This window comes from Promicromonospora sp. NPDC023987 (assembly GCF_040639055.1).
Lineage (GTDB): Bacteria > Actinomycetota > Actinomycetes > Actinomycetales > Cellulomonadaceae > Promicromonospora.
Genome location: NZ_JBEZZF010000017.1, coordinates 1 through 57,429 on the forward strand (window position 1 = coordinate 1; position 57,429 = coordinate 57,429).

At 73.2% G+C, this 57,429-nt stretch carries 50 protein-coding genes (1 of these 50 only partly in view); 26 read left to right on the forward strand and 24 right to left on the reverse strand.

Annotation, left to right across the window (positions count from 1 at the left end; genetic code table 11):
- Positions 1-99: 99 nt before the first annotated feature.
- From AB0F40_RS10350 to AB0F40_RS10360, 3 genes are read right to left on the reverse strand one after another with little or no spacing between them, the layout of a single operon-like run.
- Positions 100-1,608, reverse strand: a complete 1,509-nt coding sequence (locus AB0F40_RS10350; RefSeq protein ID WP_357466368.1) for a hypothetical protein — start codon at positions 1,606-1,608, stop codon at positions 100-102.
- Complete coding sequence (locus AB0F40_RS10355) at positions 1,589-3,094, reverse strand: condensation domain-containing protein (RefSeq protein ID WP_357466370.1); 1,506 nt, start codon at positions 3,092-3,094, stop codon at positions 1,589-1,591. The genes AB0F40_RS10350 and AB0F40_RS10355 overlap by 20 nt, the downstream gene beginning before the upstream one ends.
- Complete coding sequence (locus AB0F40_RS10360; RefSeq protein WP_357466372.1) at positions 3,091-4,533, reverse strand: condensation domain-containing protein; 1,443 nt, start codon at positions 4,531-4,533, stop codon at positions 3,091-3,093. Before AB0F40_RS10360 ends, AB0F40_RS10355 begins: the two co-directional genes overlap by 4 nt.
- Before the next feature lie 177 nt (positions 4,534-4,710).
- Here AB0F40_RS10360 and AB0F40_RS10365 point away from each other — a divergent pair, with 177 nt between their 5' ends.
- Positions 4,711-6,081, forward strand: a complete 1,371-nt coding sequence (locus tag AB0F40_RS10365; RefSeq protein ID WP_357466374.1) for a hypothetical protein — start codon at positions 4,711-4,713, stop codon at positions 6,079-6,081.
- Between the two features lie 8 nt (positions 6,082-6,089).
- On the opposite strand, the gene AB0F40_RS10370 is transcribed toward AB0F40_RS10365, so the two are convergent.
- Positions 6,090-7,418 (reverse strand): nucleotide disphospho-sugar-binding domain-containing protein, encoded by a 1,329-nt coding sequence (locus AB0F40_RS10370; RefSeq protein ID WP_357466376.1) that lies wholly within the window; start codon positions 7,416-7,418, stop codon positions 6,090-6,092.
- A gap of 65 nt (positions 7,419-7,483) precedes the next feature.
- Between AB0F40_RS10370 and AB0F40_RS10375 the strand changes: the two genes are divergently transcribed.
- On the forward strand, positions 7,484-8,905 hold the full coding sequence (locus AB0F40_RS10375; RefSeq protein WP_357466378.1) for a hypothetical protein: 1,422 nt from the start codon (positions 7,484-7,486) through the stop codon (positions 8,903-8,905).
- Positions 8,906-8,910: 5 nt separating this feature from the next.
- Here AB0F40_RS10375 and AB0F40_RS10380 read toward each other — a convergent pair whose 3' ends face one another.
- The 4 genes from AB0F40_RS10380 to AB0F40_RS10395 all read right to left on the reverse strand — a co-directional run bounded on the left by AB0F40_RS10380 (position 8,911) and on the right by AB0F40_RS10395 (position 13,857).
- Positions 8,911-9,345 (reverse strand): hypothetical protein, encoded by a 435-nt coding sequence (locus tag AB0F40_RS10380; RefSeq protein WP_357466380.1) that lies wholly within the window; start codon positions 9,343-9,345, stop codon positions 8,911-8,913.
- A 153-nt stretch (positions 9,346-9,498) separates the two neighbouring features.
- The gene (pntB, locus tag AB0F40_RS10385) at positions 9,499-10,902 is read right to left on the reverse strand and encodes a Re/Si-specific NAD(P)(+) transhydrogenase subunit beta (RefSeq protein ID WP_357466382.1); all 1,404 of its coding nucleotides are present in this window, start codon (positions 10,900-10,902) and stop codon (positions 9,499-9,501) included.
- Positions 10,899-12,527: a Re/Si-specific NAD(P)(+) transhydrogenase subunit alpha gene (locus AB0F40_RS10390; protein ID WP_357466512.1), complete on the reverse strand. Its 1,629-nt coding sequence runs from the start codon at positions 12,525-12,527 to the stop codon at positions 10,899-10,901. The genes pntB and AB0F40_RS10390 overlap by 4 nt, the downstream gene beginning before the upstream one ends.
- 64 nt (positions 12,528-12,591) lie before the next feature.
- A complete protein-coding gene (locus tag AB0F40_RS10395) occupies positions 12,592-13,857 on the reverse strand; it encodes a cytochrome P450 (RefSeq protein ID WP_357466384.1) in 1,266 nt (421 codons plus the stop codon).
- A 324-nt stretch (positions 13,858-14,181) separates the two neighbouring features.
- Here AB0F40_RS10395 and AB0F40_RS10400 point away from each other — a divergent pair, with 324 nt between their 5' ends.
- Complete coding sequence (locus tag AB0F40_RS10400) at positions 14,182-14,943, forward strand: helix-turn-helix domain-containing protein (protein WP_357466386.1); 762 nt, start codon at positions 14,182-14,184, stop codon at positions 14,941-14,943.
- 16 nt (positions 14,944-14,959) lie between these two features.
- Here the strand turns inward: AB0F40_RS10400 and sigJ are convergent, their stop codons facing one another.
- The 5 genes from sigJ to AB0F40_RS10425 form a co-directional block, all read right to left on the reverse strand.
- Positions 14,960-15,868 (reverse strand): RNA polymerase sigma factor SigJ, encoded by a 909-nt coding sequence (gene sigJ / locus AB0F40_RS10405; RefSeq protein WP_357466388.1) that lies wholly within the window; start codon positions 15,866-15,868, stop codon positions 14,960-14,962.
- Complete coding sequence (locus AB0F40_RS10410) at positions 15,868-16,452, reverse strand: carboxymuconolactone decarboxylase family protein (protein WP_357466390.1); 585 nt, start codon at positions 16,450-16,452, stop codon at positions 15,868-15,870. Before AB0F40_RS10410 ends, sigJ begins: the two co-directional genes overlap by 1 nt.
- A 136-nt stretch (positions 16,453-16,588) precedes the next feature.
- A complete protein-coding gene (locus tag AB0F40_RS10415) occupies positions 16,589-18,037 on the reverse strand; it encodes an ATP-binding protein (RefSeq protein WP_357466392.1) in 1,449 nt (482 codons plus the stop codon).
- An 89-nt stretch (positions 18,038-18,126) separates the two neighbouring features.
- A complete protein-coding gene (locus AB0F40_RS10420; protein WP_357466394.1) occupies positions 18,127-19,044 on the reverse strand; it encodes a diacylglycerol kinase in 918 nt (305 codons plus the stop codon).
- A 76-nt stretch (positions 19,045-19,120) separates the two neighbouring features.
- Positions 19,121-20,746, reverse strand: a complete 1,626-nt coding sequence (locus tag AB0F40_RS10425; RefSeq protein ID WP_357466396.1) for an FAD-binding oxidoreductase — start codon at positions 20,744-20,746, stop codon at positions 19,121-19,123.
- Between the two features lie 64 nt (positions 20,747-20,810).
- Here AB0F40_RS10425 and AB0F40_RS10430 point away from each other — a divergent pair, with 64 nt between their 5' ends.
- Positions 20,811-21,440 (forward strand): TetR/AcrR family transcriptional regulator, encoded by a 630-nt coding sequence (locus AB0F40_RS10430; RefSeq protein ID WP_357466398.1) that lies wholly within the window; start codon positions 20,811-20,813, stop codon positions 21,438-21,440.
- 41 nt (positions 21,441-21,481) lie between these two features.
- A complete protein-coding gene (locus AB0F40_RS10435) occupies positions 21,482-23,059 on the forward strand; it encodes a glycerol-3-phosphate dehydrogenase/oxidase (RefSeq protein ID WP_357466400.1) in 1,578 nt (525 codons plus the stop codon).
- Positions 23,060-23,063: 4 nt separating this feature from the next.
- Here the strand turns inward: AB0F40_RS10435 and AB0F40_RS10440 are convergent, their stop codons facing one another.
- Entirely contained in the window at positions 23,064-23,798 is a 735-nt protein-coding gene (locus tag AB0F40_RS10440; RefSeq protein ID WP_357466402.1) for a phosphatase PAP2 family protein, read from the reverse strand.
- Positions 23,799-23,884: 86 nt separating this feature from the next.
- Positions 23,885-24,937 (reverse strand): LacI family DNA-binding transcriptional regulator, encoded by a 1,053-nt coding sequence (locus AB0F40_RS10445; RefSeq protein ID WP_357466404.1) that lies wholly within the window; start codon positions 24,935-24,937, stop codon positions 23,885-23,887.
- 166 nt (positions 24,938-25,103) lie between these two features.
- Between AB0F40_RS10445 and AB0F40_RS10450 the strand changes: the two genes are divergently transcribed.
- From AB0F40_RS10450 to AB0F40_RS10465, 4 genes are all read left to right on the forward strand, one after another.
- A complete protein-coding gene (locus AB0F40_RS10450; protein WP_357466514.1) occupies positions 25,104-25,973 on the forward strand; it encodes a sugar ABC transporter permease in 870 nt (289 codons plus the stop codon).
- Positions 25,974-25,976: 3 nt separating this feature from the next.
- Positions 25,977-26,906 carry a carbohydrate ABC transporter permease gene (locus tag AB0F40_RS10455; RefSeq protein WP_357466406.1) on the forward strand — a complete coding sequence of 310 codons (930 nt, stop codon included), beginning with the start codon at positions 25,977-25,979 and terminating at the stop codon, positions 26,904-26,906.
- A 76-nt stretch (positions 26,907-26,982) separates the two neighbouring features.
- Positions 26,983-28,323, forward strand: coding sequence for a sugar ABC transporter substrate-binding protein (locus AB0F40_RS10460; protein ID WP_357466407.1), 1,341 nt, complete (start codon positions 26,983-26,985; stop codon positions 28,321-28,323).
- A gap of 92 nt (positions 28,324-28,415) precedes the next feature.
- On the forward strand, positions 28,416-30,212 hold the full coding sequence (locus tag AB0F40_RS10465) for a beta-galactosidase family protein (RefSeq protein WP_357466409.1): 1,797 nt from the start codon (positions 28,416-28,418) through the stop codon (positions 30,210-30,212).
- 141 nt (positions 30,213-30,353) lie between these two features.
- Here the strand turns inward: AB0F40_RS10465 and hutI are convergent, their stop codons facing one another.
- From hutI to hutH, 5 genes are all read right to left on the reverse strand, one after another.
- The gene (gene hutI / locus AB0F40_RS10470; RefSeq protein WP_357466411.1) at positions 30,354-31,598 is read right to left on the reverse strand and encodes an imidazolonepropionase; all 1,245 of its coding nucleotides are present in this window, start codon (positions 31,596-31,598) and stop codon (positions 30,354-30,356) included.
- Complete coding sequence (locus tag AB0F40_RS10475; RefSeq protein WP_357466413.1) at positions 31,595-33,016, reverse strand: formimidoylglutamate deiminase; 1,422 nt, start codon at positions 33,014-33,016, stop codon at positions 31,595-31,597. The genes hutI and AB0F40_RS10475 overlap by 4 nt, the downstream gene beginning before the upstream one ends.
- 76 nt (positions 33,017-33,092) lie before the next feature.
- Complete coding sequence (locus AB0F40_RS10480) at positions 33,093-34,589, reverse strand: Zn-dependent hydrolase (protein ID WP_357466516.1); 1,497 nt, start codon at positions 34,587-34,589, stop codon at positions 33,093-33,095.
- 32 nt (positions 34,590-34,621) lie between these two features.
- Positions 34,622-36,295, reverse strand: coding sequence for a urocanate hydratase (locus AB0F40_RS10485; protein WP_357466415.1), 1,674 nt, complete (start codon positions 36,293-36,295; stop codon positions 34,622-34,624).
- A 35-nt stretch (positions 36,296-36,330) separates the two neighbouring features.
- Positions 36,331-37,980: a histidine ammonia-lyase gene (hutH, locus tag AB0F40_RS10490; RefSeq protein WP_357466417.1), complete on the reverse strand. Its 1,650-nt coding sequence runs from the start codon at positions 37,978-37,980 to the stop codon at positions 36,331-36,333.
- Positions 37,981-38,153: 173 nt separating this feature from the next.
- Between hutH and AB0F40_RS10495 the strand changes: the two genes are divergently transcribed.
- From AB0F40_RS10495 to AB0F40_RS10515, 5 genes are all read left to right on the forward strand, one after another.
- A complete protein-coding gene (locus AB0F40_RS10495; RefSeq protein ID WP_357466419.1) occupies positions 38,154-38,921 on the forward strand; it encodes an IclR family transcriptional regulator in 768 nt (255 codons plus the stop codon).
- A gap of 48 nt (positions 38,922-38,969) precedes the next feature.
- Entirely contained in the window at positions 38,970-39,548 is a 579-nt protein-coding gene (locus tag AB0F40_RS10500) for a TetR/AcrR family transcriptional regulator (protein WP_357466421.1), read from the forward strand.
- Between the two features lie 92 nt (positions 39,549-39,640).
- Positions 39,641-41,056, forward strand: coding sequence for an MFS transporter (locus tag AB0F40_RS10505; RefSeq protein WP_357466423.1), 1,416 nt, complete (start codon positions 39,641-39,643; stop codon positions 41,054-41,056).
- A gap of 75 nt (positions 41,057-41,131) precedes the next feature.
- Positions 41,132-41,548 carry a Dabb family protein gene (locus AB0F40_RS10510; protein ID WP_357466425.1) on the forward strand — a complete coding sequence of 139 codons (417 nt, stop codon included), beginning with the start codon at positions 41,132-41,134 and terminating at the stop codon, positions 41,546-41,548.
- Positions 41,549-41,648: 100 nt separating this feature from the next.
- A complete protein-coding gene (locus AB0F40_RS10515; protein WP_357466427.1) occupies positions 41,649-43,820 on the forward strand; it encodes a GMC oxidoreductase in 2,172 nt (723 codons plus the stop codon).
- Positions 43,821-43,921: 101 nt separating this feature from the next.
- On the opposite strand, the gene AB0F40_RS10520 is transcribed toward AB0F40_RS10515, so the two are convergent.
- Positions 43,922-44,896: a WYL domain-containing protein gene (locus AB0F40_RS10520; protein WP_357466429.1), complete on the reverse strand. Its 975-nt coding sequence runs from the start codon at positions 44,894-44,896 to the stop codon at positions 43,922-43,924.
- 129 nt (positions 44,897-45,025) lie between these two features.
- Here AB0F40_RS10520 and AB0F40_RS10525 point away from each other — a divergent pair, with 129 nt between their 5' ends.
- Positions 45,026-45,421 carry a RidA family protein gene (locus AB0F40_RS10525; RefSeq protein ID WP_357466518.1) on the forward strand — a complete coding sequence of 132 codons (396 nt, stop codon included), beginning with the start codon at positions 45,026-45,028 and terminating at the stop codon, positions 45,419-45,421.
- Between the two features lie 100 nt (positions 45,422-45,521).
- On the opposite strand, the gene AB0F40_RS10530 is transcribed toward AB0F40_RS10525, so the two are convergent.
- Entirely contained in the window at positions 45,522-46,457 is a 936-nt protein-coding gene (locus AB0F40_RS10530; protein WP_357466431.1) for an NAD(P)-dependent oxidoreductase, read from the reverse strand.
- A gap of 94 nt (positions 46,458-46,551) precedes the next feature.
- Between AB0F40_RS10530 and AB0F40_RS10535 the strand changes: the two genes are divergently transcribed.
- The 8 genes from AB0F40_RS10535 (at position 46,552) to def (ending at position 54,558) form a co-directional block, all read left to right on the forward strand.
- Complete coding sequence (locus AB0F40_RS10535; RefSeq protein WP_357466433.1) at positions 46,552-47,682, forward strand: D-2-hydroxyacid dehydrogenase; 1,131 nt, start codon at positions 46,552-46,554, stop codon at positions 47,680-47,682.
- Between the two features lie 25 nt (positions 47,683-47,707).
- Positions 47,708-48,508, forward strand: coding sequence for an IclR family transcriptional regulator C-terminal domain-containing protein (locus AB0F40_RS10540; RefSeq protein WP_357466435.1), 801 nt, complete (start codon positions 47,708-47,710; stop codon positions 48,506-48,508).
- Between the two features lie 148 nt (positions 48,509-48,656).
- The gene (locus AB0F40_RS10545) at positions 48,657-50,027 is read left to right on the forward strand and encodes an MFS transporter (RefSeq protein ID WP_357466437.1); all 1,371 of its coding nucleotides are present in this window, start codon (positions 48,657-48,659) and stop codon (positions 50,025-50,027) included.
- Between the two features lies 1 nt (position 50,028).
- A complete protein-coding gene (locus AB0F40_RS10550) occupies positions 50,029-50,817 on the forward strand; it encodes an SDR family oxidoreductase (RefSeq protein WP_357466439.1) in 789 nt (262 codons plus the stop codon).
- Positions 50,817-51,791, forward strand: a complete 975-nt coding sequence (locus tag AB0F40_RS10555) for an L-idonate 5-dehydrogenase (protein ID WP_357466441.1) — start codon at positions 50,817-50,819, stop codon at positions 51,789-51,791. Before AB0F40_RS10550 ends, AB0F40_RS10555 begins: the two co-directional genes overlap by 1 nt.
- Positions 51,792-51,897: 106 nt before the next feature.
- Positions 51,898-53,076, forward strand: coding sequence for a UDP-N-acetylglucosamine--N-acetylmuramyl-(pentapeptide) pyrophosphoryl-undecaprenol N-acetylglucosamine transferase (locus AB0F40_RS10560; RefSeq protein WP_357466443.1), 1,179 nt, complete (start codon positions 51,898-51,900; stop codon positions 53,074-53,076).
- A gap of 23 nt (positions 53,077-53,099) precedes the next feature.
- Positions 53,100-53,828: an AAA family ATPase gene (locus AB0F40_RS10565; RefSeq protein ID WP_357466445.1), complete on the forward strand. Its 729-nt coding sequence runs from the start codon at positions 53,100-53,102 to the stop codon at positions 53,826-53,828.
- A 166-nt stretch (positions 53,829-53,994) separates the two neighbouring features.
- Positions 53,995-54,558 (forward strand): peptide deformylase, encoded by a 564-nt coding sequence (gene def, locus AB0F40_RS10570; protein WP_357466447.1) that lies wholly within the window; start codon positions 53,995-53,997, stop codon positions 54,556-54,558.
- A 124-nt stretch (positions 54,559-54,682) separates the two neighbouring features.
- On the opposite strand, the gene AB0F40_RS10575 is transcribed toward def, so the two are convergent.
- The gene (locus AB0F40_RS10575; RefSeq protein ID WP_357466449.1) at positions 54,683-55,060 is read right to left on the reverse strand and encodes a hypothetical protein; all 378 of its coding nucleotides are present in this window, start codon (positions 55,058-55,060) and stop codon (positions 54,683-54,685) included.
- Between the two features lie 245 nt (positions 55,061-55,305).
- Here AB0F40_RS10575 and AB0F40_RS10580 point away from each other — a divergent pair, with 245 nt between their 5' ends.
- The 3 genes from AB0F40_RS10580 (at position 55,306) to AB0F40_RS10590 (ending at position 57,379) form a co-directional block, all read left to right on the forward strand.
- Positions 55,306-55,989 (forward strand): YceI family protein, encoded by a 684-nt coding sequence (locus AB0F40_RS10580; RefSeq protein ID WP_357466451.1) that lies wholly within the window; start codon positions 55,306-55,308, stop codon positions 55,987-55,989.
- Between the two features lie 62 nt (positions 55,990-56,051).
- Complete coding sequence (locus AB0F40_RS10585; protein ID WP_357466453.1) at positions 56,052-56,576, forward strand: sigma-70 family RNA polymerase sigma factor; 525 nt, start codon at positions 56,052-56,054, stop codon at positions 56,574-56,576.
- A complete protein-coding gene (locus AB0F40_RS10590) occupies positions 56,573-57,379 on the forward strand; it encodes a zf-HC2 domain-containing protein (protein WP_357466455.1) in 807 nt (268 codons plus the stop codon). The genes AB0F40_RS10585 and AB0F40_RS10590 overlap by 4 nt, the downstream gene beginning before the upstream one ends.
- Here the strand turns inward: AB0F40_RS10590 and AB0F40_RS10595 are convergent.
- Positions 57,374-57,429 carry the end of a nitroreductase/quinone reductase family protein gene (locus AB0F40_RS10595; protein WP_357466457.1) on the reverse strand. Its footprint extends 442 nt past the window's final position, so the window shows 56 of its 498 coding nt (coding positions 443-498); the start codon falls outside the window, past its right edge — the gene reads right to left on this strand; the stop codon is at positions 57,374-57,376. The two genes, AB0F40_RS10590 and AB0F40_RS10595, sit on opposite strands and share 6 nt — an antisense overlap.

The window sequence follows — 57,429 nt, forward strand, 5'->3', positions numbered from 1 at the left end:
GGCCTGCGGCCCTGACTCGGCGTACCGAGTACGTCGAGTCAGGGCCGCAGGCCCGTCCCCTTCGTTCATCCGGCCCCCACCGAGCGCGGGGCGAGGCGGTCAGCGGCCGGCGAGCTCCGCCAGCCGTTCCGCCCAGCGGTCGAGCAGCGCATCCACCGTCTCGACGCCGACGTCGGTGCGCGGCATGCGCGCGCGGACCGCGACTCCCTCGTCCGTGCGGGAGACCCAGAGCTGCAGGTCGTCGGCCCGGGTAGCCGCCGAGACGTGGTGCGCCCGCCGCTGGGCCGCCGCGGCGTGGCCCGGCAGCCGCCGGTAGTCGAGGTAGGACACCTGGAAGATGTCCGTCCGCGGGAGCCGCAGCGGCGTCGGCAGCGACCCCACCACCTGCTCGAGCGGCACCGCGGACAGCTCGCGCGCGGCCCGGAGAGCCTTGCCCGTCGCAGCGAGCGCCGTGTCCGTCACGCCGCCGGTCCCGACGTCGGCCCCCGTCCCGACGTCGGCCCCCGCGGCGACGTCGATCCCCGCCCCCGCGGCGGAGTCGGCCGCGATGCGCAGCGGCACCGTGGTGGTGTGCCAGCCGACCGCCCGGCGTGCCGCGTCGTCGGCGCGGGTGTGCACCGGCAGGAGCGTCCGCAGGACGGCGGGCCCGCCGAGGTCCGCCACGGCCCGGGCGAGCGTGGCCAGCACGGCGGCCGACGTCGACGCGCCGGCCGTCCTGGCGTGCATCGCGACGGCGTCCGCGGTCGCGGCGCCGGCCAGCGACCGCAAGACGGTGCGCTGTGGGACGCGGGCGCCGTCGGGCACGCCGAGCGGGAGCGGGAAGGTGGGCAGCGCCCAGCCCAGGTCGCGCAGGAACCCGTGCCAGGTAGCGAGCCGCGGGTCGTCGGCGGCCACGGGCGCTGGGCAGGCCGGGTCGTCCGGCACCGGTCGGTCCACCCCCTGCCGGCCAGCCGACCGCTGGTCTGCCACCGGCCGGCCCGGCGGCACCACCGCCACACCGGACCGCGCGAGAGCGTCCCCCGCGTGCGCGGCGTACCGCGCCGCCAGCTCGTCGACGACGACGGTGGTGGACCAGGCGTCGGTGTGCAGGTGATCCATGCCGAGCACGACGGTGGACCGGTCCGGGCGGCTGATCACGGCGGGCAGGAAGGCCGGATAGCCGAAGGGCGCGCACCGCCGGCCGAGCTCGGCCACCAGGTGCTCGCGGGTGGCCTCGACCGTACGGGTGGCCGGCCCGTCCTGGCGGTGCCAGACGAGCCGGGTGGGATCGTGCCGCACCAGGCCGACGCCGTCCGCCGCACCTCCCGCCGTGCCGGACGCGCCAGGCTCGCTTCGGGGACGGCGGATCGCCTCCACCCGGAGCACGGGGTGCGCGGCCACCAGGTCGCGGAAGGCGGCCTCCAGCGCGCCGAGGTCCACGGGGCCGTCGACGTCGAACGCGGCGGCGATCCACACGCTCGACTCGCCCGTCTCGGCGCCGAGGAGGTGGTTGCGCTGGTTGAAGGTCATCGACGCGGCGACCGGCGCCCGGTCCGCACCCGGCCGCACGTCCCACAGGACCAGCCGGCCGGGCGCAGGCGCCCAGAGGTCAGCCGAGACGACCCGCACCGCTCGCCTCCAGGCGCTCGTCCCAGGCGCTGCGGACCGGCTGGGACGCCCCGGCGGCGGCCTCGAACGTGGCGGTCAGCTCGGCGATGTAGCGGTCGACGGCGGCCTGCGCCGCCGGGGCGTCCGGGGTCTGCGTGACGAGGTACAGCCGCTCGTGGTCGCGGTTGACCCACAGGGAGGCGTTGGCGGTGCGGCCCTCCCCGGTGAAGTGCAGCCCGCGGTCGTAGGCAGGCCGCCCGACGCCGGGGAACCGCCGCAGGTCCAGGTAGCTGATCAGCTGCGGGCTGCCGAGGGAGGCGGGGTCGAGCACGCCGTCCGCCAGCATGACGCCGAGGGCCGCGTGCACCGGGACGGCCGCTACCTTCCTGGCCAGCCGGAACGCCGCGTTCGCCGCGGGCAGGACGTCGGTGAACGACGCCGGAGCACCGCCGTGGGCCACGGGGAACATGACCGGGGCGAAGTTGCACAGCCAGCCCTGGGCGGTCTCGAACCCGGGCCCGCGCGTGCCGACCACGGTGACGCCGAACCAGTCGGTCGCCCCGGTCAGCCGGGCGTCCGTGACCGCGATCCCGGCGAACACCGCGCCGGTGGTGCGCGCCCCGTGGGCGGCCGCCAGCTCGTCCAGACGCGCGAGGCCGCCGGCGTCGAGGAGGGTCGCGGACCGGATCCGCACGGGCGCGGTCTCCCCCGGCGCCAGCCCGAGGTCGAGCGCGAAGCCGGGCAGCCTCCCGTCGTGCGTGGCCACGGCGTCCGCCCAGGCCTGGATCTCGGGGGCGTCCGCGGGGGTCTCGGCGGCGAGGGCGTGCTCCGCTCGCGCGTGGTCGAGGAAGGAGCCGGCGGTGTGGGGTCTCGACAGGCTCGACCAGCGGGCATCGGGTATGAGCTCCTCCGCGTACAGCTCCTCGAGCTCGCTGAGCACCATCAGCTGCGACGCGCCGTCGGTGAACGCGTGGTCGCACCCCCAGAACAGGCCGAAACCGTCGTCGGTGGCCACGGCGCCGAGGGCGAACGGCGCCCAGGAGTCGGGGCGGCACGCGGCGTCGAACGTCTCGGTCAGGTGGGTGGTCACCCAGTCGTCCCACGATCGGCCGGGCACCGGGGAGAAGGCCGGGACCTCGACCGTCTCGAAGCCGATGACCTCAGCGGGCACCAGATGCCGCACGGGTGGGCCGCCGTCGGTGCACGCGTCGACGTCGAACCAGGTGCGCAGCCCCTCGTGCCGCCCGACCAGCCGGGTCAGCGCGCGGGCCAGCGCGGGCCCGTCGAGCACGCCGTCGAGGTGGGTCGCGGTGCCGGTCCAGGCGCGGTGCCGCCCGTCGGCCGCCCGGCGGGCGGCGAAGGCGCGCAGGTGGTCACCCTGGAGGAACGACGGCGGTCCGGGATCCACCGGGGCCGACGCCGCCGCGGCGAGCGCCTCCGCCGTCGGCCGCACGTGCAGCACCTGACCGGGCTGCGTGGTCCACGTACCCATCGCGCCGAGGATCATGCGACCGCCTCCCGCAGACCGGCCGACCCGAGGGCCCGGAAGTACCCGCGCAGCTCCTCGATCAGCGCGTCCATCGCGGCGTGCGCCTCGGGGGTGTCCGGGTACCGGGTGGAGACGTTGAGCCCGTCGTGGGTGCGCAGGAACCACAGGTAGAGCTCGTCGGTGCCGTACGCGGGGCTGCGCAGGGTCCTGGCCTGCCAGGTGCTCCAGCGCTCCGCGCCCGGCACGAACCGGGTGTCGACATAGGACACGGCGAAGTGCGGGCCGTCGGTGATGCCCCCCAGCTCCGCGATCCGCGCGAACGAGTACCGGACCAGGGGCTTGCCGGCCAGGACCGCCGCGTGCACGCGCTCGACGGTGGCCGTGAGCGCGTTGCCGTCGATCACGCGCGCCGGGCCGTCCCGGCCGGCGTCGACGTCGCGCAGCACCGGGTCGACGTCCTCGAGGTCGAGGTCGACGGGGCACAGGCCCACGTACCAGCCGACGGCGGCCGCGTGCTGCGGCGCGTACCGGGTGTGCATCGGCAGGACGAACCGCAGCCGGCCGAGCCCGTGCACCCGCCGCGCGGCGTGCGCGAACGCGGCCAGCACCCCGGACTGGGCCGACGCACCGCGGGCCCGGCTGCGGGCGCTCAGGTCGTCGGTCTGCTCGACGGTGGCCAGCCACGCCGACCGGGAGGCCTGCGGGCGGCCCGCCTCGTCGGCGTCGGCGGCGGGACGGGTGACGCCGTCCGTGCCGTAGCGGGGAAAGGCCGCGTCGGGCCCGAGGAAGTCGAGCCAGCGGCGCACGGGCTCGCCGTCGGCGGCGAGCGTCATCGCGAGCTTGCGGTCCTCGGCCGAGAAGTCCACGTGGGAGCCGACCTCCAGCGCACGCAGCTCGGCGTCGGCCACGCCCCGGCGCGCGGCGTCGTACAGCGAGACGATCTCCTCGAACCAGAGGAGCTGGGAGTAGGCGTCCATCACGGAGTGGTCGGCGCCGAACGCGAGCACGAAGTGGTCGGCGCCGGCCGGCTCGACGCTCGCCAGGACGCAGTGGGGCCAGGCGGTGGGTGAGACGTCGGCGAGCAGGCTCGGGAGCAGGGCCGTCACCTGGTCGACCGTCAGGTCGCCGACGACCAGGTCCCGGACGGCGACGGCCTCGGCGGGCGCCGTCACCCGGCGCCAGCCCTGGTCCGCGACGCGCGTGACCGTGGTGCGCAGCACCTCGTGCCGGCACATCCAGGCGTGGATCGCGCGGCGTAGCGGCTCCGGCTCGTACGGGCCGGGCACGCGCAGCACGGACCCGATCCAGGAACCGGGCTCGGAGTCGCGCAGGTGCGCCTCGTGCCCCGGGGACAGGTCTCGCGGGTCCTGCTGCCAGCGCCCGGCGTCGGCGCGCGGCGTCCAGGACGTCACGGTCCCCGCCGGCAGGTCGTAGGCCGAGAGCTCGGTGTATTCCATGCGGTCGGGTCCCTCGATCGATCTGTGGGCACGGCCAGCACGACGTCGGACGAGTTCCGCGGTCCCCTTGCGGCGACCTTTATACCGGATATAGCGGGTGAAAGTCAGCCTCATGGGTATGGTTCACCCGAATAAGACGACTGCCCCTGGGCCGGGGCGCCCGAGACGGAGGAATGCGTGCCGAACCCGCCGCCCGCACTACGGCTGCAGTTTGCCGACGACATGTTCCTGCGCCGGCACGACGGCGAGACCAGCCCCGCCGTGAACCAGGTGCTGTGGCGCCTCGACGGGCCGTACGACGCCGAACGCCTGCGTGACCTGGCCGAGGCCGTCGCCGCCGGGTCGCTCCACCGGCGCGTGGTGCGCGCCCGGGTGCCCGGCGCACGGCACCGCTGGGCGCCCGCCGGCACCCTGCCCGTCCTCGACCTGCAGACGGCGGCCGTGCCCGAGGGCTCGATCGGGACCTGGGCCCAGGCGCAGGCCGACCTCCCGCTCGACCCGGCACACGGGAGCTCCTGGCGGCTGGCCGCCGCCGACGTCGTGCCGGACGGCGCTGCCGCGGTCGGCGGCGGGATCGTCTCCCTCACCTGCGCGCACGCCGTCGCGGACGGCGCCGCGCTGATCGACGCGCTCGTGCGCGCCTCGACGCACGCCGACCCGATAGCCGTCCCCGCGCCCGAAGGCGGGCCCCGGGCGCTCCTGGCGGACGCCGCCGACGCCGCCGCGCAGGCTGCCGCCGTCGCGCGCTGGGCGCAGGCCAGAGCGCGACAGGCCGCCCGGGAGCGCCGCGCGCCCGGACCGACACCGACGGCCGACCCGACCCCGTCGGTCGACCCGACCGCGACGGCCACGCCAGCCCCGTTGGACCCCGGCTGGCGCGCCCCCGTGCTGCACCTTGAGCTGCCGGCCGACCGGGTCGCCCGGGCCGCCGCCGAGCACGGCGGCACGCCCAACACGTGGTTCGTGGCGTTCCTCGCCCGGCTCGTGCACGCCACCGGCCGGTTCCCTGGCGAGCCGGTACCCGTCGCGCTGCCCGTGTCCACGCGCGGCGAGGAGGACCCGCGGGCCAACTCCACCAAGATCGCCCGCGTGACGGTCCCTGCCGACGTGCTGGCCGCGCGCGACCTGGGCTGGGTCCGGGCGGCCGCCAAGGAGGCGTACACCGCCGTCGGGCGGCCTGATCCTGGCGTGGCTCCCGTACCGCTCGAGCTGGTGCAGATGCTGCCCGACCCGGTCGTGAGCCGCCTGCCCCAGCCGCCGGTCGCCGCGGCCCTGGCGTCCAACCTCGGCACGCCGCCCGACGGGTACACGCAGGCGCCGGGCGGCGTGGTGCGCGCGGTCGCCACCCTGTCGCACTACCAGGGCGCCTCCGCCGCCGAGCTGCGCGCCGCCGGTGGCGGGCTGGTCGCCTTCTGCACCACCACGGGCCGGACGACGACGCTCAGCGTCGCGGCACTGGACCCCGACCGGGTGCCCGACGCCGAGACGTTGCGCCGCCTCGTGCTCACCGAGACGGACGGCTGGCAGATCCCGGCGGTGCTCTGGTGAGGGGCGGCTCAGGCTCGGCCGGAGCTCGTTATCGCGTCGGCGGCAGCGGCGACCGCCCGGTCGGGCGGCACGAGGCGCGACCCGAGGGCGGCGGCGCGCGCCGCGGTGGCGTCGTCGAGCACCTCGGCCAGGGCCCCGGCGAGGACGCCCGGCCGCGTCAGGGTGCTCGCGCGGCGTGCGACGCCGACCCCGGCGTCCCGCAGCAGGCCGCCCCACATCGGCTGGTCGGCGGAGTACCAGCCGACCACGGCGGGCAGCCCGGCCCGCAGCACGGCCGCCGTGGTGCCCGCGCCGCCGTGGTGCACGGCGGCACGGCAGCGGGGGAGCACCGCCGCGTGGTCGACTGCGCCGACGACCCGCACGCGCTGCTCGTCCGCGCCCGCGCCGTCGGCCCCACCAGCCCCGCTCGCCCCGCCGGCCGCCGTGAAGTCGTTCCACCCCGCGCTGACCAGAGCCCGCGCCCCGAGGTCGGCGCACGCCGCGTCGACGGCGGCGAGGAGCCCGGGCGGGTCCGCCACCGGCATGGAACCGAATCCGACGTAGACGGGCGGGTCGCCCGCGTCGAGCCAGGCACCGAGGCCCGCCTCGGGACCGGTGTCCGTACCCGACCCGGTCTCCCGGAGGCGGGCGCGAGCGGCGTCGTCCAGGGCCAGAAAGCCGGTCAGGGGGCGGCGCGGGCCCCACTCGCCGGCGAGGCCGGGGACGAGCGCCGGGTCGTAGGCCTGGACCTCGACCACCCCGGCGTCGCGCAGGCGGGCCGGCAGGTGCACCCGCGTCGGCGCCAGGGCGAGCTCGCCGCGCTGATCGTTCTCGGCGCGCCGGGTCAGGTCCCAGCGGACCCGCTCCCCCAGCGCCCAGGCCGCCCGGGTGGCGCCCGGCCCGCGCAGCCCGCTCACCGGCGACACCACGGCGTTGGCCCGGACCGGGCAGTAGTGCAGGGCCGCCATACCGAGGCCGCGGCGCTCGGCGACGGCGGCGGCGACCTCCTGCCCGAGCAGCCCGGTCACCACCGTGTCGGCGCCGCCGACGTCGTCCAGCAGCGCCAGCAGACCCGTGCGCAGCTCGTCCCAGCCCGCCGACGCGACCGCCCGCAGAGCCCGCGCCCGCCGCACGAGGTGCGCGGAGCGCATGTCCCGCCGCACGAGGTCGGACCCCAGCAGCGCCGCCGAGTCGATGCCGAGCGGCACCGGGTCCAGGCCCAGCCGCTCGGCCAGCGGCACGAGGTTGGGCGCCACGCCGGTCACCACCTCGTGCCCGCGGCGGCGCAGCTCCAGGCCGACGGCGAGGGCCGGCTGGACATCTCCTCGACTGCCCACCAGGGCCAGGACGTGACGCACGCGCGCACTCTACTCACCCGCCGCCCACCCTCAGGCCACCCCACCTGCCCCGCACCGGAGGCCCCGTGACCAGCCCAGCGATCATGAACGACCCGACGGCCAGCAACCGCCTCACCTACGACGACGACCTCTTTCTGCGCACCCGGCGGGTGCTCGGCGTAGCGGTGGTGAACCAGACCGTCTGGCGCCTGCCCACCCCGCTGGACGCCGCCGCCGTGCGCGCGCTGCATCGTGGCCTCGCGGACGGTCCGCTGCAGCGCGTGGTCCGGCCGGGCCGTCTCCCCGGAGCGCGGGCCCGGTGGTCCGCCTCCAGCCTGTCGCTGGACCCGCTGGTCGAGTCCACCCCCGTGCCCGACGACGCCGTGCTCACCTGGGCGGACCGGCAGGCCCGGGCGAACCTCGACCCGGAGACCGGCCCCACCTGGGTTCTGGCAGCGGCGCCCACGGCGGGCGGCGGCAGCGTGCTCAGCTACGTGACGTCGCACGTGGTGGCCGACGGCGGGATGCACGTCGGCGCGCTCCAGGCCGCCGTCGCCGCCGCGGGCTTCCGGGCGGACGACGCCGGGGTGTTCGCCTCGGCGTCGGGCATCCGTCGCCTGCCCAGGGAGGGCGAACGCATCCGGACCGGCCTGGTGGCCGACCTGCGCGACGCCACCGGCCAGGCCCGCGCGGCCGTCGGCGGTCTGCGGCACGCGGCCCGCCAGGGCCCGGTGCCGCCGGTGCTGGCGCAGCAGTCGGCGGACCGGCCCCGGCCCGCACCCCGCACCGACGACGCACAGCCGGCCAGCCCTCCGGTCGTCGTCGTCGACACCGACGCGTCGACCTGGCACCGCGCGGCGCACGCGGCCGGCGGTACGGCGAACAGCCTGCTGATCGCGGTGTGCACGGAGATCCTGCTCGCCGCGGGTGCCGCGACGGCCGGCATGCCGGTGCGCGTGTCGGTGCCGGTCAGCCTCCGCGGCAAGGGCGACCTGCGGTCCAACGCGACGTCCGGCGTCTCCATCGCCGTCGACACCACGGTGACCCCGGCACCGGAACGGGCCGGGGTGGTGGCCGACATGGCGCAGATCCGGGCCGGTGCCGCGGCGGCGTTCCGGGGCCTGACGTCCGGCACCCGGGTGGATGCGCTCGGGCCGCTGAAGCCCCTCCTGCAGATGGTGCCCGATGCCGTCGCCAAGCACGCCGCGCGAGACGCCACCGCGCCGCTGTGCCTCGCCTCGAACCTGGGCAGGCTGCCCGCGACCTTCGCGGCGCCGCTGGGCGTGCCCGCCTCCAGCGTATTCATGCGCGGCGTGACGCAGGGCCTGACCCGCGGGCGGCTGCGTCAGATGCGCGGGGGCCTGGACTCCTGGTGGTCGGAGCACGACGGCGTGGCGACGCTCGTGGTGCTCGGGCTGGACGACGAACGGCTCGGCGAGACCGGCCAGGTGCGGGCCGCCGTCGAGGCCGTGTACGCGAGGTACGCCCTCCCGACCCGCTTCTGGTGACCCTCTTACGCTGGCAGGTGGATCGGCGGGGTCGGAGGGGCCTCCGGGGTCGGCGCAGCCGCGGGCCCGGCAGTACGCCGGCCCCGGAGCGTCGCCAGCACGCCGGCCGACGCCGCGGCGAACGACAGCGCCCCGAACCCGGTGGCCCAGCCGTCCAGGTCGATCGTCACGGCGAAGGCGACGATCGCCGCCACCGGCCCCATCATGCCGAGGAGCACCGAGTAGCGGGTCAGGCGAAGGGCTCGGGCCGTCCGCGCGACACACCAGCCGACGCCGGCCCAGGTGAGCAGCGTGAGGGCCGCACCGCCGAGCGAGGCGAACACCTCGCCGGCGTTCTGGGCACCGTCGGGGGGCCCGAAGTAGAAGAGCTCCGTGGTCGCGACGAGCACCAGGAACCCCACGATCGCGACCGTTCCGGTCACGAGAGAGCGTGTCAACACTCGGCCTCCGCACTGAGGGACTACACCGGGCTTTCCTGGCGTACCCCTTTATACCAACCCGTTACCGCGCCATGTCAGCGCGTCACTTTCAATTCACCCACACATGACGACCCGAAAGCAAAAGGCACCGGCGTGACGCGGGGATCAGCGTACTCATAGTGCCTGAACTATGAGCTCCACCTGGTCCTTCGCATCTCCGAACAGCATGGCGGTGTTCTCGCGGAAGAACAGCGGGTTCTGTACGCCCGCGTAGCCCGTCGCCATGGATCGCTTGAAGACGACCACCTCGCGAGCCTGCCACACCTCGAGCACCGGCATGCCCGCGATCGGCGACGCCGGGTCGTCCTGTGCTGCCGGGTTGACGGTGTCGTTGGCGCCGATCACCAGCACGACGTCGGTCCCGGGGAAGTCGCCGTTGATCTCGTCCATGCCGAGCACCTGGTCGTAGGGCACCTTGGCCTCGGCGAGCAGCACGTTCATGTGCCCGGGGAGCCGGCCGGCGACCGGGTGGATGCCGAACCGCACGACGGTCCCGCGGGCCGTGAGCCGGGCCACCAGGTCCGCCACGGGGTACTGGGCCTTCGCCACTGCCATGCCGTAGCCGGGCACGACGATCACCGAGCGGGCGGCGGTCAGCCGGTCGGCCACCTCGAGCGCCGTCGTCTCGCGGTAGGAGCCTGGTTCGACGGCGCCACTCTGGACGGCGGCGCCCGTCTCGGCACCGAACCCGCCCAGGATCACGCTCACGAACGACCGGTTCATCGCGCGGCACATGATGTAGCTGAGGATCGCACCCGACGACCCGACGAGCGCGCCCGTGATGATGAGCAGGTCGTTCCCCAGCATGAACCCGGCGGCGGCCGCCGCCCAGCCGGAATAGGAGTTCAGCATCGAGACGACGACGGGCATGTCGCCGCCGCCGATCGCCGCCACCAGGTGCCAGCCCAGCGCCAGGGCCACCACCGTCATGAGCAGCAGGGGGAAGACGCCCGACCGGCCCGCCGCGAGGAACCACCAGAGCAGTCCGGCGCTCAGCACGACAGCGCCCAGGTTGAGCCAGTTGCGACCCGGGAGCATGAGCGGCGACGACCTGAGCCGACCGGACAGCTTGCCGAACGCCACCACGGAACCGGTGAACGTCACGGCCCCGATCAGCACGCCGAGGAACACCTCGACGAGGTGCACGGCACCGCCCGAGCCCGTCGGCTCGGACAGGTAGGACCCGAGACCCACGAGCACCGCCGCCGCGCCCACGAAGGAGTGCAGCAGCGCGATGAGCTCCGGCATCTGCGTCATCTCGACGGTCCGCGCCCGCCAGGTGCCCACGGCGGCGCCCACCAGGAGCACCAGGAGGATCAGGCCCGCCGTCTGGCCGACGGGCCGCTCGGACCGGGCCAGCGCGAGCGCTATGGTCGCCGCCAGGGCGAGCCCCATGCCGGCCATGCCGAGCAGCACGCCGCGTCGTGCGGTCTCCTGCTTCGACAGCCCGGCCAGGGACAGCACGAACAGCACCGCCGCCACGAGGTAGACGGCCTGGACCACTGACTCGACGCTCATCGGGCGCTCCCGTCGGTCGGGGCGCCACGGCGGAACATCCCGAGCATGCGGTGGGTCACGAGGAACCCGCCAAAGATGTTGATGCTCGCGACCGCCGACGCGAGCACGGCCAGCGTGGTCACCACCGGGTCGGACGAGCCGATCTGCAGCATCCCGCCGACCAGGATGATGCCGGAGACGGCATTGGTCTGAGACATCAGCGGGGTGTGCAGAGCGTGGCTGACGTGCGAGATCACGTAGAACCCGACCACGACGGCGAGTGCCAGCACCGTGAAGTGCGCGACCTGGTCGGCGGGTGACGCGGCCACGGCGAGCACGGCAAGCACTGCGCCGAGCCCGAGCAGCCCGTTCCGGACCGCCGGCCTCGCCGGCTTCGGTGGTAGAGCTTGATTCGCTGGTCGAGCTTGTCGAGGCCCTGACGAGGTCTCGACAGGCTCGACCGACGAAGCGGGCCTCACCTGAGCAGGCGCGGACACCGTCACCGGCGGCGGTGGCCACAGCACCTCGCCGCCGGCGGCGACGGTCATGCCGCGCACGACGACGTCGTCCGGGTCGAGCGCGAGGCGACCGTCGCGATCGGGCGTGCCGAGCTGGACCAGGTTGGCGACCGCCGTTCCGAGGAGCTCGGAGGTGTGCCGGGGCATGCGGTCGGGCAGGTCCGTGTAGCCGAGGATCACCACGCCGTTGGGGCTGACCACCCGCTCCCCCGGCACGGTGAGCTCGCAGTTGCCGCCGCCGGGCGCCGCGAGGTCGACGATCACGCTGCCGGGCCGCATGTTCGCGACCATCTCGGCGGTGATGGTGGTCGGCGCGGTGCCGCGCACGAGCGCCGTCGTGACGACGATGTCGGCGGCGGCCGTCTCGACGGCGTACGCGCGCAGCGCCGCCGCCTCCTGGCCGGTGGTGAGCGCCGAGGCGTAGCCGTCGGCGCTGACCTGCTGTGCGGCATCGTCGGCCTGGACGACCGTCGCGCCCATGGACTCGATCTGCTCCGCGACCTCTGGCCGCACGTCGAAGGCGCGCACGCGGGCGCCGAGGCTGCCTGCCGCGCCGATCGCCGCGAGCCCGGCCACGCCCGCACCGATCACGAAGACGCCCGCTGGCGGTGTGGTGCCTGCCGCGGTGACCTGGCCGGAGAACATGCCGCCGAACTCGGCTGCCGCCTCGACCACCGCGCGGTACCCCGCGACGTTCGACAGGGCGCTCAGCACGTCGAGCGACTGCGCCCGCGAGATGCGCGGCACGGCGTCCAGTGCGAAGGCGGTGACGCCGCGGTTGGCGAGCGCGCGCACCAGGTCAGGGCGGGCGGCGGGGGCGATCTGAGCGATCAGGACCGCGCCGATCCGCAGCCCGTCCGGGCCCCGTGCGCCCGGCCGCAGGCCCGCGGGGCCTGGTGTGGCCAGCGCATCCGGCGCCCGGGTGATCGCCACGATGTCGGCGGCCCACGCCTCGGCGTCGGGCACGACGACGGCGCCTGCCGCCTCGTACGCCGTGTCGGGGAAGCCCGCGCCGGCTCCGGCGCCGGCCGCGACGGACACGCCGTAGCCGAGCCCGACCAGCCGGGCGGTGGTCGTCGGGGTGGCGGGCACGAGCGGCCCGCCGTCGTCCGGGATACCGATGCGCATGTGGCCCTCCTCGCTCACGTGCGCAACCTACCGCCTGACCTCACCGATCCAGGCACGTCAGCGGCTATGCCGACACCACCGGCGAGGGAAAGGTGACCGGGAGGCGCACCGGCTGACGGATCCACAGCGTCTGGTCCCAGGTGACGTCGTCGGCGGGGATCCGGAGCACGACGTCGAGCCGGCGCAGGATCGTCTCGACGGCGATCCGGGCGATCACCCGGGCCGTGCGGGGCGCCGGGCACGCGTGCGGTCCGGTGCCGAACGACACGTGCGCGCGGCTGCCGACGTGGTCCCACGGGTCGCCGGTGTCCATCCGCGGGTCGGTGTTCGCGGCGTGGATCGCCAGGACGAGCGGGTCGCCGGCGGCGATGAGCTTGCCGTCCAGCACGATGTCCTGGCGGGCGAAGCGGGGCAGGGTGTGAATGGTCGGGGTGGAGCGCCAGAGCACCTCGTCCATCGCGTTGTCCAGGTCGATGCGGCCACCGTGCAGCCGGCCCGAGAACCGTGAGTCGGTGAGGGTCAGCAGCAGGGTCTGCGCCACCCAGGCCGTCAGCGTCAGGTTCCCCGAGTAGGCGACGATCAACAGGGTGTGCGCCACCTCGAGGTCGTCCCGCATGTTCGGGTGCGCGGCGAGGGAGCTCGCGAGGTCACGCTGGGGGAGCTTGCGACGGACCGCCACGAGGTCGCTGAGCAGGCGGTCGACCTCGGCCACGGCGGGCGCCGCGTCGGTACCGCCCCCGGCGACCCGGCGGGTCAGGTCGAACAGGCGCTGCCCGTCCTCCGGGTCGAACCCGATCATGTCGGCGATCACGAGGAACGGGACCACCGACGCGTACTCGAGCATGAGGTCAGCGCGGCCGCGGTCCTCGAAGCGGTCGATGAGCAGGTTGCAGAAGGAGCGCACCTTCGCGGCGGTGATGCCCTCGGAGAGCTGCTCGAACGCGTCGTCGAGCGGTTCGCGCAGGCGCTGGCGCAGCGCGCCGTCGGCGTGGTTGGCGGCGAAGCGCTGCTGTGACGTGAAGACCGGGCGCAGGCCCGACGTCGCGGGCAGGCCGCCGCGCGCGTGCCCGTTCCAGGTCCGCGGGTCCGTGGCGAAGAGGTGCTCGTTGCGCATGACGTCGTAGACGAGCCGCTGCCCCATCACCAGCCACGCGGGGACACCGGGCTCCAGGTCGACCGGAGCCACCTCACCCCACTCGCGCTGGAGCTCGTCGTAGAACTCGCGGGGGTCCCGCAGGGCCGACGCGCGCACCAACGGCTTGCGGCGCGAGACGTCACCGAGCCGGACGGGGCTGACGCTCGGCCAGGGGCGGTCCTGCGGGCCGCGCATGTCACCGAGCAATGTGGCCGGACCTCTCGGAGTGGGAGACCGGCCCGTGCCGGCGGGCCGAGAGCGTGCCAGGTACTTGCCGGATATGACCTAGTTCAGGTAAATTCATTGATTCGCCGTATCTGTGCATCATCGTCGATCGCCCAGGGTGAACCCACCCGTGTTCCCGACTGGCATCGTGACCTCGGCCGCGCCCGTGGCTACGATGACTGCGAGGGCACACACACTGTCGCACCCTCGATCGACCCTGTCGAGACCCATCCTGGCGGGACTGCTTCAGTCGAAAACGACCGTCGGCCACGAGCCGGCGAACGAGGGGGGCACGTGACTCTGGACGCCGACCGGGAACGCCCGGACGACCTGGTGCAGAGCGTGGCCCGCGCCTTTCGGGTGCTCGAGGTGGTGACCCGGTCTCCCGGCCTGCCGGTCAAGGCGATAGCTCGCCGTAGCGGCCTCAACCTCTCCACCACGTACCACCTCGTGCGCACGCTCGCGTACAAGGGGTACGTCACCCGGCTCAAGGACGGCACGTACGACGTCGGTGAGCAGGTGAGCCAGCGCTTCTACGAACAGCTCGGTTCGCTCGGCCGCGGCCCGGACACCCGCGAGGTGCTGCGCCACCTGGCCCAGAGCACCGGCTACAGCGCGTATCTCGGCCGCATCAGCGCGGGCCGGGTGGTCGTCGTCGACTACGCGGAGGCCCCCGGTTCGCCGTACCTGGAGGACCTGGAGCGCGGGCTCGACGTCTCAGCCCACGCCACCGCGCTCGGCAAGGCGCTGTTGCTCGGCATCTCCCGCCGGGAGCGCTACGAGCTGGTGGTGGACGCCGGGATGCGCAAGTTCACCGCGCGCACCGCCGCCGACATCCGGTCGCTCGACGCGCAGCTCGCCCGCCTGCGGCCCGACAACGTTGTCGAGGAGCACGGCGAGTTCCGCGACGACATCACCTGCGCCGCCCACCTCGTCCCGCGCCGGCCCGGGGACGACGTCGCGTGGGCCGTCGGGCTCAGCATCCCCGGCGAGTCGGTACCCGCGCAGGCGAGCCGCGAGCTGGGCCTGGTGGCCGGGGACCTCGCGACGGTCTGACCCGGCGGCGCGCGGGTCAGCCGCGGCGCCGGCGCAGCCCGGCCAGCCGTGTCGGGTTGCGGAACACCATGATCCGCACCAGCCGGTCGCCGTCGTACTCGGCGGCGGTCGCCATCGTCGGCACGCCGTCGAGCAGCGCCATCGTGCCGAGCGCCCCGTTGATCTCGACGGGCACCCACTCCAGGGGAGCCATCGTGCTGTCGCCCGCGAACGCGATCAGCGCGCGGGAGACCTTGTCGGCGCCCCGGATGATCCGTCGCGCCGCGCGGACGACACCGCCGCCGTCGGTCACGAGCTCCACCTCGGGGGCGAGCGCGGCCAGCACGCCGGCGAGGTCGCCCGTGAAGCATGCCGTGAGGAACCGCTCCGTGGCCTCGGCGTGCTGGGGCCCGGCGGGCGTGTAGCGCGGGCGCCGCGCCCGGACGTGCTCTCGGGCCCGGTGCGCCGTCTGGCGTAGTGCCGGCACGTCGCGGTCCAGCGCCTGGGCGATCTCCTGGTACGGCAGGTCGAACACCTCGCGCAGCACGAACACCGCCCGCTCCTGGGGCGACAGCGTCTCGAGCACGACGAGCAGCGCCAGCGACACCTCCTCGGCCCGCTCGACCGGGTGGGCGGCGTCTGGCGAGGTCAGGATCGGGTCGGGCAGCCACGGCCCGACGTACGTCTCCCGGGCGCGCCGCAGCGCACGGAGCCGGTTCAGTGCCAGCCGCGTGGTGATCCGCACCAGGTAGGCCCGCGGCTCGACGACGTCGGACCGGTCGGCCGCCGACCACCGCAGCCACGCCTCCTGCACTACGTCCTCCGCGTCGGCGGCCGCGCCGAGCATCTCGTAGGCGACGGTGAACAGCAGACGGCGGTTGGCCTCGAACAGGTCGGTGAGGTCGGGGGGCTCTGGGCGCGGGTCGGCCGTGACGTCGTCGGGCACTACTGCTCGCCGACCTCGGCGAGGGCACCGCCGAGCGGGACCTCGCAGCGGTCGCTGAAGCCCTGCGCGCTCAGCCCCATCGCCGCGTTGGACCGGCTCCGCAGGTTCTCCACCGCCACGATCGCGACGAGCTCCGTGAAGGCCTTCGGACCGAGTGCATCGATCAGGCGCGCGGCGAGGTCGTCGTCGATGGACGGCGGGGTCGCCGTCTCCGCCTCCGCGAACGCGAGCACGTCCCGCTCCAGGTCAGTGAAGCGCGTGCTCGACCGCCAGGCCGGGACGTCGTGCAGCTTCGCCGGGTCCAGGTGGCCATGCTGCGCCTCCCAGTACCCGAAGTCCACGCACCAGGTGCAGCCGATCGACACGGCGGACGCCATGACGGCGAGCGACTTCAGGTCCGGGTCCAGGGCCTTCCATCCCCCGACGCCGAGCTCGGTGAGCATATAGGTCCTGGTCACCCCGCCATGGTGCCCAGCGGCGACCAGCGGGTCCAGCACCGCTCCGTACTTCCACCGGGAGTACATCGCCATGGCACGGTTGGTCAGGGTTCTCGGCAGGGCGGCGGTGATCCTGGTGCGGGACATGAGCAGTCTCCGTTCGTCGGTTCGCGGTCACCATCCAGACACTGCCCCGGCCGTGAGCGTGACATCGGCGGGCGGTGACCCCCGTCACACCAGGCTGGCCACGTCTGTCCGACCAGCCCGTGCTTGACTGTCGTTCTCACGCATAGAGCTGGGGAAGGGCGACCAGCACAACGTCGTCGGAGTTGTCAGCTACATCCTGGATCCTGTCGTTGAACCCAGCGCCGCTGAAGCAGAGTAGACGAGTCTCGCGAACGTCGTAACGTCCAGCGTTGCCGATCACGTCGCGGATCTGCCGTAGACGGTCGAGGTGTGCGATGCCCATGGTGTCGTTCCACTTGGCCTCGCCGATAGCGAGCAGAGGCGGCTTGCCGCCGTCAGCAATGCCGACAGCCGCGACGTCCACCTCGTAGTTCGCCCTGGTCCTGGGATCGTGAACTACGCCGTGACCGACGCGGGCGGGTAGCCCACCCAGGACGTCAGGGTCAGCATGATGAAGGGCCCAGTCGCGGCAGACCTGCTCGAAATGCGGTCCAAGGATGTTGCTGGCGAACCGACGCTGGCTTGCTCTCCATACCCGCTCCGCCGCCCCCGGCCGTTCAAGCTGGTCCCAGACCGGTCGCATGATGGCGTGGTAAAAGGCGATGAGAGGCTCTGCGATGCGGAACGTGGGGCGGTTAGCGCGGAACACGTCGTCGTCGCGGTGCAGAAGGCCGGCGTCTTCGAGCACATTGATGGGGTGGCCGATGTCCGCCGCCTTGCGTTCCAGATAGTTCGCCATGCCGCCGCGGGTCGCATTGCCCTCAGCAACCGAGGCGAGGACCGACAGGTACAGGGTGGTATCCCGCAGGTCGGGCTCCTCCGCGAGGAGATAACGCGCCTCGCGGAAGAGCGGGGACTCCGGATTCAGCACGGTCCGGGTCACCCAGCTGTCGAAGTCGTCCGGGCCGGACGGAGAGTCACCGCGAGCGAACTCGCGACGGTAGGCGGGCGTCCCGCCCACAATGGCATGCACCTGCATTGCCAGACGCGGGTCGGTGATGCCCCAGAACTGAGCCGCGAGCTGGTGGTCGAGAGGGCGAACGAGCAGGTCGAGACCTGCCCGGCCGCGCAGCGGTGCATTTCCGGCTAGCAACTTGCCCATGAACGACAGCGCAGAACCGCACAGAAGCAGCCGCGCCCGTGACTCCGCACGTTCTGGGCGTCTCGGTCGCAGGGCCTCCTGCACGATGGACGGGAGTTCCGGGTTTGCCCTGGCAAGGTATGGGAACTCGTCGAGCACCACTGGCACAGGACGCTCGCGCCCCAGCGCAAGGAGCGCATCGATCACCTCGGCCCAGCCGGCGAAGTGGTAGGGACTTGCGGGACGAACGTGCTCGGTCAGTGATGTGCTGATCCGGCGCAGAGACTCGGCGTCGGTGGCTTCGGTCGCGCCGAAGTAGAAGCCGCCTGCCGCCTGGCAGGCGGCTTCCAGCAAGTAGGTCTTCCCCTGGCGACGGCGACCCGAAACAACACCCAGCGTTGCGCCGGGCTGGCCGTCGGAGATGAACCCACGCAGTGCGGCCCACTCGTGGTCACGGTCAAACATGTCGGCAGGCTTATCCATCAGCACTCGCAAAAAGTGGGGGTACGGTTAATGTAACTGTACCCCCATAAAATGCGCCTGCCAGTCGAGCGTCACACCGGCACGCAGAGCGTCAGCGCCTGCCGGCGCGCCTCGACGGTGACCGGCAGCGGTCCGACGTACTCGCCGTCCGCGTACGCGACCAGGCCCTCCGGTGCCTCGACCCGGATCGCGGAGGTCCGCAGCGTGGTGACGTCGGACCGCTCGACGTGCTTGCCCGCCTTGATGAGGCCGTCGAACGCCATGAAGCGGAACCGGCCCACCGCGTGCACGAGCGTGACGTCGAGCAGGCCGTCCGTCGGGTCGGCGTGGGGACAGATCGGCACCCCGCCGCCGTAGGACCGGGTGAGGCCGATCCCCAGCAGGTAGCCGTCCTGCGCGAGCGCCGGTGCGTCGACGGGGTCCAACCGGTAGCCGAACCGCCTGAGCCGCAGCCACTCCGCGTACACCGCGATCCGGTACCGGGCGGGGCCGGTGGGCCAGGTCATGCGGTTGGTGCGCTCGTTCGTCAGCGAGTCCAGGCCGGCGCACAGGACGGTGACGAAGTGGCGCACCGTGCCGTCGTCGCCCGTGATGATGCCCGTGTCGACGCGCTTGCGGGCGCCGTCGAGCGCCAGGTCCGCCGCGGCGGCCGGGTCGCCGAGCGGGATCCCGTGCTCCCGGGCCAGGTCGTTGCCGGTGCCGCCGGGGATCACCGCGAGCGGCAGGCCCGCCTCCAGGACCGGCTGCAGGACGGACGAGATGGTGCCGTCGCCCCCGGCGACCAGCACGACGGCGGGTTCCTCGTCGACCGCCTTCCTGGCGAGCTCGACCGTCTCCTGGGCGTCGACCCCCTGGTAGACGCGGACGTCGACGCCACGCTCCCGGAGCCGGTCGACTGCCACGTGGCCGCCGCCCGCGCCGGAGCCACGCCCCGATGCGGGGTTCACGAGCACGGCCATGTGCCCCGTCCCGCCGTACTGCTCAGTCATGTCAGCTCCACGCGCCCGCCGTCGGACGCCCTGTCGTCGAACCTGCGATGAATGTGGTGGGCCGCAACCTACCGGCCTACCCAGCCGCCCGGGCCGAGCCGAGCAGCGCGCCGGGGTTCATGATCCCCGCCGGGTCCAGCTCCGCCTTGACCGCCCGCAGCATGCGGACCCCGACCTCCCCGATCTCCTGCTCCAGCCAGGGGGCGTGGTCCGCGCCGACCCCGTGGTGGTGGCTGATGGTGGCGCCCGACGCCATGATCGCGTCGTTCGCGCGGCGCTTCACCCGGCCCCACGGTTCGAGGGGGTCGGCGCCGAGCCCCGCGATCACGGTGAAGTAGAGCGACGCCCCTGTCGGGTACACGTGGGAGATGTGGCAGAGGATGCGGCTCTTCGCCCCCTCCTGCGCGAGCCCGTCCGTCAGCGCGCCCGTGACCGCTGCCTTCAGCGCGTGCAGGTTCGACCACGTGGTCGCGGTCTCGAGGGTCTCGCAGAACACGCCGTGGTCGAGCAGCGCGTCGCGCAGGTAGGGCGCCTTGAACCGGCCGCGGTCCCAGGACACGGCGAGCTTCTCGGCGGCGGGCTTGCCGCCCGCCTCGCGCAGCACCCGCGTGGTGGCCTCGCGCCGGGCCTGCGCCAGGCCGTCGGGCCCCTCGTGCAGCACGACGGCGGAGCAGCCCCTGGCCAGCGCCTTGCCGATGTTGCCGACCTGCGCGAGGGAGACCGCCGTCTCGTCCTCGTCGGACAGCCGGAGCACCGTGGGGCCGGTGCCGAGCTGGGCCACGCGGCGCAGCGCGTCGGCACCGGTCGCGAAGTCCCCGAAGCTCCAGGCGTCGAACAGCCGCACCTCCGGCACGGGGTGCACGCGCAGCCGGACCTGCGTGATCACGCCGAACGCGCCCTCCGAGCCGAGGAACCAGCGCACCAGGTCGGGACCCGCGGCCGACCCGGGGGCGCGGCCGAGGTCGAGCGCCCCGGTCGGGGTCACGACACGCAGGCCGGTGACCATGGCGTCGAACCGCCCGTACCCGGCCGAGTTCTGGCCGGAGGAGCGCATGGCGGCGGACCCGCCGAGGGTCGCGAACTCGAAGCTCTGGGGAAAGTGGCCCAGCTCGAGACCCAGCTCCCCCAGCGCGGACTCGGCGGCCGGTGCCGTGGTCCCCGCCCAGAGGGTCGCCTCCTGCGCGGTGGCGTCCAGCGCGGCGAGCCCGGCCAGCCGGCGCAGGTCGAGGCTGACGACGCCCCGGTGCGCACCGGCGTCCGGCTCCAGCCCGCCGGTCACGGCGGTGCCGCCGCCGAACGGCACGACGGCGAGGCTCCGCTCACCGGCGACCGCCAGCACCGCTGCCACCTCGTTCTCGGAGCCGGGCAGCACGACGACACCGGGCGCGACCTGCTCGGCCTGCCTGCGCCGCAGCAGGTCCGGGGTGGACTTCCCGCCCGCGTGCAGCATCCGGGTCTCGCGCCCCGCGTCGACGTGGGCGGCGCCGACCACCGCGGCGAGGGCCGCCAGGTCGGCGTCGGCCAGGGGCGGGGTGGTGACCGTCACGTCCGCGGTGCCCGGCGCGGGACGCGCCGTCGGCACCCGGCCGAGCACCGCCGTGAGCAGCAGCTTCACGCCGCCGGGGAGCCCGTGTGCCGCGTCCGGGTCGCCCCACCCGGACCACCGCATGTCGATGCGCTCGTGCTGCGGCTCTGTGCTCACGTGTCCTCCGTGTCGTCGGCGGGCCTGGCAGTCGTGCCCGGTTCGCGTTACAGTGTGACACAATATGACAATCCGTAACGCAGCGCGCGAGCCGAGCCCCCCGCCGGAGCACCCCGACGGCGAGGCCGGCCGCGAGCTCGACGACATCGAGGCACGCCTGCTCACGTCCGCCGCCGAGCTGGTCGCCACGCGGGGCACCCGTGGCTTGTCCGTCACCGAGCTGGCCAGGGCCGCCGGCGTCTCCCGGCCCACGGTCTACCGCCGCTGGGAGTCGGCGGACGAGGTGCTGCGCGCCCTCCTCATGCATCACGCGCAGCGCGTGATCACCGCCGTCGGTCCGCACGCCACCGACCGCGCCACCATCGTCGAGAAGGTGGTCCGGTTCAGCGAGCTGCTCCGCGCCGACCCGGTGTACGGGCGCCTGCTGACGCACGAGCCGGAGGTCTTCACCCGGTACGCGTTCCAGCGGATCGGCCGGTCGCAGCGCGTCAGCCTCGAGTGGCTCGCCACCGCGCTCACCGCCGCCCAGGAGGGCGGGACGGTCCGGCGGGGCCCTGCACCTGACCTGGCCGTCATGGTCCTGCTCATCACCCAGTCGACAGTGCTGTCCTACGAGACGGTCACCACGGTCATCGACGCCGGCGCCCTGCGCACCGAGCTCGCCCACGCCCTCGACGGGTATCTCCGTCCCTGACCGGGTACCACGCCCGATCCCCCTCACCGGAAGCAGGACCGATGCAGAGCACTGCCCTGACCGCCGTCCGGCGCGCCGACGAGCTCGACCGGCTCAGCTCCGAGACCGTCGACCTGCTCGTGGTGGGTGGCGGGGTGACGGGCACCGGCGTGGCGCTCGACGCGGCGGCGCGCGGCCTGTCCGTCGCCCTCGTCGAGGCGCGCGACCTCGCCTGGGGAACCTCCCGCTGGAGCTCCAAGCTGGCGCACGGCGGGCTGCGGTACCTGGCCACCGGCGACGTCGGCGTGGCCCGCGAGAGCGCACGCGAGCGGCACGTCCTGATGACCCGCACCGCGCCGCACCTGGTACGGGCCCTGCCGCAGGTGCTCCCGCTCGCGCCCGGCGTGGGCAGGCGGCAGGGCCTCACGGCGGGGATCGGGTTCGGGCTCGGCGACCTGCTGCGCCGCGATGCCGGGACGTCGTCCCGGGTGCTGCCCGGCCCACGCCTCGCTCGGCCCGGCGCGGCCGCCCGGCTCGTGCCGGCCGTCGCGCGTACGCGCCTGCACGGCGCCTGGATAGCGCACGACGGCCAGCTCGTCGACGACGCCCGGCTCGTCGTCGCGCTGGCCCGCACCGCCGCGGGCCGCGGGGCGCGGATCCTCACGCGCGTCCGGGCCACCGAGCTGCGCGCGGACGGCGCGACGCTCGAGGACGCGCTCACCGGCACGACGCTGACCGTGCGCGCCCGGGTGGTCGTGAACGCGACGGGCGTGTGGGCAGGGACGGTCGACCCGTCGGTGCGGCTCCGACCGAGCCGCGGCACCCACGTCGTGGTGCCGGCCGCGCGGCTCGGCCATCCGGCGGGCGCCCTCATGGTTCCCGTGCCGGGCTCCGGCTCACGTTACGTCTTCGCGCTGCCCACGCAGCTCGGGCGGGTGGTCATCGGCCTCACCGACGAGGAGGCGCCCGGCCCCGTCCCGGACGTGCCGGTGGCCACCCAGGCCGAGGTCGACTTCCTCCTGGCGACGGTGTCCGCCCTGCTGGACCGGCCGCTCGTGCCCGACGACGTCGTGGGCACCTTCGCCGGGCTGCGGCCGCTGGTAGACGCGGCAGGGCCAGGCGACGACACGGGCCAGGTGACGTCCGACGTCTCGCGCAAGCACCTCGTGGAGGTGTCGCCGGCCACCGGCGCGGTGAACGTGCTGGGCGGCAAGCTGACGACCTACCGGGCCATGGCAGAGGACGCGGTGGACCTGGCCGTCCGGCATGCCGGGCTCACCGCCGGGCCGTGCTGGACCGCCGACCTGCCGCTGGTCGGGGCGCCGTCGCTGGTCCGGCCGACGACGCCGGCCGGGACCCCGCCGACCTCGCTCGTGGCGCGGTACGGCACCGAGGCCCCCGAGGTGCTGGCCGCTGCCGCACTGCCGGGTGCGGCGTCCGCCGTCGGGCAGGGAGCCACGACCGCCGGGCACCTGGACATCACGCGCGCCGAGATCGAGTGGGCGGTCACGCACGAGGGCGCGCTGGACGCGGACGACGTGCTGGACCGGCGTACCCGCGTCGGCCTGGTCCCCGCCGACCGCGCTGCGGTGCACGACGTCGTCGCGGAGCTGGTCGCGGACACCCTGGAGCGGCTCTGACCGCCTAGCGGGCGGGCGTGCGTTCTCGTTCGCGGCGCGGGGCGCGCAGCACGGACAGCGCCACCATGCAGGCGATGAACCCGAGCAGCCAGCCGCCGGGGATGTCGCTCAGCCAGTGGTAGTCCAGCCACGACATCAGGGCACCCGCGATCATCACGATCACGGCGACGACGGGGATCAGCTTGCGCAGCCGGCCGAGGTTCGGGCTGAGCCCGCTCTGGGCGAACAACAGGCAGAGGATGAAGAAGCCGGTGAAGAACGTGTTCGACGCATGGCCCGACGGGAAGGCCTGACCACCGGCGTGCAGCACGTCCATGTTGTGGTGCGGGCCGGTACGGCCGAGGCCGAACTTGGTGCCGTAGCCGATCACGGCGATGGTCGCGAGGCCGGCGAGCACCGCGAGCACGGGGCGCCGGGTGCCGATGCTCCAGAGCGAGCCGCGGCCGCCCTGCTTCCACGCCACGTAGAGCGCGGTGCCGCCCACCATCGGGATGGTGAACAGGCGCTCGCCCGTGACGCTCGCGACGATGTCGAGGAAGGCCTTCTCCCACCCCACGGGGTGGTGCGCGTCGACGTAGTAGTGGAACTGCCAGTCCCAGGCGATGAACGGGCCGCGTACGACGACCTGCCAGATGAGAAAGGCGAACACCAGCGCACCGAGCGCTGCCGCGAGCATCGAGCTGCGCCACGTCGGACGGGTCGACGGGTCGAGCGGAGCCTCGGTTGACGGTGACTCCACGCGCGTTCCACCCCTGCCCTCTGATTGCGCCATCAAGCCGATCCTACGGGTCTCAGGGTGAATGCTCGGAACCGGACAGGCAAGGCCTATCTCGGCGGGCGCGGTGGCGCGGTGCTCTCCCGGGTCTTGAGCTCCACCGGCACCACCTCGTGCAGGTTCGCGGAGTCGGCGTCGTCCTCGATCTCCCCGGTCCGCACCTGGTGCAGCAGCCGGGCCACTAGCCGTCGGCCGATCTCGTCGAAGTCCTGCACCACCGTCGTCAGCGGCGGCCAGAGGTACTCCGCCAGCAGGATGTCGTCGAACCCGACCACCGAGACGTCGCGCGGCACGGCCCGGCCGGCCTCGTGCAGGGCCCTGAGCACGCCGGCGGCCATCTCGTCGTTGGCGCAGAATACCGCCGTGACGTCCGGGTCGGCGACGAGGCCGCGCCCGGCGGCGTAGCCGGAGGCCGCCGTCCAGTCGCCCTCGACGATCTCGGGGACCGGGCAGCCGGCCTCGCCGAGCACGACGCGCCAGGCCTCGGCCCGCAGCTGGGCGGGCGCGGAGTCCGCGGGTCCCGCGACGTGGTGCACCGTCCGGTGCCCCAGGTCGAGGAGGTGCTGGGTGGCCCGGCGGGCGCCGTCGGCCTGGTCTGCGCCGACGGCGGGGTGGTGGCCGACGAACCGGGAGTCCGACACCACGACGGGCATCCGGGGCGGCAGCGCGAGCGTGTCCGGCGTCGCGGTCTCCGCCCGGATGATCACCAGCCCGTCGATGGCCTGGTGGGAGAGCCGGGTCGCCGCAGCGGAGACGACGTCGGACGACGGGCTCTCGACGTCGATCAGCGTCACCGTGTAGCCCTCCTTGCGCGCCGCCTCGACCACCGCCTCGACCGTGCGGGACTCGCCGGTGCGGGCGAGCCGGTGGGCGATCACGCCGATGGTCCGGAAGCTGCCGTACCGCAGCGCCCGCGCCGCCGTGTTGGGCGCGTAGCCGAGCTCCGCCATCGCCGCCAGCACCCGGTCCCGGGTCGCCGGCCGCACATTGTCCAGACCCATCGACACACGGGAAACCGTCTGGGTCGACACTCCGGCGAGCGCGGCCACGTCGGCCAGGGACGGACCTCTGCCCTCCACGGCATCCACCTCCTCGTGATGCATCGCCGCACCAGCGCTCGCTTGACACCTCGGGTAACTCACGAGCACCCTAGTCCGCGTCACCATGTTTACGTCAACACGACGACATGCTGACCCTCATCCGTGTAAGGAGCGACTTCCCTTGACCACGCTCGCATCGCCTCCGGCCGTGCCCAGGACCCAGGGACGGATGCGACGTCGCACCCGCTGGGCAGGATGGGGCTTCGTCGGTCCCTTCATGGCTGTCTTCGCCCTGGTCTTCCTCGCGCCCATCGTGTACTCGCTCTACCTGAGCCTGTTCCAGACGCAGCTCGTGGGCGGCACGTCGTTCGTCGGGTTCGACAACTACGCCCGGGCACTCAGCGACCCACAGTTCTGGGACGGTGTCGGCCGGGTCACGCTGTTCCTCGTCGTCCAGGTGCCGCTGATGCTCGGCATCTCGCTGCTGGTCGCCCTCGCCATCGACAGCGGCCGCCTCTACGGGCGGGACTTCTTCCGCCTCACGATCTTCCTGCCGTACGCGGTGCCGGGCGTCGTGGCGGCGCTGATGTGGGGTTTCATGTACGGCGACCGGTTCGGCCTGGTCGGCAACTTCAACGACCTGTTCGGGACCAGCATCCCGGACCCGCTGGCGTCCGTCCTGTTGCTCCCGGCGATCGGCAACATCGTGACCTGGCAGTTCGTGGGCTACAACATGCTGATCTTCTACTCCGCGCTGCGCGTCGTACCGATCTCGCTGTACGAGGCGGCAGAGATCGACGGCGCGGGACCGTGGCGCGTGATCTCCGCGATCAAGGTGCCGGCCATCCGCGGCGCCCTCGTGGTGGCGACGATCTTCTCGATCATCGGCTCGTTCCAGCTCTTCAACGAGCCGAGCATCCTGCAGTCGCTGTCGCCCAACTACATCTCGACGCACTACACCCCGAACCTGTACGCCTACTCGCTGTCCTTCTCCGGCCAGCAGTACAACTACTCGGCCACGGTGGCGATCATCATGGGCGTGCTCACGATGCTCGTGGCCTACGTGGTGCAGCTGCGCGGCATGCGCAAGGAGGCCTGAGCCATGAGCACCAACGTCCTGCTGAACGCGCCCACCGTCCGGACGCGGCGGCCCCGCCCGCGTCTCCAGCCGCGCCGCACCTCGCACGCCCGGCCGACCCGCAGCGTCCTGCTCACCGTTCTCACCGCGCTGGTCGGCATCTACGCCCTGGTCCCGCTGGTCTGGCTCGTGTTCAACGCGACGAAGACCCAGCCCGACCTGTTCAGCTCGTTCGGCCTCTGGTTCAGCGGCGACTTCGCCCTCTGGGACAACATCGTCGGCGTCGTCACCTACGACGGAGGCGTGTTCCTGCGCTGGTTCGGCAACACCCTGCTGTACGTCGTGGCGGGCGCGGGCGGTGCCACGCTGCTGGCCCTGCTCGGCGGCTACGGCCTGGCGAAGTTCAACTTCGCCGGCAAGCGTGCGGTGTTCGCCGTCGTCATCGGCGCCGTGGCCGTCCCTGGCACCGCCCTGGCGGTGCCCACGTTCCTCATGTTCGCGAACATGGGGCTGACCAACACGCCCTGGTCGGTGATCATCCCGTCGCTCATCTCCCCGTTCGGGCTCTACCTCATGTGGACGTTCGCGGCCGACGCCGTCCCGGACGAGATCATGGAGGCCGCCCGGATCGACGGGGCCGGCGAGGCGCGCACGTTCTTCCAGGTGGCCCTGCCGATGCTGGCCCCCGGCATCGTGACAGTCCTGCTGTTCACCGTCGTCGCGACGTGGAACAACTACTTCCTGCCGCTCATCATGCTGCGCGACCCGGACTGGTACCCCCTGACCCTGGGCCTGAACGCCTGGAACGAGCAGGCGACCACGGCCGGCGGCGAGGCGATCTTCAACCTCGTCATCACCGGCTCGCTCCTCACGATCCTGCCGCTCATCGCGGTCTTCCTGCTCCTGCAGCGCTACTGGCAGTCGGGTCTTGCCGCCGGCAGCGTCAAGGAGTGAGCACCACCCCGCACGGCCGTTCCCGACGGGACGACAGAGACCTGATCCGACTGACGATGAAGTGAGAGGAACCACCATGACCATCCGCCACCACCGCGCCGCAGGTGCGCTCGCCGCGGCGAGCGCCCTGGCGCTCACCCTGACCGCGTGCGGGTCCGGGTCCGACGGCGGAGACGCCGCGGAGGCGATGTCCCCCTCGGACATCACCGCGGCGCTCGAAGAGGGCGGCGACCTGCTGGTCTGGGCCTGGGAGCCCACGCTGGAGAAGGTCGTCGAGGACTTCGAGGCCGAGTACCCGAACGTCGACGTCGAGCTCGCCAACGTCGGCACGGGCAACGACCACTACGTGGCCCTGCAGAACGCGATCAGCGCGGGCTCGGGTGTGCCCGACGTCACGCAGATGGAGTACTACGCCCTGCCGCAGTTCTCGATCGGCGAGTCCCTGGCCGACCTCGCACCCCTCGGCGCGAGCGAGCTGGACGGCACCTACTCCCCCGGCCCGTGGGGCGCCGTGACCGAGGGCGACGCCGTGTACGGCCTGCCGATGGACTCGGGCCCGATGGCCCTGTTCTACAACGCGAAGACCTTCGAGGAGGCCGGCGTCGAGGTCCCCGCCACGTGGGAGGAGTTCGTCACCGCGGCGGAGAAGCTCCACGCGTCCGACCCGAACACGTACATCACCGCGGACAACGGGGACGCCGGGTTCGCGACGTCGATGATCTGGCAGGCCGGCGGGCACCCGTTCGAGGTGGACGGCACTGACGTCACCGTGAACCTCGCCGATGAGGGTTCGGCGAAGTTCACCGAGATGTGGCAGCAGATGCTGGACGACGACCTGGTCGCGACCGTCCCCGCCTGGACCGACGAGTGGTTCCAGGGCCTCGGCAACGGCGAGATCGCCGCGCTCGTGACGGGCGCGTGGATGCCCGCGAACCTCGAGTCCGGTGCCGCTCCGGCGTCGGGCGACTGGCGCGTGGCGCCCATGCCGCAGTGGACCGCCGGCGCGAGCGAGACCGCCGAGAACGGCGGCTCCGCGCTGTCGGTCACCGAGGCGAGCGAGAAGAAGGCGCTGGCCTACGGGTTCCTGGAGTACGCGAACGCGGGTGACGGCGTCGCGACGCGCCTGGAGGGCGGCAACTTCCCGGCGACGCTCGCCGACCTCACCGACGAGGAGTTCCTCGCCGAGGAGTCCGAGTACTTCGGCGGTCAGAAGATCAACGAGGTGCTCTCCGAGTCGGCCACGAGCGTCGTGAGCGGCTGGCAGTACCTGCCGTACCAGGTCTACGCGAACAGCGTGTTCCCCGACACGGTGGGCCAGTCGTACACGGGCTCGATGCCCCTGTCGGACGGCCTGGCCGCCTGGCAGCAGTCGATCGTCGGCTACGGCACCGAGCAGGGCTTCACCGTCAGCGAGTGAGCCGCCCGGCAAGCAACCGGTGACGACGGCGGGGGCCTTCCCCGCCGTCGTCCCGCTTCCCCCCATCACGACAGCACTCCGAGGAACCACACATGCCCACGTTCGACATCGGACCCGAGGACTTCCTGCTCGACGGCGAGCGGACGCAGGTCGTCAGTGGCGCGCTGCACTACTTCCGCGTGCACCCCGACCAGTGGGCCGACCGCATCCGCAAGGCCCGGCTCATGGGCCTGAACACCATCGAGACGTACGTGCCGTGGAACTTCCACGCGCCGGAGCCCGGGGTGTTCGACCTGGACGGGCGGCGCGACCTGGGCCGGTTCCTCGACCTGGTGGCCGCGGAGGGCCTGCACGCGATCGTGCGGCCCGGCCCCTACATCTGCGCGGAGTGGGACGGCGGGGGCCTGCCGGCCTGGCTGCTGGCCGATGACGCCGTCGGCGTGCGTCGCCACGAGCCGCGGTTCCTCGACGCGATCGGCAAGTACTACGCGAGCCTGCTGCCGCTGGTGGCCGAGCGTCAGGTGACGCACGGCGGGCCGGTGCTGATGGTGCAGGTCGAGAACGAGTACGGCGCCTACGGCGACGACCCGCTCCCGGAGCGGCAGAGGTACCTGCGCGCCCTCGTGGACCTGGTCCGGGACCAGGGCATCGACGTGCCGCTGTTCACCTGCGACCAGGCGAACGACGAGATGCTCGCCCGCGGCGGTCTGCCTGAGCTGCACAAGACGGCGACGTTCGGGTCGCGCACCGCCGAGCGGTTCGAGGTGCTGCGCAGGCACCAGCCCACCGGCCCCCTGATGTGCATGGAGTTCTGGAACGGCTGGTTCGACTCGTGGGGGCTGGAGCACCACCTGGCGCCCGCCGAGGCGAACGCCACGGACCTGGACGAGCTGCTCGCGGCCGGCGGCTCCGTCAACCTGTACATGTTCCACGGCGGCACCAACTTCGGGCTGACCAGCGGCGCGAACGACAAGGGCATCTACCGGCCCATCACGACGTCGTACGACTACGACGCGCCGCTCGCCGAGGACGGCAGCCCGACCGCCAAGTACTTCGCGATGCGTGACGTGATCGCGCGGCACCTGCCCGTGCCCGACGACGTCCCGGCGGCGCCGCGGCCGGCCCCCGTGCTGGACGTGGCCCTGACCGCCCACGTCCCCCTCGCCGATGCGGTGTCCTCGCTCGTGCGCGGCGCCCTGCGGACCTACGACCACGCGCCGACCATGGAGGAGCTGGGCCTGTGGTCGGGCTTCACCGTGTACCGCACCCGCATCCGCCCCGACGACGCCGTCCTGACCGTCGACGAGGTGCGCGACCGCGCCGTCGTGCTGCTCGACGGCCAGCCGGTCGGCGTGCTCGACCGTGGGTCGCACACGTTCGCCGTCGCCCTGCCCGCCCGCGCGGGCGAGCTGACGCTGCTGGTCGAGAACCAGGGGCACGTCAACTACGGGCCGCGGATCGGTGAGCCCAAGGGGCTGATCGGCACTGTGCGGACCGCCGTGCGCACGGTGGACGAGTGGACGGCCGGCGCGCTGCGGGTCGAGGACGCGGCGGACCTGCTGCGTTCGGCGCTCGACGTGGCCGTCCCGGGCAGGGCGAGCGCTGGTGCTGCGCGGGCCGCCTGGGCCGGCCTGTACCGGGGCACGTTCGACTCCGTCGCCGGAGCCGACCACTTCCTGCGGCTCGACGGCTGGACCAAGGGCCTGGCCTGGGTGAACGGCGAGCTGCTTGGCCGCTACTGGAGCCTCGGCCCGACGCACACGCTCTACGTCCCGGGACCCCTGGTGCGGGGCACCGCCAACGAGCTCGTGCTGCTGGAGCTGCACGGCGCGGCGAGCGCACGGGCGAGCTTCGTGCCCGCCCCGGCGCTCGGCATCACGGAGCAGTAATCACAGAGCAGTAGGCCGGTCGCGCGGCGTCCGAAGCCCCCACTCTCTTCGAGGCCTAAGTTACTTCGCTTTCAGCGGACTCAAAGCGAAGTAGCTTAGGCCTCGAAAGGACTTGGGTGGCCCCGTCCCCGATCACCGGGGTCACGGCCAAGCCTGGGTTCCGTCCTTCCAGACCTGGTGGACCAGCGGCACGCCCGGGCGGTAGGCCAGGTAGAGGTGGCTGGGGGCGTCGAGGACCGTCAGGTCTGCGCGGGCGCCGACCCGCAGGTGTCCGACGTCGTCCCGCCGGAGCGCCGCCGCCCCACCCGCCGTCGCGGACCAGAGCGCCTCGGCGGGGCTCATCCGCATCTCGCGCACCGCGAGCGCCACGACGAACGACATGGACGAGCTGTATCCGGAGCCGGGGTTGCAGTCGGTGGCGAGCGCGACCGGTACACCCGCGGCGAGCAGCCGACGCGCGTCCGGGTAGGGCGACCGGGTGGAGAACTCGACGGCGGGCAGCAGGGTCGCGACGGTGCCGGATGCCGTCCAGGACCCGGCCAGCGCGTCGACGTCGGCGTCGGACAGGTGGGTGCAGTGGTCCACGCTCGCCGCACCGACCTCGACCGCCAGCCGCACGCCCGGACCGGGTGCGAGCTGGTTGCCGTGCACCCGGGCGAGCAGTCCGGCCCGGATCCCGGCGGTGAGCACCGTCCGGGCCTCGTCCTCGTCGAACGCGGTGGGTGCGGCGGGCTCGCAGAACACGTCGATCCAGCGAGCGTGCGGCGCGCAGGCGGCGAGCATCGGCCCGGTCACCAGGTCTACGTAGGCGGCGCGGTCGTCGGCGTACTCGGCCGGGACGGTGTGCGCGCCGAGGAACGTCGTCTCCGGCGTGAGCTCCCGGGCGATCCGCAGCATGCGGGCCTCGGTGGCGACGTCCTGCCCGTAGCCGCTCTTGATCTCGACGGTGGTGGTGCCCTGCGCGAGCATCTCCCGCACCAGGGCCTGACCACGCGCCCGCAGGATGTCCTCGCTCGCGGCCCGCGTGGCGGTGACCGTGGTGGCGATGCCGCCCCCGGTGTACGGCTCGCCGGTCATGCGTGCGGCGAACTCCGCGGCCCGATCCCCCGCGAACACCGTGTGCGAGTGCGAGTCCACGAAGCCAGGGAGCACGCACCGCCCTCCGACGTCGACCGCGACGTCCGCCGCCGGTGCCGCAGCGGCAGGCCCCGTCCACGCGATGCGGCCGGCCTCCACGACGACGGCGGCGTCCGGCACCACGCCGAGCCCGCCCGACCCCGCTCCCGCTGGTCGAGCCTGTCCTCCCGCTGGTCGAGCCTGTCGAGACCCACCGTGCTCCGGGTCGTTCGTGACCAGCTCGCCGATGTTCGTCAGCAGCACGCTCATGCTTCGCTCCCCTGTGTCGTCTCCTGGCCTGCGGCCGCCCAGACCTCGTCGATCACGTCCGTCAGCATGCGGGCGACGTCGCCGGCCCGGTGCTCGCCGTCCCACACCACGAGCTCCCCGCGGGCGACGACGTCGGACACGTCGGACGCGCCCGCCACCAGGATCGCCTGCGCCGGGTCGATCCCCGCGGTGCGCGCCGTGTCGAGACGCACCGCGACCAGGTCGGCGGGCGCGCCCACGGCGATGCGGCCGGCGTCCGGCCTGCCGAGCGCGGCGTGCCCGGCCGACGTCGCCAGCTCGATCAGCGTCGCGGGGTCGAAGGAGCCGCGCCGTCCGGTCGCGAGGCGCTCGTGCTCCTCGACGCCGCGCGCCTCCGCGAGGACGTCGGCACCCACGTGCTGGTCCGTGCCGACCGAGAGCGGGCTGCCCGCGCGCAGCAGCCGGACGCCGGGGGCGATGCCGTCGGCGAGGTCGCGCTCCGTCGTCGGGCAGAGGCAGACGCCGGTGCCCGAGGCGCCGAGCAGCGCGACGTCGTCGTCGGTCAGGTGCACCGCGTGGACGGCGGTGGTGCCGGGGCCGAGGGCGCCCGCGTCGTGGAGCAGCCGCGTCGGGGTGACGCCGAAGGCGGCGAGCGCCGCCTCGTTCTCGCCCGGCTGCTCGGACAGGTGGACGTGCAGCGGCGCGCCGGCCTGCTGCGCCCAGCGGGCCACCCCGGCGAGCTCCGACGGCGCGACGGCGCGCACCGAGTGGGCGGCGGCGCCGACGAGGACCCGGTCGTCGTCGGCCCAGGCGGTGCGCAGTGCGTCCAGGCGATGCGCCCAGGCCTCGACGGTGCCGTCGCCGAAGCGCACCTGCTCCGGCGCGAGCGGCTCGTGCCCGGCCGGTCCCAGGCCGCCGTGCAGGTAACAGGTGTCGAGGAGCGTGAGGTGCACCCCGGCATCCCGGGCTGCGGAGCGCAGGGCCTCGGCCATGGCGTTGGGTCCGCCCTCGTGCGCCGGGTGGGGTGACCCGTCGGCGCGGTGGTGCACGTAGTGGAACTCGCCGACCGCGGTGGTCCCGCCCAGCGCCATCTCGGCGAAGACTGCGCGGGCCAGTCGCTCGTACAGCGTCGGTGTCAGTGCGGCGGCCAGGGCGTACATCCCCGCGCGCCAGGTCCAGAAGGACCCGCCGTCCGCGTGGGTCCGCCCGCGCAGCGCGCGGTGGAACGCGTGCGAGTGCGTGTTGGCCAGGCCAGGGAGCACCAGCCCGCCCAGCCGCACGTCGCCGTCCGACGCCGGCGCGCCGGGCTCGACGGCGACGATCCGACCGTCGACGGTCTCGACCCGCACCGACTCGACGACACGGCCGGGCCCCCGGTCGCTGCCGCGGACCCCATCGCCGCCCCCGGACAGCCACGCCCGCTCGCACCAGAACGTCATCGTCTCTCCTCGCACTCTCGGTCTCTCCTTCGAGGCCTAAGTTTCTTCGCTTTGAGCCCCCGCAAAGCGAAGTAACTTAGGCCTCGAAGGGGGATCCGGACGGGTTCGGGCGGACGGAGGGGTCCGGATCCGTCGGTGGTCGTTCACCTGTCAGCAGGTCCTTGAGGACCGTCGTCAGGGCGCGGACGCCGGCGTCGCAGTCGGCGGCCTCCGCGTATTCGGCCGGCGAGTGCGAGATGCCCGTGGGATTGCGCACGAACAGCATCGCCGTCGGCACGCCGGCCGCGGCGAGGATGCCGGCGTCGTGCCCGGCGCCCGTACCGATCACCGGCGCGGGCAGGGCTGACCCCGGCCGGCCGACGACGTCGGCGAGCCGTGCCGCGAGCGCCGGGTCGAACACGGTGGCGGGCGTCCAGGACTCCCGCACGGCCCTCCACCGCCCCCCGCTGCCGCCGACTGCAGACTCCGTTGCGGCCCCGCCGAGTGCAGAGTTGGTCGCGGTTACGGTGCCTGTATCCGCAACGAAGTCTGCACTCGGCGTCGCCGCAGCGAAGTCTGCAGTCGAGCCGGAGGTCAGGGTCGTCAGCACCCGGCGGACGGCGTCCTCGGTCTCCGCGCGGGCGTCGATCCAGGCACGGACGCTCGACGGGATCGCGTTGACGCCGTTCGGCTCGACGTGGACCTTGGCCAGCGTCGCGAGCGCCCCGGCGTGCTCGGCGGCGGCACGGACGTCGGTGATGAGCCGCGCGAGGTCGAGCATCGGGTCGTGGCGGTGGGCCAGCGGTGTGGTGCCGGCGTGGTTGGCCTCACCCGCCAGGTCGACGCGCCAGCGGCCGTGCGGCCAGATCGCGGCGCCGACCGCTACGGGCGCCTCCTGGTCCGCGGGCAGGTCAGCGAGGTAGCGCCCCTGTTCCACGTGCAGCTCGACGAAGACGCCGATCCGCGCGAGCGCCTCGGGGTCCCGCCCGTAGTGCTCGAGCAACACTCCGCTGGTCGAGCCCCCACCGCTGGTCGAGCCGGTCGAGACCCCGCCGACCTGGTCCGGTCCCGACAAGCTCGACCGACGAGCCGACCCGACCCGCCCCAGCACGTCCGCCAGGCTGTCCCCCGCGGCATCGCGCAGGGCGAGCAGCTGGTCCGCACCGACCGTCCCGGTCACCGCGCGCGAGCCGAGGCACGCGAGCCCGAACCGCGCACCCTCCTCGTCGGAGAAGTTCACGATCCCGAGCGGCCGCTCGGGGCGCACACCCGCAGCGCGCAGGGCGTCGAGCGCCGCGAACGCGCTCGCCACCCCGAGCGGACCGTCGAACGCGCCGCCCCCGGGAACGGAGTCGAGGTGGCTGCCGGTCACGACGCCGGGACCGTCGGTGTCCGGGTCGCCCCACCACGCCCACTGGTTTCCGGCGCGGTCGACCACCACGGAGAGCCCGCGCGCGGCGGCCTCGGCGGCGAACCACTCGCGCAGGGCCAGGTCGTGGGCGGTCCAGGCGAACCGTTCGTACCCGCCGGACGGCGCCCGCCCGACGTCGGCGATCGCGTCGAGCAGCCCGCCCACCGACGTCGTGCCACCCACCGACGTCGCTCCAACCGGCCCACCGGGACCCGTCACGGCGTCTCCCGCATCGGCACGCGCAGCCCACCGCGCTCGGCGGCTCCGACCGCGTCGTCGTACCCGGCGTCGACGTGCCGCAGCACGCCCGTCGCCGGGTCGTTCGCGAGCACCCGGGCCAGCTTCTCCGCGGCGAGCGGCGTGCCGTCGGCCACGGAGACCTGGCCGGCGTGCAGCGACCGGCCCATGCCGACGCCGCCGCCGTGGTGGATCGAGACCCACGTCGCGCCGGAGGCGGTGTTCATCAGGGCGTTCAGCAGCGGCCAGTCGGCGATGGCGTCGGAGCCGTCCGCCATCGACTCCGTCTCCCGGTACGGGGAGGCCACGGAGCCGGAGTCCAGGTGGTCGCGCCCGATGGCGAGCGGCGCGGAGATCTCCCCGGACGCGACGAGCTCGTTGAACCGCAGACCCGCCACGTCCCGCTCGCCGTGCCCGAGCCAGCAGATGCGGGCGGGCAGGCCCTGGAACGCTACCCGGTCCTGCGCGGCGCGGATCCAGCGGCCGAGGTGGTCGTTGTCGGGGAAGAGGTCGAGCACCGCCTTGTCCGTCACCGCGATGTCGCGCGGGTCCCCGGACAGCGCCGCCCAGCGGAACGGGCCCTTGCCCTCCGCGAACAGCGGCCGGATGTACGCCGGGACGAATCCCGGGAAGTCGAACGCCCGGCCGTACCCGCCCTGGCGGGCCTCGTCGCGGATCGAGTTGCCGTAGTCGAACACCTCTGCGCCCGCGTCCTGGAAGCCGACCATGCCCTCGACGTGCCGGGCCATCGACTCGCGTGCCCGGTCGGTGAATCCCGAGGGGTCCTTCTCCGCCTCCGAGGCCCAGTCCTCCAGCGCGACGCCGGACGGCAGGTACGACAGCGGGTCGTGCGCGGACGTCTGGTCCGTGACGATGTCGATCTCGACGCCGCGGCGCAGCAGCTCGGGCACGACGTCGGCCGAGTTGCCGACCACGCCCACCGACAGCGCCCGGCGCTCCTGCTTCGCCGCCAGCGCCAGTGCGACCCCTTCGTCCAGCGACGAGGCGACGACGTCGAGGTAGCGGGACTCGACGCGGCGGTGGAGGCGGGCCGGGTCGACGTCGACCACCAGGCACACGCCCCCGTTGAGCGTCACCGCGAGGGGCTGGGCGCCGCCCATGCCGCCGCAGCCGCCGGTCAGGGTGAGCGTTCCGGCGAGAGTTCCGGAGAACTTCTTGGCGGCGACCGCCGCGAACGTCTCGTAGGTCCCCTGCAGGATGCCCTGCGTCCCGATGTAGATCCACGACCCTGCGGTCATCTGCCCGTACATCGTCAGCCCGAGCTGCTCGAGCCGGCGGTGCTCCGGCCACGTCGCCCAGTCGCCCACCAGGTTCGAGTTGGCGATCAGCACGCGCGGCGCCCACTCGTGGGTCCGCAGCACGCCGACGGGGCGGCCCGACTGCACCATCAGCGTCTCGTCGTCGCGCAGGTCGGTGAGCGAGCGGACGGTCGCGTGGTAGCTCGGCCAGTCCCGTGCGGCGCGGCCGGTACCGCCGTAGACGACCAGGTCGTCGGGCCGCTCGGCCACCTCGGGGTCGAGGTTGTTCATCAGCATGCGCAGCGGCGCCTCGGTCTGCCAGCTGCGGGCGGTCAGGGTGGTCCCCCGCGCGGCCCGGACGCTGACGGGCGTCCCCCGGTCGAGCTTCTCCATGGCGTGCCTCTCCTTGGTTGTGGGCGTGCGGGTTCTCAGAGCAGTGGGCCGACGGCGCTCGCCGGGGCCGCTGCGATCCCGCCGGTCGCGACGAGCTGGACCACGTGCTCGATCTCCGGGGCGAGGTAGCGGTCCGGTCCGGGTCCGGGCACGACGGCGCGGACGGCGTCGTGCACCGCGCCCGTGCCCGCCGCGGGGGCCTCCGTGCGGAAGTCCAGGGCACGCGTGGCCGTGAGCACCTCGATGGCGAGCACGCGGGTAAGCCCGTCCACGGACCGCCGGAGCTTGCGCGCGCCGGACCAGCCCATGGAGACGTGGTCCTCCTGCATGGCGGAGCTCGGGATCGAGTCGACGCTGGCGGGCGCGGCCAGGCGCTTCAGCTCCGAGACGATCCCTGCGGCCGTGTACTGGGCGATCATGTGCCCGGAGTCGACGCCGGGGTCGTGCGCGAGGAACGCGGGCAGGCCCTCGGACCGGGAGACGTCGAGGAACCGGTCGGTGCGCCGCTCGCTCATGCTCGCGAGGTCGGCGGCCGCGATGGCGAGGAAGTCCAGCACGTAGGCGACCGGTGCGCCGTGGAAGTTGCCGTTGGACTCCACTCGCCCGTCGGAGGTCACCACGGGGTTGTCGATGGCGGACGCCAGCTCCCGGCCCGCGACCGTGGCCGCGTGCTCCAGGGTGTCGCGGGCGGCGCCGTGCACCTGGGGGGCGCAGCGCAGCGAGTAGGCGTCCTGCACGCGGGTGCACGCGGGGTTTCCGGCGTCGTCCAGCTCGCGGTGGCTCGCCATGAGCGGCGAGCCCGCGAGCACCGTGCGCATGTTCGACGCCGACGCCGCCTGGCCCGGGTGCGGGCGCATGCCGACGAGGTCCTCGGCGAACGGGGCGTCCGAACCGAGCAGGGCCTCGACGGACAGGGCCGCGGCGACGTCGGCCGTGGTGAGGAGCCGGCGCAGGTCGTGGATGGCGAGGCAGAGCATGCCGAGCATGCCGTCGGTGCCGTTGATGAGGGCCAGCCCCTCCTTCTCGGCGAGCAGCAGCGGGTCGATCCCGGCGTCGGCGAGCGCCTCCACGGCATCGACGACCTCGCCTGGTGCTCCGCTGGTCGAGCCTGTCGAGACCCCCGTCGCCACGACCCGCACCTGCCCCTCCCCCATCGCGGCGAGCGCCACGTGCGCGAGCGGCGCGAGATCCCCGGAACATCCGAGCGACCCGTACTCGTGCACGATCGGCGTGATCCCGGCGTTGAGCATCGCGGCATAGGTCTGCGCGGTGACCGGCCGCGCGCCGGTGTGGCCGGTGACGAGGGTCGCGAGCCGCAGCAGCTGCAGCGCCCGCACCACCTCGGTTTCGACCTCGGGGCCGGACCCGGCGGCGTGCGAGCGCACGAGGCTGAGCTGGAGCTGCGCGCGCATCTCCGTCGGGATGTGCCGGCGGGCCAGGGCGCCGAACCCGGTGGAGACGCCGTAGTGCGGCACGGAGTCGTCCGCAAGGTCCTCGATCACGGCGCGGCTCTCGGCCATGCGGGCGACGGCGGTCTCGTGGATCTCGACGGGCGCGCCGTACCGGGCGACGGCGACGACCTGGTCGACGGTCAGCGGCGTCCCGTCGAGGACGACGTGCTCGGGCAGGTCCGCGCCGGCCGGGCGGGTGGTCGGCGTCGGCTCCGTGTGGTGCAGGGTGCTCATCCCCCCATGGAACCCCGGACCCGCCCAACCGTCCCCCCGGCGCGGATGGATAGAGTCTGGGTTACCAGACAGACCACGAGGGGTGGTGGTCGGTAGTTCGTCAGGTGATCGGTAGCCCGGGCTGCCGATCACCTGACGGATTGCCGACCACTCGGCCCCGTACGGAGGAGAACTTGGCCGGCAGCAGTAGCGTTCCGGCCGCGCGGACCACGGCGCGGCTGCTCACGTTCCTGGCGGCGCAGCCCGGACCGGTGCCCGCCGGCGCCATCGCGCACGGCATCGGGGTGCCGCGCTCCAGCGTCTACCACCTGCTGTCGGTACTGGGCGACGAGGGGTTCGTGCGGCACTTCCCCGACGAGCGGCGCTACGGCCTCGGCGTGGCCGCCCTCGGCCTGGGCAGCGCGTACACGCGGCAGGCGCCGCTCACCCGGCTGGCCGCACCGGTCGTGGCCGGCCTGGTCGAGGCCGCCGGGGAGAACGGGCACCTCGCGGTGCTCAACGGTCGCGAGGTCCTGTACCTGGTGGAGCAGCGGGCGGTGGGGCGTCCGCCCCTGGTGACCGACGTCGACGTGCACCTCCCGAGCCATCTGACCGCCAGCGGGCGCGCCGTGCTCGCGCTGCTGCCCCCGGCGCAGGTGCGGGCGCTGTACCCGACGCCGGGTTCGTTCACCGACCTCACCGGTGCCGGACCGCGCACGTTGCGGGAGCTGCGGGTGGTGCTGCGCCAGGCCCGCGCACGAGGCTTCGCCGTGGAGGACGGCGAGGTGTCCGCCGGCTTCGCGTCGGTCGCGGCCGCCGTGGTGGACCACACGGGGCGACCGGTGGCGGGACTGGCGGTGACGTTCCGCTCGGAGTCCTACGACGACGACGCGCGCGCCGGTCTGGCGGAGCAGGCGGCGCGGGCGGCGCGCGAGGTGAGCCGGCGGCTGGGGGCGCGATGAGCCCGGGCTGCTTGACATCCGCTTGAAAGTGAGTGTTCACTATCAACCATGGCGACCGATCGGAGACCACGAGTCAGCATCGAGGTACGCCGCGAGCAGATCCTCGCGGCGGCCCTGCAGGAGTTCAGCCACAAGGGGCTGCACGGCGGGTCCACCGTGAACATCGCCAAGGAGGTGGAGATCTCCCACCCCAACCTCTTCCGGGTCTTCTCCACCAAGCACGAGCTCTTCGTCGCGGTGCTGCGGCAGGCATTCGGAAAGGTGGAGACCGTCATGCTCGCTTCCGGCGAGGCCGCCGAGGGCGACCCGCTCCCGACGATGTCCGATGCCTGGGGCGTGCTGATGGGCGATCGCGAGCTCATGCTGATTCTCCTGCAGGGCTTCGCCGCGTCCGAGGATCCGGCCATCCGCGAGCTCATGCACGGGTGGACCCAGGAGGTCTTCGAGCGCATGGAAGCCTTGCCGGGGGTCGGTGCCGATCGCGCCCACGACTTCTTCGCCGCGGGCATGCTCTACATGGTGGCCACCGCCATGGACCTGCCCGCTCGCGCCGAGCACGACGCGTGGGCCGACCGGTTCCTCGCCTCCGGAGCCGGCCCCGCCTCGGGCTCCGGCCCCGGCTTCTGACGACGCCGGCCGGAGCCGGTTCTCTCTTTTTGGCTATTGATAGTGACCACTCACTATCCCCACCGTCGATCTACTCACTCAAGGACTGGATGATGAGCATCGAAGCGTCTCCCACAACCGCCGCTACCGGCCTGCGCCTCCCCCGCGGCGTGACGATGGCCGCGCTGGCCGTCTCCATGTTCCTGATCATCCTCGACACGTCGATGGTCAACCTCGCGTCGCTGTCGATCCGCACGAGCCTCGACCTCTCTGCCGCGGAGCTCACCCTGACGGTGAACAGCTACCTGGTGGCCTTCGCGGGACTGCTGCTGCTCGGGGGCCGCCTCGCCGACGTGCTCGGTCCCCGCAGAACCTTCCTGGCCGGGATGATCCTCTACGTCGCCGCGTCGGCCTTCTGCGCTCTGGCGACCAGCGGCCCGCTGCTGATCACCGGACGAATCGGACAAGGAATCGGCGCGGCGATCAGCATTCCCTCAGCGCTCGCGCTCGTACTGGCTCTCTACACGACCCCCACCGAGCGGACTCGCGCGATGGGCATCTGGGGCGCCGTCGGTGGTGCCGGCAGCCTGATCGGTGTCTTCCTCGGCGGAGTGCTGACCCAGGCGCTCGGGTGGCAGTCGGTCTTCTGGACTCCCGTGCCGCTCGGCATCGTCAGCGCGATCATGGTGTGGCGCGCCGTACCCGCCATGCCCGGCCGTCCCGGACGGTTCGACCTGGCCGGCGCGCTCACCATCACCGTCGGCATCTCGGCCCTGGCGCTCGGTATGGTCTCCGCCTCCGAGGCCGGCTGGACCGCGGCGAGCTCGATCATCGGCATCGCGGTCGGCGTCGTCGCACTCGCCGCCTTCGTGCTCGCCGAGCACCGCTCCCCGCACCCGCTCGTGCCGCTGGCCGTCTTCCGTCGTCGGCCGGTGGTGACCGCCACCGTCGTGATGGTCCTGCTCGGCGCCACCCTGACGAGCCTGTTCTTCTTCCTGCCCCTCTACCAGCAGGACGTCCTCGGGATGAGTGCCCTGACCGCCGGGCTGGCGCAGATCCCCATCGCCGTCATGATCATCGTGGGAAGCGTGCTGGCGCCCCGGCTCGCCAAGCTCCTCGGGGTCCGGTCCGCGCTGCACGGCGCGCTCGTGCTGCTGCTGGCCGGATTCCTGTGGCTCGTGCTGAACCCGACCACCGACGGCTTCTCGATCAACCTGCTCGGCGCCTTCCTGCTGATCGGCATCGGCCTGGGCCTTGGCCTCGTCAACGCGATATCCATGGCGGTGCGCGACAGCGGGGACGGCGAGTCCGGACTGCTGAGCGGGCTGGTCAACGCCGCACAACAGCTGGGCGGCGCGGTAGGCCTCGCAGCCCTGGCCGGCATCGCGATCGCCGCCGGGGGCGACGGCGGCATCTCGTTCACGGCGGCGTTCCTGGGCGGCGCGGCACTCATCGCGCTCGCGCTCACCCTGTCGGTGCTGCTGCGCATCGGGGACCGGTCGGACCCGGCGACGCCGTACGCGGGCTGACCACGCAGCACCACCACCGAGCGATCACATCAGCACCGACCCGAAACCACACATCACCGACGAGAGGACCGTCCCATGATCTACCACGTGACCCGCATGGCCCTGAAGCCCGGCGTCTCCGAGGAGGAGGTAGCCGCCGTCATGCGGCGCATGCGCGAGGCCCGCAGCAGCGACCCGTCGATCAGGTCCTTGGTGCTCGGCCGGGACCACGGCGGTGAGTACGACTACAGCCACATCTCCGTGGTCGACGATCTCGCCGCCTACGAGGCCATGATGAACGACCCGGCGCACCTCGAGATCGACCGGATCGGCCTGCCGCTGGTCGACAAGTTCGTGTCGTTCGACGTCACCGACGACCCCGACCCGGAGCTGCGCACCCAGATCGCCGCGGTCCACCAGCGCCGGTTCGACGCCGTGCCGGACGTCGCCGAGCTGGTGGCCGGTCTGGGCGAGTACAGCGGCAGCGCCGCACCCGGTCCGCACGCGACCTGACCGACCCGAGTCCGGGGCCCGTACCGGCCGTCCACCACACGAGTCGCACCACGCGAGTCGCACCACACGAGTCGCACTACACGAAGAGGAGGAAAGGTTCATGACCGATCGATTCGACGCCGACGCCATCGTCGTCGGCAGCGGCTTCGGCGGCGCCGTCGCCGCGGCCCGCCTCGCTCAGGCCGGCCTGTCCGTCATAGTCCTCGAGCGCGGCCGGCGTTGGCTGCCCGGGGAGTTCCCCCGCCGGCCGCGGCTCCAGGGCGGCTGGCTGTGGGGTGTCGACCGCGGGCTCTACGACGTCCGCTGGCTCGGCCGCATGAGCAGCGTCCAGGCCGCGGGCTGGGGCGGCGGGTCGCTCGTGTACGCGAACGTCTTCGCCCGGCCGTTCGAAGGGGCCCTGGACGAACGCTGGCCCGCACACCTGCGCAGGCAGGAGCTCGACCCCTACTACGACCTCGCGGCGCACATGATCGGCGTCGCGCCCGTCGGTGACGATCCCGCTACGGGCGCTGCTCCCGCACGCACCACGCTCATCGAGGGACTCATGCACGACCTGGCCGACGCGACGGTGCGCCCGAACCTCGCCGTCACGTTCGGCGATCCCGACACGTGGCGGGCGAACCGGCACGGGGTCCTTCGCCGGGGCTGCGCCTTCGTCGGCGAGTGCGTGATCGGCTGCAACCACGGCGCGAAGAACTCGCTCGACCACACGTACCTCGCCGTGGCGGAGCAGGCCGGTGCGCGCTCGGTCACCGACGCCGAGGCGCAGCGCGTCGAACGCCACGGCGACGGGTACGCGGTGGTCACGTCGACGCCGTCCGACGCCGACGCCCCGCCGCGGGTGTGGACCGCGCCGCGCGTCGTGCTCGCCGCCGGAGCCGTGGCGACGACCGAGCTGCTGCTCAGGGCGCGCGACGTGCACGGCACGCTCCCTGAGCTGTCGCGCCGGCTCGGCCAGGGGTTCTCCGGCAACGGCGACTTCCTCACCCTGGCCGAGCTCCGGCACACGCAGGACGACATGACGACCGGACCAACCATCACGACCAACACCGTGCTCGACGTGCCGGAGGGGCGCCGGTCGGTCTGGTACCAGGTGCAGGACGGCGCAGTCCCCGCGCTCCTGCAGCAGCTGGCCGACGCCGTCGTGCCGGGACAGGCCGCACGGGCATGGTGGCGACGCCGGGTGCGCCCGGCCGGCCGACGTCGCACCTTCGCCGTGCTCGCGATGGGGATCGACTCCGCCAACGGTGCGCTGCAGCTCGACCGGTCCGGGTACGCCCGGCTGTCCTGGCGCAACCAGTGGCAGGCGCACCTCTACCGCTCCCAGCTCCGCGTCGGCCCGCTGCTCGCGCGGCTCCTCGACGCACGCCTCTACCAGCCGTTCACCTGGTCGGTGCTCCGCCGCACAGTCACGGTCCACCCCCTCGGCGGCGTGGGCCCGGGTTCCGACGCCGGCTCGGGTGTCGTCGACGAGCTCGGCGAGGTGCACGGTAATCCAGGGCTCTTCGTCATGGACGGCTCGGTGCTCCCGGCGGCGAGCGGTGTGAACCCCTCGGCCACGATCCTCGCCGTCGCCGAACGCTCGGTCGAGGCGCTGATCCGCCGTACGGGGAGACCACGGTGGACGGCACCGGAATGGGGCTCGGTGACGCCGGCCTCGGTGCCGGAGGATGCGGCGTTCGCGTTCGGCTCGCAGCACCACGCCGCGACCAGGGGCGACGGCCTGACCTTCGACGAGCGGATGGCCACCGGCCCGGCGGCACCCCGGCGAGCCGTCATGCGCCTGCATGCCGAGATCCCCAGCATGGACAGGTTCCTCGACGAGGCGGACCACAGGCTGACCATGCGGGGAACGATCGAGATCGACGGCATCGCCACGCGGGCCGAGCTCACCGGAACCCTCTCGCTGTTTCCCGCGGGGCGGCACGAGGCGATGTCGTACGCGCTGCGCTTCGCCGACGACGACGGACGTGCCTGGCGGCTCTCCGGCGCGAAGTCGGTGCGTTCCCGAACGCCGGTCGCACTGCTGCACGGCCTGACGCATCTCCAGGCGGAGATCGCCCCCGTCGACGCCGCGGCAGGCGAGGCCGAGCCTGTCACGCTCGCCATCGGCGCCCGCGACCTCGGGCAGCTCAGCACCTCGATCAGGGGCAAGGCGTTCACCCGCGCACGGCGGCTCCGCGCCGTCGGACGGTTCGCGTGGTTCTTCGCGACGTCTGCCCTACGCCCCGCACCGGCCCCTGTGGCCCCCGGCCCCCACCTCCCCACCTGAGACGGCGGCCGCCAGGGCCGCCAGCCACGCACCGGCCTGCTGAGTTCCCGCCCGTCGAGCTCCACCTCCGGGGCCGGTGGCGCCTGTCCGACGGCCAGCGCTCAGGGGGCGTCCGCGTAGCGGGTGGCGAGCGCGGCGGCGCGGTCCCGCAGGGCGGCGCGCAGGGCCTGTGGGGACAGCGCTTCCGCGTCCGTGCCGAGCTGCCAGAGCGCCCATTCGGCGTGCCGGGAGTCCTGGAAGGTCACCTCGAGCCGTAGCCGGCCGGCGTCGTCGACCGCTTCCATGAGGACGGCGAGCGCCGTGCTCACGAGCTCCTCGCGCCGGGCCGGATCCATCCGAACCAGCACCGCGATCTGGTCCCCGCCCGTCCGGAACCGGGTGCTGCGTTCCTGCCAGATCCGGTCCAGGTCGACCTGGTCCGGTCGCTCCGCGCGCTCGGCGAGCTCCTCGGCGGCGCTGATCCGCGACAGCCGGTAGGTGCGGTCCGCGCCGGATGTCGTGGCCAGCAGGTAACCCTTGTCGCGCACCGTGACCAGGCCGATCGGGTCCACGTTGCGCCAGCTCGCCGGCCGGTCCACCGGTGCGTAGTGGATACGCAGCTTGTGTCCGGCCAGCACTGCGCGCCGCACCTCGACCAGCACGGTGCCTGGCACCTCGTCGGCGGGCGCCCTGCGGGAGAGCAGGTCCGTCTCCGGGTCGACGAGGAACCGCTGAGCAGCGTCGCTCGTGGTCGCCCGGTGGCTCTCGGGCAGCGCGTCGACGACCTTGCGCATGGCCGACGCGAGCGCCGAGCTGAGGCCGAACACCTGCTCGCCCCTGCCCGAACCGGCTGCCAGCAGGGCAAGGGCCTCGTCATGGTTCAGCCCGGTGAGCTCGGTCCGGAACCCGGGCAGCAGGGCGAACCCGCCGTGGCGGCCCCGTTCCGCGTAGACCGGGACGCCCGCCGCCGAGAGCGACTCGATGTCGCGCAGCACGGTGCGGGTGGACACCTCGAGCTCGCGAGCCAGCGTCTCCGCGGTCAGCCGGCCGCGCTGGCGCAGCAGCAGGACCAACGAGACCAGCCGGTCGGCGCGCACACGGAAACTCTAGCGGGATACCTGACACAGGGTGTCGTGTTTTGCGGGGAGGCTCGTGCCCACGACGTCGCGGAGCGCAGCTTCGCCGACACGCGTCGTCCCTACGAGTCGGATGGAGTCGACATGGCAATCGAACGAACGGCGGTCAACCCGGTGACCTGGTCGGTCGAGATGGGGTTCAACCAGGGCGAGATCGTCTCCGGGCAGGCCAGGACCCTGTACTGCTCAGGACAGACCGCGACGGGTGGCGACGGCACACCCCGCCACGACGGCGACATGGCGGCCCAGCTGGCGCTGAGCCTGGACAACGTGGTGGCGGTGCTCGACGCCGCGGGCATGTCCCTCGCGAACCTCGTCCGGCTCAACGTCTACACCACCGACGTCGACCTCCTGTTCCAGCACTACGGCGCGCTGGCGGCGCGGCTCGGTGCCGCCAGGGTGGCGCCGGCCACGACGATGCTCGGGGTGACCCGGCTGGCGATCCCCGGCCAGCTGGTCGAGCTGGAGGCGACCGCCGTCGCGTGACGCGATCCTGGTGCCGCTGCTGCTCGTGCCGCTCGACCGGCACGAGCAGCAGCCAGGTCCGAGCAGCAGCCAGGTAGGAGTAGCAGCCAGGCTCGAGCCGTCAGCCTCGTTCGGCGACGAACCGCCGCGTGACTGTGATGTCGCGTTCGCCGTACCCCGACGCGACCAGCTCGTCGAACGACGCGCGCAGGGCGGGCAGCAGGGCCGGGCTGGTGCCGGTCGCCTCCGCGACGTCGGCCGCGAAGCGCAGGTCCTTCACCATGTACCTGGCGAGGCCCGAGGGGGTGTCGTCCCCGGCGACGAGCTTGTCGCGGCAGCTTGCCAGGAGGTTGCCGCCCGCATAGCCGCCGCCGAGCAGGTCCCACAGCGTGCCGAGGTCGATGCCGCTGCGCTCGGCGAGGACGCTGGCCTCCCCCAGGGCCAGGATCGTGGACGCCACGATCATCTGGTTGCAGGCCTTCGCCACCTGACCCGCGCCGAGCGGCCCCAGGTGCACGGGGTTGCCGCAGGCCGCCATGACGCGGGCGGCGCGCGCGACGTCGTCGTCGGCGCCGCCCAGCATGATCGACAGCGTGCCAGCGGCCGCACCGTCGGCGCCACCGGAGACCGGGCAGTCGACCACGCGGACGAGGCCGTCCGTCTCGTGAGCGAGCCGCTCGGCGAGCGCACGGACCCCGGACGGGGACGAGGTGCTGCCGATCAGGAGCAGGGTGGGTTCGGCGACTCCCGCGAGCAGGCCGTCCTCACCCGCCAGCACCTGCTCGACCTCGGGCAGGTCGGGGAGCATGAGAAGGATCGTGCGAGCCGTCGTGGCGAGCTCGCGCGGCGTGGCGGCCCAGGTCGCGCCGGCGGCAGGCAGCGAGTCGCCGTCGCGGCGCGTCCGTCCGGTGACGGTCAGCGCGCCATGAGCCGACAGGAGGCGGTGCGCCATCGGCCGTCCGATCGCACCGATCCCGATCATGCCGACGGGGCCGACGCCGGGTACGTCGGGGCCGGGCACCGCGGAGCCGGCAGGGACAGGAGCGTCATTGGTCATGGGCCCACCCTAGCGAGTGCGCACACCATGGGACAGCGTTCAGCATAATGAACCCTGGGTACTATGGCGCCATGCCGATCGAAGAGGATGCGTCATGACTACTGGCCCAGTACCTGCGACGTCGACCAGCAGGGTCTCGACAAGCTCGACCAACGGAGCAGCGGGCTCGACAAGCGGAGCAGCGGTTTTGCGCGTCGCCGTCGCGGTAGACCTGCGCGAGGAGCTGTGCCGCCGGATCGAGGAGCTCGAGCCCCGCGTCGAGCTGCTCCGGAACCACGCGCTCTACCACCCGATGCGAGGTCCGGCCGACTGGTCCGGCGACCCCGGCTTCGAGCGCACGCCTGCCCAGCAGCGGGAGTTCGAGCAGCTGGTCGACGGCGCCGACGCGCTCTTCGGCATCCCCGACGTCGACCCGGCGGCGCTCGCCCGCACCGCCGCCGCCAACCCCCGGCTGCGCTGGGTGCACACGACCGCCGCAGGGGGCGGCGGCCAGGTCAAGGCGGCACGCCTGCCGGCGGAGGCGCTCGAGCGCGTCGCGTTCACGACGAGCGCCGGCGTGCACGGCGGGACGCTCGCCGAGTTCGCCGTCTTCGGGGTGCTCGCGGGAGCGAAGGACCTCCCCCGCCTGCACGCGCAGCAGGCGCGCCGCGAGTGGACCGACCGTTGGGAGATGCGCCAGCTCGACGAGATGACGGTGCTCGTAGTCGGCCTGGGGGGCATCGGCAGGTCCGTCGCCGCGAAGCTGCACGCCCTGGGCGCGCGGGTGCACGGCACCACCCGGTCGGGCGAGCCGGTCGACGGCGTCGACCGGCTGGTGCCGATCGACGACCTGGCCGAGGCGGTCCGCCAGGCCGACGCGATAGTGGCCACGCTGCCGGGCACTGCGGCCACCGAAGGGCTGATCGGCGAGGCGGTGCTCGCGAACGTCCGGCCCGGCACCATCGTGGTGAACGTCGGGCGCGGCACCGTGATCGACGAGCCCGCCCTGGTCGCGGCGCTGGCCGACGGCCGCGTGGGGTTCGCGGCGCTCGACGTCTTCGCGGTCGAGCCGCTGCCCGACACCAGCCCGCTCTGGGACCACCCGCAGGTGCTCGTCAGCCCGCACACCGCGGCACTCAGCGGCGCCGAGGAGGAGCGGATCGCGCGCCTGTTCGCCGATAACGCCCGCCGCCTCCTCGACGGCGAACCGCTCGTCAACCAGATGGATACGATCGAGTTCTACTGACGACGTAAGCCTGCGAAGGAGCAGAATGCCCGAACAGCCCGAGCGTGACCCCGCCCCCGCCGTCACGCGTTCGTTGCGCATCCTCAACCTCCTCGCGGACGCCGAGGGCGCGCCGATGACGCTCAGCGACATCGCTCGCGCGCTGGGGATCGCGAAGTCGTCGACGGCGAACCTCGTGTCCGTGCTCGAAGAGGGCCGGATGATCGAGCGGGTCCCGCAGGGCTACCGGCTCGGACGTCGAACGGCGGAGCTCGGTGGCGCGTTCGCCATCCAGTTCAACCAGGTCCGGGAGTTCTACGGCATCTGCGACGCGTCCCCGGTGCTCCGCACCGAAGTCGTGCAGATCACCATGCTCGAGGGCGCCGACACGCTCTATCTCGCGCGGCACGAGGGCCGACGGCGGTACCAGCTCGGCACACCGCTCGGCTCCCGGCTGCCCGCGGCCCTGAGCGCCTCCGGCAACGCCCTGCTCATGCGGCTCACGGACGAGGAGATCACGGAGCTGGTGGGCCCGACGGCACCGTTCCCGCAGCTCACGCAGCACAGCATCCGGGACCTGGACGACCTCCTGACCCGGATCCGGGCGAGCCGCGCCCGTGGCTACGCCGTCGACCCGGCGGGGTCGGTGCGGGGCGTCGTCGGCGTCGCCGTCCCGCTCGAGCCGTGGCAGGCGAGCGACCCGCCGTTCGCGCTCGGCGCGGCACTGCCGCAGGAGCTGGCGGCGGACGACGCCCAGGTCGCGCGCATCGGTGAGGCCCTGATCGCCGCCGCCGCCGAGCTCACGAACCCGCTGTCCCGCGGCTCCGGGCAGCAGCGGGCGTCCTGACGGCCGGGGCCCGGGCCCTGCTGGACCACTCACCACTCAACCGATCTGTACACAGTGTTGAACACTGTTCACAGTAGCGGCTACAGTGAGTCGCGTTCAGCCCGTCCGGCGCACTGCGGCACCGGGCGGCCATCGAAGGAGATGACTCGTGACTGATACCACCCCGCGCCAGGTCGACACGGAGGACCCGGTCCACGCGGAGAACCTGCGCCGTGCCACGCTCGCCTCCTCGGTCGGGTCCGCCCTCGAGTACTTCGACTTCGCCCTGTACGGCCTGTCGTCGGCCCTGGTCTTCAACACCCTGTTCTTCTCGAACCTCGACCCGGCCATGGGCGTCGTCGCCGCGTTCGCCTCGTTCGGCGTCGGCTTCGTGGCCCGGCCGCTCGGCGGGCTGTTCTTCGGGACCCTCGGCGACCGGATCGGCCGCAAGTGGGTGCTCCTCGTGACGATCGCGCTGATGGGCGGCTCGACCACCCTGATCGGCGTGCTCCCCACCTACGAGTCGATCGGCATCTGGGCCCCCATCCTGCTGACCACGCTGCGCCTGCTCCAGGGGTTCGGCGCGGGAGCAGAGCAGGCCGGGGCCACGGTCCTCATGGCCGAGTACTCGCCCGTCCGGCGCCGCGGCTTCTTCTCGTCTCTGCCGTTCATCGGCATCCAGCTCGGTACCCTGCTCGCCGCCCTCGTCTTCACGGGCCTGTCGTCCCTGCCCGAGGACGTCTTCCTCGACTGGGCCTGGCGGGTCCCGTTCCTCTGCTCGTTCCTGCTGATCCTCGTCGCGATGTTCATCCGGGCCCGCCTGCGCGAGACCCCGACCTTCGTGGTGCTCGAGAAGCACGAGCAGGTGGAGGACCATCCCATCCGCCAGGTCTTCACCAAGGGCTTCCCCGGCGTCGTCGTCGGCATCGGCCTGCGCATGGCCGAGAACGGCGGCTCGTACATGTTCCAGGCGCTCGCGCTGAGCTTCGCCACCGGGACCGCTGCCGCGACCGTCGACAAGTCGCTCGCGACCTGGGGCGTGACCATCGGCTCGCTGATCGGCATGGCGGTGATCCCGCTGACCGGCCACCTGTCCGACCGGTACGGCCGCGTCCCGATCTACCGGGCCGGCGCGGTGTTCATGCTGCTCTACGCGTTCCCTGCCTGGTGGATGCTGCAGACCGGCAACCCGGCGCTCGTCATCACCTCCATCGCGATCGGGATCGGCATCGCCGTCAACACCATGCTCGGCCCGCAGTGCGCCATGCTTCCCGAGATGTTCGGCAACCGGCACCGCTACCTGGGCGTCGCGATGGCACGCGAGCTCTCGGCGGTGATCGCGGGCGGGCTCGCCGGCGTCCTCGGCGCCTGGTTGATCGCCATCACGGACGGCAACTGGCTGGTCCCCGCCATCTACATGACGGTCCTCGCCACCATCACGACGGCCGCCACGTTCCTCGTCCCCGAGACCCGCGGCCGCGATCTGCTGCTGGTCGAGGACGCCGTACGGGTCTCGACCATCGAGGGAGCAGTGCGCTGACATGACGACCGGCATGACGACCGGCAACGGGCTCTTCGACCTGACGGGACGCACCGCGCTCGTGACCGGCTCCAGCCAGGGCATCGGCCGGACGCTCGCAACGGGCCTCGCCCAGGCGGGGGCGCACGTGATCGTGCACGGCCGCGACGCGACCAAGGCACGGGCTACCGCCGACGCGGTAGCAGCACGGACCGGCGCTACCACCTCCGTCTCGACCTTCGACGTGACCGACGCCGACGCCGTGGAGGCCGGCATCAGCACCATCGAGGCCGACGCCGGAGGGATCGACATCCTGGTCAACAACGCGGGCATCCAGCGCCGCGGACCCATCACCGAGTTCGCGGACCAGGACTGGCACGACCTCGTCGCCACGAACCTCACGAGCGTGTTCCTGCTGTCCCGGCGGGTGGCGCGCACCATGGTGGAGCGCGGCAGCGGCAAGATCGTCAACATCGGCAGCGTGCAGTCGCAGCTCGCCCGGCCCTCCATCGCTCCCTACAGCGCCACCAAGGGCGCGATAGTCATGCTCACCAAGGGACTGTGCGCGGATCTCGCCGGCCACGGCATCACCGTGAACGCGCTGGCCCCCGGCTACTTCGCCACCGAGCTCACCGCGGCGCTCGTCGCCGACCGGGAGTTCTCGGCCTGGGTCGAGGGCCGCACCCCGGCCGGCCGCTGGGGCCGGGTCGAGGACCTCGTCGGCACGCTGGTGTTCCTGTCGTCCGACGCGTCTGCCTTCGTGAACGGGCAGACGGTCTACGTCGACGGCGGCATGACGGCGGTGGTCTGATGCGCAACCTCGCCGTCGTCGTCCATGCCAAGGGCGACCTGCGGATCGAGCCAGTCCAGGAGCCCGAGCCCGCGGCCGACGAAGCCGTCGTGGCCATCGCCTACGGCGGGATCTGTGGCAGCGACCTGCACTACTGGCAGCACGGCGCGGCCGGCGCGTCGATCCTGCGGGCGCCGATGGTGCTCGGCCACGAGGTCTCCGGCACGGTGCTCACGGCCGCCGCCGACGGCACGGGGCCGCGCGCCGGGACCCGCGTCACCGTGCACCCGGCGACCGACGGCACCTACCTCGGCTCCGCGGCACGGTTCCCGCACCAGGACGGCGCCTTCGCCCGCCGCGTCGCCCTGCCCGCCGGCATGCTCCGGGCCGTGCCGGACGGCGTGGACCTGCGCACGGCAGTCCTCGCCGAACCCGCGTCGGTGGCGTGGCACGGCGTGACCCGCTCCGGCGGGGTCGCCGGCAAGCGGGTGCTCGTGATCGGGTCCGGCCCCATCGGTGCGCTCGCCATCGCCGTCGCGCGGCACCACGGGGCTGCCGAGATCATCGCAACGGACCTCCACGACCTCCCTCGGCAGATCGCGACGCGGCTCGGCGCGGACACGACCCTGGACGCGCGCGACGAGGACGCCGTCGGCGCCGTCGGGGCGGACGTGGTCGTCGAGTCCTCCGGCACGGTGCCCGGCCTCGCGAGCGCCGTGCGGGGCGCCCGGCGTGGCGGGACCGTCGTCCTGCTCGGGCTGCAGCGTGCGGGCGACGTGCCCGCGCCGATGTCCCTGGTCATCACCCGCGAGCTGCACCTGGTGGGGTCGCTCCGGTTCGAGGACGAGATCGACGATGTCGTCGCCGCGCTCGCCGACGGGACGCTCCCGGTGGACCCGGTGGTCACGCAGGAGCACGACGTGGCCGAGGCACTGGAGGCGTTCGAGGTGGCGCGAGACGCGTCGCTGTCGTCGAAGGTGCTGCTGCGCTTCTGACGCTGTTCGCGATGCGATCGGACCACGATCGCGAAGCTCGACACCCCGGTCGATCCTCTACAGTTGACCCGCGCCCACCGCCCCTGCCGTCTTGGGAGATGTCTTCGTGAGTTCACACCCGCGCGAGTTCCGTCTGCTCGTCACCGGTGGAGGGACCGGTGGACATACCTATCCGGCTCTGACCACGCTTCGCGCCCTCCAGGCCAGGCTCGCCCAGGACGGCACAGCGGTCAGCGTCCTCTGGGCAGGGACCGCCGAGGGCCTGGAGGCCAAGGTCACGGCGTCCGAGGGCATCCGGTTCGTGCCGGTCGCCACGGGCAAGCTCCGTCGGTCGAGCAACCCGCTGGGCATGCTGACGGCTGCCAACATGAAGGACATGGCGCGCGTTCCGCTCGGCGTCGCGCAGGCCAGGTCGATCGTGGCCGAGTTCAAGCCGGACGTGATCCTGTCGACCGGCGGCTACGTCGCCGTCCCGATCGGGCTCGCCGCGGGACTGCTGCGCCGTCCGCTCGTGGTGCACGAGCAGACCGTGCGGCTCGGGCTGGCCAACCGCCTCCTGGCGAAGCGCGCCACCCGCGTCGCGGTGTCCTCGCCGTCCACCCTCGAGCTGCTGTCGGAGAGCGTGCGCGAGCGGGCCGTCGTCACCGGCAACCCGGTGCGTGCCGAGGTGCTGTCCGGGGAGCCGCTCAAGGCCGTCGACGCGCTCGGCCTGGACTCGTTCGACCCGGACCTACCGGTCCTGTACGTGACGGGCGGCGCCCAGGGATCGGTCCAGATCAACTCTCTGATCGCCGACACGCTGCCCTGGCTGCTCCCGCAGACGAACGTGATCCACCAGTGCGGGCCGGACAACCTCCAGGAGATGTTCGACCGCACCACCGCGCTACCGGCCGACCTGGCCGCGCGCTACCGGGTGCTCGGGTTCGTCGGCGCAGAGCTGCCGGACGTGCTCGCGCTGGCCGACGTCGTCGTCTCCCGGAGCGGGGCCGGGACCATCGCGGAGCTCACCGCGCTGGGCAAGCCGTCCGTGCTGGTCCCGCTGCCGTCGTCGGCCGGGGACGAGCAGGCGCACAACGCGCGCCGGCTGCAGGACCTGGGCGCCGCCGTAGCCCTGGAGGGCGACGTGCACGAGATGGACCTCCGGGCGGCGATCCGGCCGCTGCTCTCCGACGCCGGACGGCGTGCGCGGATGTCCGACGCCGCCCGGGAGCACGGGCGTCCTGATGCTGCCGAGCGGCTCGTCGATGTGCTGCTGGAGGCGGCGCGTCCCGCCGCCGGGGCCTGACGATCCCCCGTTAGGCTGGCCCGGTGCTCATCGAGCGAGTCCGGGTCAAGCCGCCCGCCGTCGAGGAGGGCCAGTGGCCCTGGACCGTGCCCGCCATCGGCGACCTCGCCGCCCAGGGGGTCCGGCTGAGCAGCAGCATCGTCGTCCTCGTCGGCGCCAACGGGAGCGGCAAGTCCACCCTGCTGGAGGCGATCGCCGAGGGCTACGGCCTGGACGTGCGCGGCGGGCACGGCGGCCGCAAGTACGCCAGCACCCAGAAGACGAGCCCGCTCGGTGAAGCGATCATGCTCGACCGCACCCGCGCCGGGTCCGGCATGACGCGCCGCAACGCCAAGGGCTTCTATCTCCGCGCCGAGACCGCTTTCGGGATGCTCGAGTACATGACCGGGGCCGGGATATCCGGCTACGGCGACAAGCCGTCCTGGGAGGTCAGCCACGGCGAGTCCTACCTCCAGGCGATCCTGGGCCGGTTCGACGGGCCGGGCCTGTACCTCCTGGACGAGGCCGAGGGGCCGCTGTCGTTCGAGTCGACCCTCCAGCTGCTGTACCGCATCCAGGACCTGGTGGCCGAGTTTCCGGCCCAGGTGATCTACGCGACGCACTCGCCCATGGTCGCCGCCCTGCCGGGAGCGCAGATCCTCGAGATGACGGACGAGGGCATCGCCGAGCGGAGGTGGGCGGAGCTGGAGTCGGTGGGCCTGTGGAAGAGATTCCTGGGTCGGCCCGAGACTTTCTTCGACGACGCCTCGTAGTCGAGCGGCGGTCCACTGGGCTGATAGCGGTGAGGCGCCCTCCGGTCCGCTTCGAGAATGCGATCGTGCACGGTTCAGCGCCTCGAAGCGTGCGTGATCGCATTCTCGCGGCGGACCGGCCACCTGGACCTACTGTTGAGGACCACCGAACAGGAACGGAGCATCGATGTCCGCACAGCAGAGCGGCAGCAGCTGGGCCATGGGCGTCGCCGACGACGGAGTCGTCACGATCGGCGACCCGCGACTCAAGGCCCCCACGACCACCGTCGACCCGGCCGAGGCCGGCGAGCTGCTGCAGACCCTGACCGCCCGGTTGCGCGACCTCCGCGGCGCTGGCCTCGCCGCGCCGCAGATCGGGGTCTCGGTCCGGGCAGCGGTCGTCGAGGTGCGCAGGACCGACGTCTTCCCCGACCGGCCGGAGACCGGCCTGATCCAGCTGGTCGATCCCGTCGTCGTCGAGCGCTCCGACGAGACCGTGCTGGACTGGGAGGGCTGCTTCAGCGTGCCGGGTTACATGGGCCAGGTATCGCGGGCAGAGCACCTCACCGTCCGGTACACCACCGAGGCCGGCGAGACGGTCACGCGCGAGTTCACGGGCTACCCCGCCCGGGTGGTCCAGCACGAGATCGACCACCTCGACGGCGTCGTGTACCTCGACCGCATGGCCGACCTGACCAGCCTCACGACCACCCAGAACTACCTCGACCACCACCGGCCGACGTCGGGCTAGCGTCCGCGACGGGCTCACCGCCGGTCGCCCGGCCGCCTCGGGCTCTGGCGCCGGGAGTTTCGCCGGGCCTGAGCCCCTGGCGCGCCTGAGCCCCGGCCCGCACGACGGCGGCTGCGGGCGGCTACTAGTCGACCCAGCGGTCGTACTGCAGGTTGAACTGCACCGACCCCGCCGCTACGTCCATCGCCCAGGTACACACCCGCCGCAGGTCCAGCACGCTCTGGAAGGCACACTCCGTCCGGCCGGGTACCACCGCGGCCGCCAGCTCCTCGCCCGACATCCCTGCCGGAGGAGCGACCGTCAGCTCCACCCAGCAGCCCCCGGAGCCGCAGCCCATCCCCTCGGCAGTCACCCGGGCGCCGTCGGGCAGCGGAGGGAGGGTCGACGCCGGCGGGATGGCCGACTCGTCGAGGGCCAGCGACAGGGGAAGCACCGTCAGCCCCGCCGCCGCGACCGCGACCAGCGCCACGACTCTCCTGACCACGGTTCGGGTACGCACCATCCGCAGACCTTACGGGGCCTGACGTCACCGCGCGGAGATGAGATCGGTCGCTTGGTATCAGTTCGGTCAGTTGATTGACCGAACTCATCCCATCGGACCGAAGTCACCGAGACCCGGCAGCAACCGACCGAACTCACCGAGCCCGCCGGTTCAGTTTTGGGTCCGATTGAACCAATGTCCCCTTTCACCCGTAGTGAGGGGCAGAGGGCGGCAGTGGGTCGGCCCGCGAACGAGAGGGGCGGAGCGTGCGCAGAGGAACAAAGGTGGCGGTCGGTGTCGGTGCGGGGGTGGTCGTGATCGGTGCGGCAGCGGTGATCTTCGGGCCGGGTCTGTACGCGGACCGGGCCAACGAGGCTGCGGCCGAGGCGCCCGCCCTCGAGCAGTCCGCGGTTCCCCTGCCCGACGCCGACGCGGCCGCCGGCACCTGGGCTGTGAGCGACGGGTCGTTCGCCGGGTACCGGGTCGACGAGGTGCTGCAGGGCGAGGACGTCACGGTCACGGGGCGCACCGAGGACGTCACCGGCTCGGTCACGGTCGCCGACGGTGCGATCAGCGAGGCCGACATCGAGGTGGACATCGCGAGCGTGGCGACCGACGAGGCCAACCGCGACGCGTACTTCCGCGACGAGGCGATGGAGGCAGGCACCTACCCGACCGCGACCTTCGTGCTCACCGAGCCGGCACCGATCGAGGAAGGCGCAACGGCCGTCGAGCTGACGGGCGACCTCACCATCCACGGCGTCACGCAGGCCGCCACCGTCGAGGCAGAGGTCGCCGGGGACGCGACCAGCGGCGACCCCGTGCAGGTCATCGGCAGCGTCCCGGTCACGTTCGCCGACTTCGACGTCGAAGCGCCGTCGCTCGGGTTCGTGACGGTGGAGGATGAGGGCAGCATCGAGTTCTCGCTGCAGCTCCAGCCCGAGCAGTAGAGCCAGTCAGCAACCACGCGGCCACACCGGCCGACAACGACGAAGCCGGAGGCGACCGGACCGTGACCAGAGGCGACTCGCCCGCCGGCGCCGAGGACGAGCTCCTCGCCGCGGTGCACGACACGCACGCCGGTGCGCTGTACCGGTATGTCGTGCGCCGCACGGGCGACGAGGAGGAGGCGCGCGACGTCGTGCAGGAGACCCTGCTGCGCGCGTGGCGCCACCCCGAGGTGCTCGAACGGTCGGAGGAGTCGGTGCGCGCCTGGCTGTTCACGGTCGCGCGCAACCTCACCGTCGACCACCTCCGCAGCGCCCGGCGCACCCGCGAGCGGGCCACGGGGCACGTGCCGGACCGCGAGGAGCGGGACACGACGCAGGCCGTGCTCGACTCCTGGCTCGTCGCCGACGCGCTGGTGTCGCTGTCGCCGGCGCACCGGGCGGTAGTCGTAGGCGCGTACTACGGCGGCCGTTCGGTGGGCGAGCTCGCGACCGAGCTGGGCATCGCGCCCGGAACGGTGAAGTCGCGCCTGCACTACGGGCTGCGCGCGCTGCGCCTGGCCCTGCAGGAGAAAGGAGTCACGTCATGATCCCGGCAGATCCAGGACACTGCGGCGACCAGTACGCCGAGTGGGACGCCGCGTACGTGCTCGGCGCCCTGAGCCCGAGCGACCGTCGCGCCTACGAGCGGCACCTGGCCGAGTGCGACACGTGCCGCTCCGCCGTCGCCGAGCTCGCCGGCATGCCGGGCCTGCTGAGCACCCTGACCGCTGCGCACGCGGAGGCGCTCGTCGCGGAGGCACCCGGTACGGAGCTGTCCGACGGCGGCGGGCGGGCACCGTACGGCGTCGGTCCCGAGCCGGCTCCCGTCGTCTCGCTCGCGAGCCTCGCCGGCGCGGCACGCAGGTCCCGTACCCGACGCCGGTCGCTGACGGCGGTCGCCGCATCGGTCCTGGTGGCCGTCGGGGCCGTCGGCGGGTCGGTGCTCGCGAGCGGCGACCTGTTAGGGGTGCCGGACGGTGCGGGCACGCCGCCGTCCGCCACCCTCGCGGGTGCGCGAACGGTCGAGCTGCGCCCGGTGGGCGACGCCGACATGCGCGCGGAGCTGATCGTCACGCCCACCACCTGGGGCACGAGCCTGCGGTGGAGCTGCCACTACCCGCCCGAGCCGGGGCCGCAGTCCGACACGCGCTACACGCCGCCGGAGCCGATCAGGTACGAGCTCGTCCTGGTGGGCCGGGACGGCGCGCGCACGGTAGCGGGGACCTGGTCCTGGTCCGGTGGCGCGACGACGGGCCTGGACGCGTCGTCGGCAGTACCGCTGACCGACGTGGACCGGATCGAGATCACCCTCGACGGGCACGAGGAGGCACTCGCGTCGGCGACGCTATGACAGTCGCCGGGGCTCGGGCCGCGGCTCCAGGACCACCAGCGCCGTCTCGG

Coding starts and splice junctions, on each gene's coding strand:
- AB0F40_RS10355 (WP_357466370.1), bottom strand. CDS start 3,094: ATGATCCTCGGCGCGATGGGTACGTGGACCACGCAGCCCGGTCAGGTG.
- AB0F40_RS10360 (WP_357466372.1), bottom strand. CDS start 4,533: ATGGAATACACCGAGCTCTCGGCCTACGACCTGCCGGCGGGGACCGTG.
- pntB (WP_357466382.1), bottom strand. CDS start 10,902: ATGAGCGTCGAGTCAGTGGTCCAGGCCGTCTACCTCGTGGCGGCGGTG.
- AB0F40_RS10390 (WP_357466512.1), bottom strand. CDS start 12,527: ATGCGCATCGGTATCCCGGACGACGGCGGGCCGCTCGTGCCCGCCACC.
- AB0F40_RS10395 (WP_357466384.1), bottom strand. CDS start 13,857: ATGCGCGGCCCGCAGGACCGCCCCTGGCCGAGCGTCAGCCCCGTCCGG.
- AB0F40_RS10410 (WP_357466390.1), bottom strand. CDS start 16,452: ATGTCCCGCACCAGGATCACCGCCGCCCTGCCGAGAACCCTGACCAAC.
- AB0F40_RS10415 (WP_357466392.1), bottom strand. CDS start 18,037: ATGTTTGACCGTGACCACGAGTGGGCCGCACTGCGTGGGTTCATCTCC.
- AB0F40_RS10420 (WP_357466394.1), bottom strand. CDS start 19,044: ATGACTGAGCAGTACGGCGGGACGGGGCACATGGCCGTGCTCGTGAAC.
- AB0F40_RS10430 (WP_357466398.1), top strand. CDS start 20,811: ATGACAATCCGTAACGCAGCGCGCGAGCCGAGCCCCCCGCCGGAGCAC.
- AB0F40_RS10435 (WP_357466400.1), top strand. CDS start 21,482: ATGCAGAGCACTGCCCTGACCGCCGTCCGGCGCGCCGACGAGCTCGAC.
- AB0F40_RS10445 (WP_357466404.1), bottom strand. CDS start 24,937: ATGCATCACGAGGAGGTGGATGCCGTGGAGGGCAGAGGTCCGTCCCTG.
- AB0F40_RS10450 (WP_357466514.1), top strand. CDS start 25,104: ATGCGACGTCGCACCCGCTGGGCAGGATGGGGCTTCGTCGGTCCCTTC.
- AB0F40_RS10455 (WP_357466406.1), top strand. CDS start 25,977: ATGAGCACCAACGTCCTGCTGAACGCGCCCACCGTCCGGACGCGGCGG.
- AB0F40_RS10460 (WP_357466407.1), top strand. CDS start 26,983: ATGACCATCCGCCACCACCGCGCCGCAGGTGCGCTCGCCGCGGCGAGC.
- AB0F40_RS10465 (WP_357466409.1), top strand. CDS start 28,416: ATGCCCACGTTCGACATCGGACCCGAGGACTTCCTGCTCGACGGCGAG.
- hutI (WP_357466411.1), bottom strand. CDS start 31,598: ATGAGCGTGCTGCTGACGAACATCGGCGAGCTGGTCACGAACGACCCG.
- AB0F40_RS10475 (WP_357466413.1), bottom strand. CDS start 33,016: ATGACGTTCTGGTGCGAGCGGGCGTGGCTGTCCGGGGGCGGCGATGGG.
- AB0F40_RS10485 (WP_357466415.1), bottom strand. CDS start 36,295: ATGGAGAAGCTCGACCGGGGGACGCCCGTCAGCGTCCGGGCCGCGCGG.
- hutH (WP_357466417.1), bottom strand. CDS start 37,980: ATGAGCACCCTGCACCACACGGAGCCGACGCCGACCACCCGCCCGGCC.
- AB0F40_RS10500 (WP_357466421.1), top strand. CDS start 38,970: ATGGCGACCGATCGGAGACCACGAGTCAGCATCGAGGTACGCCGCGAG.
- AB0F40_RS10505 (WP_357466423.1), top strand. CDS start 39,641: ATGAGCATCGAAGCGTCTCCCACAACCGCCGCTACCGGCCTGCGCCTC.
- AB0F40_RS10510 (WP_357466425.1), top strand. CDS start 41,132: ATGATCTACCACGTGACCCGCATGGCCCTGAAGCCCGGCGTCTCCGAG.
- AB0F40_RS10515 (WP_357466427.1), top strand. CDS start 41,649: ATGACCGATCGATTCGACGCCGACGCCATCGTCGTCGGCAGCGGCTTC.
- AB0F40_RS10530 (WP_357466431.1), bottom strand. CDS start 46,457: ATGACCAATGACGCTCCTGTCCCTGCCGGCTCCGCGGTGCCCGGCCCC.
- AB0F40_RS10535 (WP_357466433.1), top strand. CDS start 46,552: ATGACTACTGGCCCAGTACCTGCGACGTCGACCAGCAGGGTCTCGACA.
- AB0F40_RS10540 (WP_357466435.1), top strand. CDS start 47,708: ATGCCCGAACAGCCCGAGCGTGACCCCGCCCCCGCCGTCACGCGTTCG.
- AB0F40_RS10550 (WP_357466439.1), top strand. CDS start 50,029: ATGACGACCGGCATGACGACCGGCAACGGGCTCTTCGACCTGACGGGA.
- AB0F40_RS10555 (WP_357466441.1), top strand. CDS start 50,817: ATGCGCAACCTCGCCGTCGTCGTCCATGCCAAGGGCGACCTGCGGATC.
- def (WP_357466447.1), top strand. CDS start 53,995: ATGTCCGCACAGCAGAGCGGCAGCAGCTGGGCCATGGGCGTCGCCGAC.
- AB0F40_RS10575 (WP_357466449.1), bottom strand. CDS start 55,060: ATGGTGCGTACCCGAACCGTGGTCAGGAGAGTCGTGGCGCTGGTCGCG.
- AB0F40_RS10590 (WP_357466455.1), top strand. CDS start 56,573: ATGATCCCGGCAGATCCAGGACACTGCGGCGACCAGTACGCCGAGTGG.